At 60.0% G+C, this 54,327-nt stretch carries 58 protein-coding genes, 2 tRNA genes, 1 rRNA gene, 3 pseudogenes and 1 riboswitch (1 of these 65 only partly in view); of the genes and pseudogenes, 34 read left to right on the top strand and 30 right to left on the bottom strand.

Annotated features, from left to right (window positions below):
• A protein-coding gene (locus tag GUY40_RS08365) for a LysE family translocator (RefSeq protein WP_166568479.1) crosses the window boundary here: on the bottom strand, positions 1-229 show its beginning. The gene continues 401 nt to the left of window position 1, outside the view; 229 of the gene's 630 nt are visible here — the first part of the coding sequence; the start codon lies at positions 227-229; the stop codon falls past the left edge of the window.
• A 173-nt stretch (positions 230-402) separates the two neighbouring features.
• Here GUY40_RS08365 and GUY40_RS08360 point away from each other — a divergent pair, with 173 nt between their 5' ends.
• The 3 genes from GUY40_RS08360 to GUY40_RS08350 all read left to right on the top strand — a co-directional run bounded on the left by GUY40_RS08360 (position 403) and on the right by GUY40_RS08350 (position 3,241).
• Positions 403-1,365 carry a 2-hydroxyacid dehydrogenase gene (locus tag GUY40_RS08360; RefSeq protein ID WP_166568478.1) on the top strand — a complete coding sequence of 321 codons (963 nt, stop codon included), beginning with the start codon at positions 403-405 and terminating at the stop codon, positions 1,363-1,365.
• Positions 1,366-1,410: 45 nt separating this feature from the next.
• Complete coding sequence (locus GUY40_RS08355; protein ID WP_166568477.1) at positions 1,411-2,409, top strand: class I SAM-dependent methyltransferase; 999 nt, start codon at positions 1,411-1,413, stop codon at positions 2,407-2,409.
• A gap of 39 nt (positions 2,410-2,448) precedes the next feature.
• A riboswitch (yybP-ykoY riboswitch) is annotated at positions 2,449-2,568 on the top strand.
• Positions 2,569-2,656: 88 nt separating this feature from the next.
• On the top strand, positions 2,657-3,241 hold the full coding sequence (locus GUY40_RS08350; protein ID WP_166568476.1) for a TMEM165/GDT1 family protein: 585 nt from the start codon (positions 2,657-2,659) through the stop codon (positions 3,239-3,241).
• Positions 3,242-3,484: 243 nt separating this feature from the next.
• On the opposite strand, the gene GUY40_RS08345 is transcribed toward GUY40_RS08350, so the two are convergent.
• The 4 genes from GUY40_RS08345 to GUY40_RS08330 form a co-directional block, all read right to left on the bottom strand.
• The gene (locus tag GUY40_RS08345) at positions 3,485-4,297 is read right to left on the bottom strand and encodes a M48 family metallopeptidase (RefSeq protein ID WP_166568475.1); all 813 of its coding nucleotides are present in this window, start codon (positions 4,295-4,297) and stop codon (positions 3,485-3,487) included.
• A gap of 92 nt (positions 4,298-4,389) precedes the next feature.
• Positions 4,390-5,010: an SOS response-associated peptidase gene (locus GUY40_RS08340; protein ID WP_166568474.1), complete on the bottom strand. Its 621-nt coding sequence runs from the start codon at positions 5,008-5,010 to the stop codon at positions 4,390-4,392.
• A gap of 18 nt (positions 5,011-5,028) precedes the next feature.
• Positions 5,029-5,289, bottom strand: coding sequence for a putative signal transducing protein (locus GUY40_RS08335; RefSeq protein ID WP_166568564.1), 261 nt, complete (start codon positions 5,287-5,289; stop codon positions 5,029-5,031).
• Positions 5,289-5,471, bottom strand: coding sequence for a CPXCG motif-containing cysteine-rich protein (locus GUY40_RS08330; RefSeq protein WP_166568473.1), 183 nt, complete (start codon positions 5,469-5,471; stop codon positions 5,289-5,291). The genes GUY40_RS08335 and GUY40_RS08330 overlap by 1 nt, the downstream gene beginning before the upstream one ends.
• Before the next feature lie 124 nt (positions 5,472-5,595).
• On the opposite strand from GUY40_RS08330, the gene GUY40_RS08325 reads away from it, so the two are divergent.
• On the top strand, positions 5,596-6,762 hold the full coding sequence (locus GUY40_RS08325; RefSeq protein WP_166568472.1) for a 1-acyl-sn-glycerol-3-phosphate acyltransferase: 1,167 nt from the start codon (positions 5,596-5,598) through the stop codon (positions 6,760-6,762).
• 121 nt (positions 6,763-6,883) lie between these two features.
• On the opposite strand, the gene GUY40_RS08320 is transcribed toward GUY40_RS08325, so the two are convergent.
• Positions 6,884-7,156, bottom strand: a complete 273-nt coding sequence (locus GUY40_RS08320; RefSeq protein WP_166568471.1) for a hypothetical protein — start codon at positions 7,154-7,156, stop codon at positions 6,884-6,886.
• Between the two features lie 180 nt (positions 7,157-7,336).
• Here GUY40_RS08320 and GUY40_RS08315 point away from each other — a divergent pair, with 180 nt between their 5' ends.
• Positions 7,337-7,543, top strand: coding sequence for a hypothetical protein (locus GUY40_RS08315; RefSeq protein ID WP_166568470.1), 207 nt, complete (start codon positions 7,337-7,339; stop codon positions 7,541-7,543).
• A gap of 66 nt (positions 7,544-7,609) precedes the next feature.
• On the opposite strand, the gene GUY40_RS08310 is transcribed toward GUY40_RS08315, so the two are convergent.
• Positions 7,610-8,194 carry a YajG family lipoprotein gene (locus GUY40_RS08310; RefSeq protein WP_166568469.1) on the bottom strand — a complete coding sequence of 195 codons (585 nt, stop codon included), beginning with the start codon at positions 8,192-8,194 and terminating at the stop codon, positions 7,610-7,612.
• 168 nt (positions 8,195-8,362) lie between these two features.
• On the opposite strand from GUY40_RS08310, the gene GUY40_RS28220 reads away from it, so the two are divergent.
• Together GUY40_RS28220 and mqo are read left to right on the top strand one after the other, a co-directional pair.
• Complete coding sequence (locus tag GUY40_RS28220) at positions 8,363-8,488, top strand: hypothetical protein (protein ID WP_256675680.1); 126 nt, start codon at positions 8,363-8,365, stop codon at positions 8,486-8,488.
• Between the two features lie 669 nt (positions 8,489-9,157).
• On the top strand, positions 9,158-10,666 hold the full coding sequence (mqo, locus tag GUY40_RS08305; protein WP_166568468.1) for a malate dehydrogenase (quinone): 1,509 nt from the start codon (positions 9,158-9,160) through the stop codon (positions 10,664-10,666).
• A 55-nt stretch (positions 10,667-10,721) separates the two neighbouring features.
• On the opposite strand, the gene GUY40_RS08300 is transcribed toward mqo, so the two are convergent.
• The 4 genes from GUY40_RS08300 to GUY40_RS08285 all read right to left on the bottom strand — a co-directional run bounded on the left by GUY40_RS08300 (position 10,722) and on the right by GUY40_RS08285 (position 12,660).
• Complete coding sequence (locus tag GUY40_RS08300; protein ID WP_166568467.1) at positions 10,722-11,009, bottom strand: PA4642 family protein; 288 nt, start codon at positions 11,007-11,009, stop codon at positions 10,722-10,724.
• A gap of 70 nt (positions 11,010-11,079) precedes the next feature.
• Positions 11,080-11,562: a hypothetical protein gene (locus tag GUY40_RS08295; RefSeq protein WP_166568466.1), complete on the bottom strand. Its 483-nt coding sequence runs from the start codon at positions 11,560-11,562 to the stop codon at positions 11,080-11,082.
• Positions 11,563-11,626: 64 nt separating this feature from the next.
• Complete coding sequence (locus tag GUY40_RS08290; RefSeq protein ID WP_166568465.1) at positions 11,627-12,100, bottom strand: WbuC family cupin fold metalloprotein; 474 nt, start codon at positions 12,098-12,100, stop codon at positions 11,627-11,629.
• A 2-nt stretch (positions 12,101-12,102) separates the two neighbouring features.
• On the bottom strand, positions 12,103-12,660 hold the full coding sequence (locus GUY40_RS08285) for a hypoxanthine-guanine phosphoribosyltransferase (protein WP_166568464.1): 558 nt from the start codon (positions 12,658-12,660) through the stop codon (positions 12,103-12,105).
• A gap of 164 nt (positions 12,661-12,824) precedes the next feature.
• Between GUY40_RS08285 and upp the strand changes: the two genes are divergently transcribed.
• Together upp and GUY40_RS08275 are read left to right on the top strand one after the other, a co-directional pair.
• The gene (gene upp / locus GUY40_RS08280; protein WP_166568463.1) at positions 12,825-13,463 is read left to right on the top strand and encodes a uracil phosphoribosyltransferase; all 639 of its coding nucleotides are present in this window, start codon (positions 12,825-12,827) and stop codon (positions 13,461-13,463) included.
• Between the two features lie 2 nt (positions 13,464-13,465).
• Complete coding sequence (locus GUY40_RS08275; protein WP_166568462.1) at positions 13,466-14,728, top strand: uracil-xanthine permease family protein; 1,263 nt, start codon at positions 13,466-13,468, stop codon at positions 14,726-14,728.
• A 193-nt stretch (positions 14,729-14,921) separates the two neighbouring features.
• Here the strand turns inward: GUY40_RS08275 and hemH are convergent, their stop codons facing one another.
• On the bottom strand, positions 14,922-15,947 hold the full coding sequence (hemH, locus tag GUY40_RS08270; RefSeq protein ID WP_166568461.1) for a ferrochelatase: 1,026 nt from the start codon (positions 15,945-15,947) through the stop codon (positions 14,922-14,924).
• 20 nt (positions 15,948-15,967) lie between these two features.
• On the bottom strand, positions 15,968-16,870 hold the full coding sequence (locus GUY40_RS08265; protein WP_166568460.1) for a TIGR01777 family oxidoreductase: 903 nt from the start codon (positions 16,868-16,870) through the stop codon (positions 15,968-15,970).
• 200 nt (positions 16,871-17,070) lie between these two features.
• Here GUY40_RS08265 and GUY40_RS08260 point away from each other — a divergent pair, with 200 nt between their 5' ends.
• The 4 genes and pseudogenes from GUY40_RS08260 to GUY40_RS08245 all read left to right on the top strand — a co-directional run bounded on the left by GUY40_RS08260 (position 17,071) and on the right by GUY40_RS08245 (position 19,427).
• Positions 17,071-18,057, top strand: coding sequence for an NAD(P)/FAD-dependent oxidoreductase (locus tag GUY40_RS08260; RefSeq protein WP_166568459.1), 987 nt, complete (start codon positions 17,071-17,073; stop codon positions 18,055-18,057).
• Positions 18,058-18,213: 156 nt separating this feature from the next.
• On the top strand, positions 18,214-18,405 hold the full coding sequence (locus GUY40_RS08255; protein ID WP_166568458.1) for a hypothetical protein: 192 nt from the start codon (positions 18,214-18,216) through the stop codon (positions 18,403-18,405).
• Positions 18,372-18,661: pseudogene (locus GUY40_RS28215) on the top strand (hypothetical protein); the annotation flags it as partial. The gene GUY40_RS08255 and the pseudogene GUY40_RS28215, both read left to right, overlap by 34 nt.
• Positions 18,662-18,707: 46 nt before the next feature.
• The gene (locus GUY40_RS08245; RefSeq protein ID WP_166568457.1) at positions 18,708-19,427 is read left to right on the top strand and encodes an SDR family oxidoreductase; all 720 of its coding nucleotides are present in this window, start codon (positions 18,708-18,710) and stop codon (positions 19,425-19,427) included.
• An 81-nt stretch (positions 19,428-19,508) separates the two neighbouring features.
• On the opposite strand, the gene GUY40_RS08240 is transcribed toward GUY40_RS08245, so the two are convergent.
• From GUY40_RS08240 to hemA, 6 genes are all read right to left on the bottom strand, one after another.
• Entirely contained in the window at positions 19,509-20,027 is a 519-nt protein-coding gene (locus GUY40_RS08240) for an acyloxyacyl hydrolase (protein ID WP_166568456.1), read from the bottom strand.
• A gap of 122 nt (positions 20,028-20,149) precedes the next feature.
• Positions 20,150-20,944, bottom strand: a complete 795-nt coding sequence (gene murI / locus GUY40_RS08235) for a glutamate racemase (RefSeq protein WP_166568455.1) — start codon at positions 20,942-20,944, stop codon at positions 20,150-20,152.
• Positions 20,937-21,692, bottom strand: coding sequence for a molybdopterin-synthase adenylyltransferase MoeB (locus GUY40_RS08230; RefSeq protein ID WP_166568454.1), 756 nt, complete (start codon positions 21,690-21,692; stop codon positions 20,937-20,939). The genes murI and GUY40_RS08230 overlap by 8 nt, the downstream gene beginning before the upstream one ends.
• Positions 21,686-22,516, bottom strand: coding sequence for a peptide chain release factor N(5)-glutamine methyltransferase (prmC, locus tag GUY40_RS08225; protein WP_166568453.1), 831 nt, complete (start codon positions 22,514-22,516; stop codon positions 21,686-21,688). The genes GUY40_RS08230 and prmC overlap by 7 nt, the downstream gene beginning before the upstream one ends.
• Positions 22,516-23,598, bottom strand: coding sequence for a peptide chain release factor 1 (gene prfA / locus GUY40_RS08220; RefSeq protein ID WP_166568452.1), 1,083 nt, complete (start codon positions 23,596-23,598; stop codon positions 22,516-22,518). The genes prmC and prfA overlap by 1 nt, the downstream gene beginning before the upstream one ends.
• On the bottom strand, positions 23,595-24,872 hold the full coding sequence (hemA, locus tag GUY40_RS08215) for a glutamyl-tRNA reductase (protein ID WP_166568451.1): 1,278 nt from the start codon (positions 24,870-24,872) through the stop codon (positions 23,595-23,597). Before hemA ends, prfA begins: the two co-directional genes overlap by 4 nt.
• A gap of 174 nt (positions 24,873-25,046) precedes the next feature.
• On the opposite strand from hemA, the gene GUY40_RS08210 reads away from it, so the two are divergent.
• The 9 genes from GUY40_RS08210 to GUY40_RS08170 all read left to right on the top strand — a co-directional run bounded on the left by GUY40_RS08210 (position 25,047) and on the right by GUY40_RS08170 (position 32,676).
• Complete coding sequence (locus GUY40_RS08210) at positions 25,047-26,786, top strand: tetratricopeptide repeat protein (RefSeq protein ID WP_166568450.1); 1,740 nt, start codon at positions 25,047-25,049, stop codon at positions 26,784-26,786.
• 4 nt (positions 26,787-26,790) lie between these two features.
• Entirely contained in the window at positions 26,791-27,414 is a 624-nt protein-coding gene (gene lolB, locus GUY40_RS08205; protein WP_166568449.1) for a lipoprotein insertase outer membrane protein LolB, read from the top strand.
• A 44-nt stretch (positions 27,415-27,458) separates the two neighbouring features.
• Entirely contained in the window at positions 27,459-28,262 is an 804-nt protein-coding gene (gene ispE / locus GUY40_RS08200) for a 4-(cytidine 5'-diphospho)-2-C-methyl-D-erythritol kinase (RefSeq protein ID WP_178117740.1), read from the top strand.
• Positions 28,263-28,296: 34 nt separating this feature from the next.
• Positions 28,297-28,371, top strand: a tRNA-Gln gene (locus GUY40_RS08195).
• Positions 28,372-28,419: 48 nt separating this feature from the next.
• Positions 28,420-29,361, top strand: a complete 942-nt coding sequence (locus GUY40_RS08190) for a ribose-phosphate pyrophosphokinase (RefSeq protein WP_166568447.1) — start codon at positions 28,420-28,422, stop codon at positions 29,359-29,361.
• Between the two features lie 139 nt (positions 29,362-29,500).
• Complete coding sequence (locus GUY40_RS08185; protein WP_166568446.1) at positions 29,501-30,091, top strand: 50S ribosomal protein L25/general stress protein Ctc; 591 nt, start codon at positions 29,501-29,503, stop codon at positions 30,089-30,091.
• Between the two features lie 76 nt (positions 30,092-30,167).
• On the top strand, positions 30,168-30,752 hold the full coding sequence (gene pth / locus GUY40_RS08180) for an aminoacyl-tRNA hydrolase (RefSeq protein WP_166568445.1): 585 nt from the start codon (positions 30,168-30,170) through the stop codon (positions 30,750-30,752).
• Between the two features lie 22 nt (positions 30,753-30,774).
• Positions 30,775-31,875, top strand: a complete 1,101-nt coding sequence (ychF, locus tag GUY40_RS08175; RefSeq protein WP_166568444.1) for a redox-regulated ATPase YchF — start codon at positions 30,775-30,777, stop codon at positions 31,873-31,875.
• A 222-nt stretch (positions 31,876-32,097) separates the two neighbouring features.
• Positions 32,098-32,676 carry a plasmid pRiA4b ORF-3 family protein gene (locus GUY40_RS08170; protein WP_166568443.1) on the top strand — a complete coding sequence of 193 codons (579 nt, stop codon included), beginning with the start codon at positions 32,098-32,100 and terminating at the stop codon, positions 32,674-32,676.
• Between the two features lie 132 nt (positions 32,677-32,808).
• Here the strand turns inward: GUY40_RS08170 and GUY40_RS08165 are convergent, their stop codons facing one another.
• Positions 32,809-32,940, bottom strand: coding sequence for a YHYH domain-containing protein (locus GUY40_RS08165; RefSeq protein WP_166568442.1), 132 nt, complete (start codon positions 32,938-32,940; stop codon positions 32,809-32,811).
• Positions 32,941-33,084: 144 nt separating this feature from the next.
• Between GUY40_RS08165 and GUY40_RS08160 the strand changes: the two are divergent.
• The 3 genes and pseudogenes from GUY40_RS08160 to GUY40_RS08150 all read left to right on the top strand — a co-directional run.
• Positions 33,085-33,588, top strand: a pseudogene (locus tag GUY40_RS08160) (HupE/UreJ family protein); the annotation flags it as partial.
• Positions 33,583-34,254 (top strand): bifunctional 2-polyprenyl-6-hydroxyphenol methylase/3-demethylubiquinol 3-O-methyltransferase UbiG, encoded by a 672-nt coding sequence (locus GUY40_RS08155; protein WP_166568563.1) that lies wholly within the window; start codon positions 33,583-33,585, stop codon positions 34,252-34,254. The pseudogene GUY40_RS08160 and the gene GUY40_RS08155, both read left to right, overlap by 6 nt.
• A 148-nt stretch (positions 34,255-34,402) precedes the next feature.
• The gene (locus tag GUY40_RS08150) at positions 34,403-35,167 is read left to right on the top strand and encodes a tetratricopeptide repeat protein (protein ID WP_166568441.1); all 765 of its coding nucleotides are present in this window, start codon (positions 34,403-34,405) and stop codon (positions 35,165-35,167) included.
• A 427-nt stretch (positions 35,168-35,594) separates the two neighbouring features.
• Here GUY40_RS08150 and GUY40_RS08140 read toward each other — a convergent pair whose 3' ends face one another.
• Positions 35,595-36,812 carry an MFS transporter gene (locus GUY40_RS08140; protein WP_166568439.1) on the bottom strand — a complete coding sequence of 406 codons (1,218 nt, stop codon included), beginning with the start codon at positions 36,810-36,812 and terminating at the stop codon, positions 35,595-35,597.
• 214 nt (positions 36,813-37,026) lie between these two features.
• On the opposite strand from GUY40_RS08140, the gene GUY40_RS08135 reads away from it, so the two are divergent.
• From GUY40_RS08135 to GUY40_RS08115, 5 genes and pseudogenes are all read left to right on the top strand, one after another.
• Positions 37,027-37,103 (top strand) — tRNA-Met (locus GUY40_RS08135).
• Between the two features lie 325 nt (positions 37,104-37,428).
• A pseudogene (locus GUY40_RS08130) lies at positions 37,429-37,599 on the top strand (response regulator); the annotation flags it as partial.
• A gap of 29 nt (positions 37,600-37,628) precedes the next feature.
• Positions 37,629-38,924 (top strand): exo-alpha-sialidase, encoded by a 1,296-nt coding sequence (locus GUY40_RS08125; protein WP_166568438.1) that lies wholly within the window; start codon positions 37,629-37,631, stop codon positions 38,922-38,924.
• Positions 38,924-39,541: a hypothetical protein gene (locus GUY40_RS08120; RefSeq protein ID WP_166568437.1), complete on the top strand. Its 618-nt coding sequence runs from the start codon at positions 38,924-38,926 to the stop codon at positions 39,539-39,541. Before GUY40_RS08125 ends, GUY40_RS08120 begins: the two co-directional genes overlap by 1 nt.
• A gap of 44 nt (positions 39,542-39,585) precedes the next feature.
• Positions 39,586-41,619 (top strand): LTA synthase family protein, encoded by a 2,034-nt coding sequence (locus GUY40_RS08115; protein WP_166568562.1) that lies wholly within the window; start codon positions 39,586-39,588, stop codon positions 41,617-41,619.
• 164 nt (positions 41,620-41,783) lie between these two features.
• Here GUY40_RS08115 and GUY40_RS08110 read toward each other — a convergent pair whose 3' ends face one another.
• From GUY40_RS08110 to can, 3 genes are all read right to left on the bottom strand, one after another.
• Positions 41,784-42,401 carry a D-Ala-D-Ala carboxypeptidase family metallohydrolase gene (locus GUY40_RS08110; RefSeq protein WP_178117738.1) on the bottom strand — a complete coding sequence of 206 codons (618 nt, stop codon included), beginning with the start codon at positions 42,399-42,401 and terminating at the stop codon, positions 41,784-41,786.
• A gap of 73 nt (positions 42,402-42,474) precedes the next feature.
• Positions 42,475-42,996, bottom strand: coding sequence for a superoxide dismutase family protein (gene sodC, locus GUY40_RS08105; protein WP_166568435.1), 522 nt, complete (start codon positions 42,994-42,996; stop codon positions 42,475-42,477).
• Positions 42,997-43,086: 90 nt separating this feature from the next.
• The gene (gene can / locus GUY40_RS08100) at positions 43,087-43,725 is read right to left on the bottom strand and encodes a carbonate dehydratase (protein ID WP_166568434.1); all 639 of its coding nucleotides are present in this window, start codon (positions 43,723-43,725) and stop codon (positions 43,087-43,089) included.
• 135 nt (positions 43,726-43,860) lie between these two features.
• Here can and GUY40_RS08095 point away from each other — a divergent pair, with 135 nt between their 5' ends.
• A complete protein-coding gene (locus tag GUY40_RS08095; RefSeq protein WP_166568433.1) occupies positions 43,861-44,271 on the top strand; it encodes a serine kinase/phosphatase in 411 nt (136 codons plus the stop codon).
• A 5-nt stretch (positions 44,272-44,276) separates the two neighbouring features.
• Here the strand turns inward: GUY40_RS08095 and rimI are convergent, their stop codons facing one another.
• A complete protein-coding gene (gene rimI / locus GUY40_RS08090; RefSeq protein WP_166568432.1) occupies positions 44,277-44,729 on the bottom strand; it encodes a ribosomal protein S18-alanine N-acetyltransferase in 453 nt (150 codons plus the stop codon).
• Entirely contained in the window at positions 44,722-45,498 is a 777-nt protein-coding gene (locus GUY40_RS08085; protein WP_166568431.1) for an energy transducer TonB, read from the bottom strand. Before GUY40_RS08085 ends, rimI begins: the two co-directional genes overlap by 8 nt.
• Before the next feature lie 178 nt (positions 45,499-45,676).
• Between GUY40_RS08085 and mksB the strand changes: the two genes are divergently transcribed.
• From mksB to mksF, 3 genes are read left to right on the top strand one after another with little or no spacing between them, the layout of a single operon-like run.
• Entirely contained in the window at positions 45,677-46,954 is a 1,278-nt protein-coding gene (mksB, locus tag GUY40_RS08080) for an Mks condensin complex protein MksB (protein ID WP_166568430.1), read from the top strand.
• On the top strand, positions 46,944-47,651 hold the full coding sequence (gene mksE, locus GUY40_RS08075) for an Mks condensin complex protein MksE (RefSeq protein WP_166568429.1): 708 nt from the start codon (positions 46,944-46,946) through the stop codon (positions 47,649-47,651). Before mksB ends, mksE begins: the two co-directional genes overlap by 11 nt.
• Positions 47,648-50,482, top strand: coding sequence for an Mks condensin complex protein MksF (gene mksF / locus GUY40_RS08070; RefSeq protein ID WP_166568428.1), 2,835 nt, complete (start codon positions 47,648-47,650; stop codon positions 50,480-50,482). The genes mksE and mksF overlap by 4 nt, the downstream gene beginning before the upstream one ends.
• A 41-nt stretch (positions 50,483-50,523) precedes the next feature.
• On the opposite strand, the gene GUY40_RS08065 is transcribed toward mksF, so the two are convergent.
• The 4 genes from GUY40_RS08065 to rrf all read right to left on the bottom strand — a co-directional run bounded on the left by GUY40_RS08065 (position 50,524) and on the right by rrf (position 54,325).
• Positions 50,524-52,824 carry a PqiB family protein gene (locus GUY40_RS08065; RefSeq protein WP_166568427.1) on the bottom strand — a complete coding sequence of 767 codons (2,301 nt, stop codon included), beginning with the start codon at positions 52,822-52,824 and terminating at the stop codon, positions 50,524-50,526.
• Positions 52,817-53,440: a paraquat-inducible protein A gene (locus tag GUY40_RS08060; protein WP_166568426.1), complete on the bottom strand. Its 624-nt coding sequence runs from the start codon at positions 53,438-53,440 to the stop codon at positions 52,817-52,819. Before GUY40_RS08060 ends, GUY40_RS08065 begins: the two co-directional genes overlap by 8 nt.
• Complete coding sequence (locus tag GUY40_RS08055) at positions 53,427-54,086, bottom strand: paraquat-inducible protein A (RefSeq protein ID WP_166568425.1); 660 nt, start codon at positions 54,084-54,086, stop codon at positions 53,427-53,429. Before GUY40_RS08055 ends, GUY40_RS08060 begins: the two co-directional genes overlap by 14 nt.
• 123 nt (positions 54,087-54,209) lie before the next feature.
• A 5S ribosomal RNA gene (gene rrf / locus GUY40_RS08050) occupies positions 54,210-54,325 on the bottom strand.
• Positions 54,326-54,327: the final 2 nt, after the last annotated feature.

Raw genomic sequence — 54,327 nt, 5'->3', positions numbered from 1 at the left:
ATTTGAGGGCGTTGAACAGCACGATCGACTGGGACACGATCAAGCCGATCCCCAGCAGCGAGTAACCCACATGCAGGAAGATCGCACTGCCCACACCAAAGGCCGTCCAGGTACCCGCGCGGCGCCCGTGGGTCACGCTTTCGCGCACCACCACGGCGAAGTCAGGGCCTGGGCTGGCCACGGCGAGCAGGTGAATCAGGGCAACGGTCAAGAATTCCGTCCAGTACATCAGGCACTCCCAAGTAACAAACTATTTCCAGAACATAACAGTACGCCGTTTGAGTCACTGGGCGACAGGTACAGTTACCGAGGATTTTCCCGAGCGTCGCCGCTCCCCTCCAGCAAACACTCGCGCTAGGATAAACACCCCGCCCGCCCCTCAGCGCACATGGAGTTTGACCGATGAGCACCCACCACGCCGTTTTTCTCGATCACAGTTCGCTGGACCTGGGCGACCTGGACTTTTCCGGCTTGAAAGCGTGCTTCGACAGCCTTGAGCTGTACCCCAGCACTTCGCCGCACCAGCTTCGCGAGCACCTGAAAGGAGCCACGGTGGCGATCAGCAACAAGGTGGTACTGGATGCCGATACCCTGGCCGCCTGCCCTGACCTGAAACTGGTTCTGGTCGCGGCAACCGGCACCAATAACGTTGACCTGGAGGCCGCCCGCGCCCAAGGGATCTGCGTCAGCAACTGCCAGGGCTACGGCACCCCATCGGTGGCCCAGCACACCCTGGCTCTGTTGCTGGCACTGGCGACCCGCTTGCCCGATTACCAACAGGCGGTGGCCGCCGGTCGCTGGCAGCAGGCCAAGCAATTCTGCCTGCTGGATTTCCCGATTGTCGAACTGGAAGGCAAAACCCTCGGCCTGCTCGGCCATGGCGAACTGGGCGGGGCCGTCGAAAGGCTGGCCGAAGCCTTCGGCATGCGCGTGCTGCTCGGGCAATTGCCGGGCCGACCGTCGCGCGCGGACCGTTTGCCACTGGATGAACTGCTGCCGCAGGTCGACGCCCTGACCCTGCACTGCCCGCTCAACGACGCCACGCGCAACATGATCGGCGCCGATGAACTGGCGCTGCTCAAACCGGGGGCTTATATCGTCAACACCGCGCGCGGCGGCCTGATCAACGAGCAGGCGCTGGCCGATGCCCTGCGTAACGGTCACCTGGGCGGCGCCGCGACCGATGTACTGAGCGTCGAGCCGCCGGTGGACGGCAACCCGCTGCTGGCCGCCGATATTCCACGCTTGATCGTCACCCCGCACAGCGCCTGGGGCAGCCGCGAGGCACGCCAGCGCATCGTCGACCAGCTGATGGAAAACGCTCAGGCGTTTTTTGCCGGTAGCCCACGCCGAGTGGTCAGCTGACGCCCACGGGTCTGGTAGACTTCGCCCTTTTTTCAGGAGCCCGCCATGGACCCGCGCAGTGAAGTGTTGCTTCGTCAGGCCGACTTGTTCCAGGGTCGGCTGATGCTGGCCGGCCTGCCCGCCGATGACCTGTTGGGCAAACTGCCGCACGCTCAAGGCTGGTGCTGGCACGCCGGCGATCAGGCAGCCCTTGAGGCGCGCTTCGCCGGGCGAAGCCACTTTGGCGTGCAGGTGCCACAACAGCCGTTCGATGGCGCCGTGCTGTTCTTGCCCAAATCCCGGGACCTGGCCAGCTACCTGCTCAATGCCCTCGCCTCGCAGCTGCAAGGCCGCGAGCTGTTTCTGGTCGGGGAAAAGCGCGCTGGCATCGAGGGCGCAGCCAAACAGCTGCATGCCTTTGGCAAGCCACGCAAGCTCGACAGTGCCCGCCACTGCCAGCTCTGGCAGGTCACTGTTGAAAACGCACCCGCTGCGGTGGCGCTGGAAAGCCTGGCCCAGCGCTACGAACTGGCACTAAACGACGGCCCGCTGACGGTTGTCAGCCTGCCGGGGGTGTTCAGCCATGGTCGGCTTGATCGCGGCACGGCGTTGTTGCTGGAACATCTGCAGCAGCTGCCGAAGGGACACCTGCTGGATTTCGGTTGCGGGGCCGGTGTGCTCGGGGCAGCCGTCAAGCGTCAGTACCCGGCCAGCCAACTGACCTTGCTCGACGTGGACGCTTTCGCGGTCGCCAGCAGCCGCCTGACGCTGGCCGCCAACGGTCTGGAAGGTGAGGTCATTTGCGGCGATGGCATTGATGCGGCGCCACGGTATCTGGATGCGATTCTCAGTAACCCGCCGTTCCATACCGGGGTGCATACCGATTACCGCGCCTCGGAAACCATGCTGCAAAAATCGGCAGAACATCTGAAAAAAGGCGGCGAACTTCGGCTGGTAGCCAACAGCTTCCTGCGCTATCAGCCATTGATCGAAGCGACCATGGGCAACTGTGAACTGCGCGCCGAAGGCCAGGGTTTTCGGATCTACCGCGCCACCCGCGGCTGAAAACTTCGCTTGCCGAATCGGTTTTGGCTAGGCAGAATCCGCTCCGTCCTAGGGGAGTAGTCTCCCACGAGCCCTCGGCTCGTCCGGCCCGCGTCAACATACTTGGTCCACAGACCATGGCGCGTGCGACCCAGGTCCGCTCAGACGGGCCTACGGGTTTGACAAGACCTATGACACGCACACCTTACCCGGGGCGGGAAGGCTGTACGTGTCATAGCCGTGTCGACCCGCCCCCGTAGGAACCCTGATGCTCGAATCCCTTCTCGTACCCACCGCGATCGTGGCCTTGGCCGAAATTGGCGACAAGACCCAATTGCTCGCGCTGATCCTTGCTGCACGCTTTCGAAAACCCTGGCCGATCATTGCCGGCATCATTGCCGCTACTCTGGCCAACCATGCCGCTGCCGGCGTCGTGGGTGCCTGGGTCGGAAGTTTCTTCTCCGAAGCCACCTTGCATTGGATCCTCGCCGCCAGCTTCACCGCCACCGCGCTCTGGACCCTGATCCCGGACAAAATGGACGATGACGAAGCCAGCAGCGCCCGCAAGTTCGGCCCGTTCCTGACCACCCTGATTGCGTTTTTCATCGCTGAAATCGGCGACAAGACCCAAGTCGCCACCGTGATGCTGGCGGCGCAGTACCCGTATCTGATCATGGTAATTATCGGCACCACCCTGGGCATGCTGATTGCCAACGTGCCGGTGGTATTGGCCGGTAATTTCGCGGCCGAGAAGCTGCCGTTGACGCTGATTCGCCGGTTGGCGGCCTGTGCGTTCTTCGTGCTGGCGGTGGTGGCGGTGTATTCGGCGATGAAGGTGAGTGGCTGGGTGTAGGAGCACAGCTTGCTGGCGATGGCCACGACGCGGTCTTACCTAAGATCGCGTCGCTTTCATCGCGGGTCTAGCCCCAATGCCAGTCAGTTAAGGAATGGAGCGCCGAAAACCTAGATGTGGGAGCGGATTTATCCGCGAATCCAGGCGCCGCGCAATGCCTGAAAAACCGCGGTGTCTGAATTCGCGGATAAATCCGCTCCCACATGGATCTCGCCTTAACCGGCATTGGGTTCAGCCCGGCTCCTACTTGGCTTGCTCGTAAAGCGGCATCACCTTCGGAATCGCCGCTTGCAGCGATGCCGTCCGGCTACTGGAAGCCGGGTGAGTGCTCATGAATTCAGGCTGGGAGCCGCCCGAAACTTGCGCCATCTTTTCCCACAAGGTGATCGCGGCATTCGGGTTGTAGCCGGCACGGGCGGCCAATTCCAGGCCGATCAAGTCGGCTTCGTTTTCGTTGCTGCGGCTGTTGGGCAAGGTCAGGCTGTACTGAACCACGGTGTCGGCCAGTGCCAGGCTGTCCTGGCCCAGGCCGAGCAAGGCGCCGGCACCTGTCTTGGCCATTTGCACGCCATACGCCTTGGACATGGCTTCACGGCCGTGTTCACGCAGGGCGTGGGCGATTTCATGGCCCATGACCGCGGCGATTTCATCGTCGGTGAGCTTGAGCTTGTCGATCAGGCCGTTGTAGAAAATGATCTTGCCACCCGGGCCGCAGTTGGCGTTGAGCTCATCACTCTTGATCAGATTGACTTCCCACTGCCACTGCGCCGCATCCGGGCGGAATTTCGGCGTCTGGGCGATCAGCCGGTTGGCAATCGCCTGCACCCGCTTGGCATTGGCGCTGGTTTTATCCAGCACGCCCTTGTTGCTCGCCTCCCCCACCGCCTGCTGGTAGGACTGCGCATACATCTGGTTCACCTGGTCGGTGGACAGCATGCTGAACATGTATTGCTGGCGCTCGACACCCACCGCGCCGCCGCTGGTGGTGTTCACCGGTTGGCAACCAGCGAGCAGCACACTGGCGCTCAGCGCGCCGATTACAAAAGACTTACGCATGACATCACTCCCTGGAATCCTGGCGCGTATGCTAGGCCCACGTCGGCCTGCGCGCTACCGCGATAAGACAGTGTCCCGGGCAGGAAGTGCCGTCAGGCCGGGGTCAGACATTCCGGGGCATTGAGTTTCGGATCATTGACCAGATTGGCCAGCACCCGTTCGCGCAAGCTGGCTTGCGGGGCCGCCAATAGTGTCTGCAAAACCGGCAGCGGCGTATCCGCCGCCAGCCACGCGGCCTGGCCCGCCGCATCGAGAATCAATGGCCGGCGTTGCTCCATGGCCGCTTGGGTGACCACCGCCACGCTCAGCCAGACCTGCTCCTGCACCGGGTAGGCTTCCCAGATCGCCGCAAAAAACAGTGACGAACCCTCCCCGGGCGTCAACCAGTAAGGGCGCTTGCGCACCGAGCCGCGCCACTCGTAAAAGCCGTTGGCCGGCAGCAGGCAACGGCGCAGCCTGAAGGGTTCGCGGAACATGGGCTGCTCGGCCAGCGTTTCGGCGCGGGCGTGGGCAGGGGTGCGGGACAGGTCGGTCAGCCATGGCGGGGTCAGGCCCCAGCGGGCTCGCGCCAGATTCAGGCCGTTTTCATCCTGGCGCTGAATCAGCACCGAATCACCGGGGGAAATATTCCACTGCGCCCGCTGGTCGGCCGGAAAACCGGGCAACGCCGCAAAGGCCGGGGACCAACGGAACAGCGCATAACGTCCACACATCAGGCAAGAAACTCTCTTTCAACAAACCAGCGTACCGGGAAAACTGTCCGGCTCGTCGCCCGGCAGTGGCAAGGCAGCATTGTACTCGGCGATCAGCTGGCGTGCGTATTGCGCCTGGTCATTCTCGACATTCAATGACAGCAAGCCCAACGGCGGCAGCTCACCCACTCCACCGACCAGATCACGGCCGGCCAGGTGCGCCTCCACGCCCTCACTGGCCAGCATGCACAGCAGCAGTTCGCCTTCCAGCAGGTCTTCCGGCTCGTAGATCCGCTGCATCATTCATTCTCGCTTTTGACTTCGAGCATCCATTCGTCACCGTGAACCTGCAAAATGAAGGTGATCGGCCGACAACAGACCGCGCAGTCTTCAATATAGGTTTGATCGCCCCCGGACAGGTCGAGCGTGGTCTCCACCTCTTCGCCACAATAGGGACATTCATAGTGTGTAGTTTCCAGCATCTGGGGCCTGCGCAGTGAGTTGTGCGTATAATCGCCGGTCTATTTGAAGGCCCGTTCCGTGTCTGAGGGTCATTTTTCAGACCGAAGCCTTACCTATTACCCTAGCCGTTTCCAACAAGAGAGCATGATGGGCGAATTCGATGCCATCCGACCGTACAACGACGCCGAGGTCCCTGCCGTGCTGGCGCGGCTGCTCAGCGATCAGGCATTTCTGGATATCCTCACCCACTTTCGCTTCCCGCGCATGGCCACAACCTTCGGCTGGGCGCTGCGCCCACTGATAGCCAAGCGCCTGCGCAAAGAGTTCGCCCAAGTCAATTGTGTGGCGACCTTGCAAGATAAAGTCGAGTTCTACGTCGATCATACGATTGAACGAGCCACTGACGGTGTGACCTACACGGGCGTGGAGCAGTTCAAATCCGGCAGCGCCTACCTGTTTCTGGCCAACCACCGCGACATCGTGATGGACCCGGCCTTCGTCAACTACGCGGTGTACCACGCGGGCCTGCCGACGCCGCGCATTGCCATTGGCGACAACCTGCTGCAAAAGCCGTTTGTCAGCGACCTGATGCGCCTGAACAAAAGCTTTATCGTGCACCGCTCGATCAGCGGGCGCCGCGAGAAGCTGGCGGCCTATCAATTGCTTTCGGCGTACATCAACCACTCGATTCGCACTGACTGCCAATCGATCTGGATTGCCCAGGCCGAAGGCCGCGCCAAGGACGGTGATGACCGCACCGATTCGGCGATCCTGAAAATGTTCCACATGAGCCGCAAGGACGAGCCGTTCGGTGAAGTGATCCAGTCGCTGAACCTGACGCCGGTGTCGATCAGCTATGAATACGACCCGTGCGACCAGGCCAAGGCCCGCGAGCTGTACATCCGTGCCACCACCGGTAGCTATACCAAAGCGCCGGGCGAAGACGACGTGAGCATCGCCCAGGGCATCACCGGCTACAAGGGCCGGGTGCACGTGAACTTCGCCGCGCCGATCACCCAGTCGTTCGACGACACCAAGCAGCTGGCCGCACAAGTGGACCGCGAGATTCTGGGCGGCTATCGCCTGTTTCCGGTGCATTACCTGGCGTATGCGCAATGGGCCGATGCGGACCCTGCGCTGGGCGTGCCCAAGGCGGAAGCGGTGTTCGCCAAGGATGAGCTGGAGAAGGCCAAGGCTGAATGGCAACGGCGTTTGGACGCATGCCCGGCCGAGCATCGGCCGTACCTGGTGCTGCAGTATGCGATGCCGGTGCGTAATCAGTATCGGGTGAAGGCGGGGTTGTCGCTTTAAGCTTCAGATCGCTGGGCGGCCCTGCGGGCCGCATCGCGGCCAGGTCCGCTCCTACATGAGAACGCGGTCTCATGTAGGAGCGGCGGTCCGGCGTTCCGGCCTGGCCGCGAGCTTTTGAGATTTAGAGGCGGGTGCTGATCCAGGACACCAGCAGTGCCATCCCCAGGCACGCAAACCCGAAACGGTAGAAAAACCGGTTCATGCGCACGGTCGGCGCATCGAGCAGCGCCACCGCTGACTCCCCCTGCCCCGCCAGATTGGCCTGTGCCCGCAGTTCGCGGCAGCGCGTGGCATGCAGCAGCCAGCCGCCCGGGCAGGCAAACAGCAGCGCCAGAATGTTCACCAGCTTGGCTGGATGGGCGTTGAACAGGGTCCACAACACTTGCAGCGACATCGAAAAACCTCGGCATAAATCCTGAAACGTATCGAGCGGCGCCGATTCTACGCAATGCGCTCGCAAAAGCCTGCAGCCATACGACCAATGACGAACCGGCCAGCGATTAATTCAGGCCGTCATACGCTCGTCATCCAGACAAGCGAAGGTATTGCACCCCGACCCGACAGGAGCCTTGTCATGCTGCATGCACAGAACCAGGATCGCCTTTACCTGATCACCCCGAGCGACGAACAGGAAGACCTGATCAACGGCTTGTCGATCAACGTTCAGGACCGACAGTGGCTGGTGTACTGCGCCCTGGGCGGCCTTCAGCATTTCGATTTGCCCGAAGTCGACCTGCATACGGGTATCAGCATGCTCGACTTCTACAGCGAAGCGGCCTGAACGAATCCATGAAAAAAGCCCGATGCCGTTGGGCGGCATCGGGCTTTTCATGTCAGCGCGAGCTGATTACTGGCCGAGCACCTGACCAATGGTCTGGTCCTTGAACAGGCGAGTCAGCGCATCGCTGAGGACATCGCCGACCAGCTTGGTGTTGGTCTCCTGGTTCGGCGCCATGCCGAAGCGCTGGTCCAGGGACGCGCCGTAGCGACCGCTGTAACGACGACCGCCGTTGTTCACATCGGCACGGAAGGTGGCGCTGATGGTCGCCTCGGTCACATACAGGCCTTGCTTGGGCGATTGATACTTCAAGTCTGCCAGGGTAACGGTCAACTGAGGGGCGTTGTAGGCGTTCGGCGTCGGGGTGAAGCCCAGCAGCCGCACGGCGGCCTCGGCCTGGGCCTGCAGCTTGGGCAGCACGTCTTTGCTGCTGACCGTAATGGCGCTGGTTTCCGGGTACAGGCCACCGCGAGTGCCCAAGGCTTGCGAGGTGCGGCCATCGACCACGCGGACCACAACCGGCTGACCATGACCGACCGGCGCCAGTTGGGCCGTCAGTTTCGGTTGCGGGCTAAGTTGTTGCGGGCTGTGGGCACAACCGACCAGGGTCAGACTGGTCACAGCGATCAAACCGAACAACAGGCGTTGCAACATGCTCATCTCTCCGGGAATAGGCATTGACAGGGGCGCAGTATAACGGGCCAGAGCCCTGCCTCACCAGCTATGGACCGCGCCGCGTGGTAACCGTGCGTTAGGCCGCTGTCATTTTCATCTCATCGGCGTCGGGTAATCTTGCAGGCAATCGAAGAAGGAAGGCCCGCCATGCGCTTGGGCCGGGTCGAAATCGAAGAGATTCGCCCGCACTGGCTCAACCCGTTTCTACCCGCCAACGCCCGCGTCCAGAGCCTTGCGCCACGCTCCCGCCTGTCGCGTGCCTTGGCCGCTTGATACGCCAGGCGATAAAAGTCCATTAATTAAGATCAATTCCGCGCGTTTCATCGCTATAATCTCCCCCCGATTATAAGGACGTCTCCTGATCGGGCCTCGCACCACCGCTCATGCCCCGCATAAGCACTTCCGAACCGCCCACAGAGAGCCGCCCACACAGGCGATGTGACGCTGGCGTGCCCGCTGTTTTTCAGCGCTCCCCACTCGCACTGACCTGCCGGATCTGCGCACGCGCAGCTCCATTTTTGAGGTTCACGTATCCAAAAGAGCGTGAAAAAACGGTTATTCACTACTTCACAAGAGTGTGGCGAGCAAATGAACAGTTTGGCATGTGTAAATGCTTTTTCGGCGTCCCGATCAGCCCTTATGCGCTGCATGGATTCCTCACTCACCCTGGGAGTCTGATGCCTGTCCACTACGCAAAACGGATGCCTCGACCATAAGTCGAATTGCCGCACCGGTCGCAAAATGCGTTCATAGGGAACGCAAAGCCCGGTTGGTGGCGTCCGCTGACGTTGCAGAACATTGCGAAGAATCGGACATGGCGATCCTGGCCATGGGTGGTCCGCGGGCGAGCGTTAGCCTGACCTGTGGGATACCCGGCAATCGTTGCAGGCCTGTGGATCCTATGCTGTCAATTTGGTGCTGAAAGATTTTGGAGACGCGTTAATGGCGCAGAACGAAACAGTCGACGTGGTATTGGTTGGGGCCGGCATCATGAGTGCCACCCTCGCAGTACTGCTCAAAGAGCTCGACCCGGCGATCAAGCTGGAAGTCATCGAGCTGATGGACTCGGGTGCCGCGGAGAGTTCCAACCCCTGGAACAACGCCGGGACCGGACACGCCGGGCTGTGTGAGTTGAACTACACGCCTCAGGCTGCCGATGGTTCCATCGACATCAAGAAGGCCGTGCACATCAATGCCCAGTTCGAAGTGTCCAAGCAGCTCTGGGCCTATCTGGCCAAGAAGGACACCTTCGGGTCGTGCCGCTCGTTCATCAATCCGGTCCCGCACCTGTCCTATGTCGAGGGCGACAAGGGCATCGCGTTCCTGAAGAAGCGCTTTGAGCTGCTCAAGCAGCACCATGCGTTCGCTGACATGGAATACACCGAAGACAAGGCCAGGATGGCCGAGTGGATGCCGCTGATGATGCCGGGCCGCCCAGCCGACCAGCGCATTGCCGCCACCCGCGTGATGAACGGCACCGACGTCAACTTTGGCGCCCTGACCAACAAGCTGCTCAAGCACCTCGCCAGCGCGCCGGATGCGCAGGTCAAGTACTGCAAGCGCGTCACCGGCCTGACCCGCAAGGGCGATGGCTGGACGGTCAGCATCAAGGACGTCAACACCGGCAACAGCCGTGACGTCGATGCCCGCTTCGTGTTCCTCGGAGCCGGTGGCGCGGCCCTGCCGCTGCTGCAACTGTCAGGCATCGAGGAAGGCAAGGGCTTTGGTGGCTTCCCGGTCAGCGGCCAGTGGCTGCGCTGCGACAACCCGGAAGTGGTCAAGAAGCACCAGGCCAAGGTCTACAGCCAGGCCGCCGTCGGCTCGCCGCCCATGTCGGTGCCGCACCTGGACACCCGCGTGGTCGATGGCAAGACGTCCCTGCTGTTCGGGCCGTATGCCGGCTTCACCACCAAGTTCCTCAAGCACGGCTCGTTCCTTGACCTGCCGCTGTCCGTTCGCGCCAGCAACATCGGCCCGATGCTGGCCGTGGCCCGCGACAACATGGACCTGACCCGCTACCTGATGAGCGAAGTGCGCCAGTCCATGGAACAGCGCCTGGACTCCCTGCGTCGCTTCTACCCAGAGGCCAAGGCAGAAGACTGGCGCCTGGAAGTGGCCGGCCAACGCGTGCAGATCATCAAGAAAGACCCGAAAAAAGGCGGCGTCTTGCAGTTCGGTACCGAACTGGTGGCCGCCCAGGATGGGTCGCTTGCCGCACTGCTGGGCGCATCCCCTGGTGCATCGGTTACGGTCTCTATCATGCTGGAACTGATCGAGCGCTGCTTCCCCGAACAAACCCGCAGCACTTGGGCAGCCAAGCTCAAGGAAATCTTCCCGGCCCGTGAAAAGGCGCTGGAAGCCGATGCGGCGCTGTACCGGAAGGTCACCACCCACAGCGACGAAATGCTGGAGCTGGTCGAGAAGAACAGCGCGACCGAGCACTACGCGTAAGGTTCGCGCCCATAAAAAAACGCCCTTCGGGGCGTTTTTTATGGCTCGAAATCAATCAGCCACGGGCTTTTTCAATGATTTCGATGTACTCCGGCGCATTGCGCTGGTCTTTGATGATGGCGACGAAGTCATTGCCGTGCTCATCCTTGCCATTCAGGTCGTAACCGGCCTCCAGGAAGAAACCGACAAAGCGCTCGAAATCGTCGATGCGCAGGCCACGGTAGGCCTTGATCAGTTTGTGCAGCGACGGCGAAGTGGCCTCGACCGGTTCGAACTCGAGGAACAACTTGATCTGCGCATCGCCGATCTCATCACCAATCACCTGCTTCTTGTCTTTACGCATTGCCGACTCCAACTGAACGATCGCGGACATTTTCACGGGCCGGCAGTTTACCCCCCGGCAGGCACAAGGCTCAACGCGCGCGTACGGCTCCGGTGTGCAAATCGGCCCAGACGTGGCCGTTGGCGTAACTGAGGAACTGCACGTACACCGTGTCGTTGCGCAACAAGTCGAGAATCACCCGGTACTGGCTCAACGGGTAGTTGAGGGTCAGGACTCGGGTTTTGTCATCGAAGAGGGGTTTTTTCAGGCTTTTGCTTTCGGCGTCGAAACTGATCAACACCTGGCTGACGGTGGCGCCTTTGTTCAAGGGCTTGCCTTTCATGCGCAGCAATAAGGGCGAAGTCACCGGAATCGGTTGTTGGTTGGACTGGCGCTGGTTACCGACCACCACACTGTAATCGGTGATCTGCAACAGTTGCTGCTGTTCAGGGTTGCCCTCGCGCAAGCTCTGGTCGTCCGGCGGCAGGAACTGGCTGTGCATGGGCGCTGCCGGGGCGAGCGTGGCGGTCAGTGACAGGGCGAGCGATAACGACAACAGGGTGAACAGGCGCATGGCAGGCTCCGTGAAAGCGGCTCAGCACTCTAGCACGGCCCTGCCATCGGTGAAGCGGACAACATCAGTCGAAGTGAGCGCGCATCCAGGCCTGATACTCGGCCACGCCAGGCTCGCCTTCACGCGGCGCCCAACTGGCCATTTCGCCCTCGCCCACCGGGCGATAGGGGCCAGCCTTGCACTCGAACATCATCGAGTCGGCCTCCAGAACCACCAGGCCATGGAAAGTGCCGGGAGGCAAATCCACGCCCAGGCAATCGCCACCCGCCTTGAGTACGCGCTTGGCCACCACTTCACCGGTTTCAGTGAAGATCAACAGGCCCAGCGTACCCCGCAGTACGATCAAGGTTTCCGCCTTGTCGGCGTTCAGATGCCGGTGCGGCGGAATATAAGTGCCGGGCTGCAGCCCGACCGCCATGCGGTGGCAGGGCTCTTCCATCTGGTGGAAGTTATGGTGCTGACGTCCGCGCGGACTGGCCGCGGCCTTTTCAGCCAGTTCGGCAAACAGCGACTGATCGAGAAAACCGGGCTGGCTCATGGTTAGAGACCCTTGACTGCGTAGATGCCATTGGCGTTGCGCCAGTAGCCTTTGTAGTCCATGCCGTAACCGAAAATGTAGCGGTCGACGCACGGCAGGCCGACGTAGTTGGCCTTGAGGTCAGGGCGCGCCTTGCGGTCGTGATCCTTGTCGATCAACACAGCGGTATGTACCGCGCGGGCGCCGGCGTGCTTGCAGAAATCGATGATGGCGCCCAGGGTGTGACCCTCGTCGAGGATGTCGTCGATGATCAGCACGTCGCGGTCAATGAAGGAAACTTCCGGCTTGGCTTTCCAGAACAGCTCGCCGCCACTGGTTTCGTTGCGATAACGGGTAGCGTGCAGGTAGGAAGCTTCCAGCGGGAACTGCAGGTGCGTGAGCAGCTTGCCGGCGAAAATCAGGCCGCCGTTCATCACACAGAACACCACCGGGTTGCTTTCGGCCAGTTCAGCACTGATCTGGGCGCCAACACGGGCGATAGCCGCTTCGACTTTGGCTTCGGCGTACAGGCAGTCGGCCTCTCGCATGACTTGACGGATGTGCTCGAGATCAGCGGACATGTCGCTCTCCAGGGGTGCTGTGGAAGAAAAGCGGGCAAAGGTACGCATCCGTTCGGATCAGATCAAGCGTTTCTGGACTAACGTCCATGATGCCCACAGGACACACATGGCTGAATAGATTAATCTAGCGCCGTTTTTTTGCCCGCCTTCCGGAGCCTTTTCCTATGCCCACCCTCGAGATCCGCCACCCGCTGATCCGCCACAAGCTCGGCCTGATGCGCCGCGCCGACATCAGCACCAAGAATTTTCGCGAGCTCGCCCAGGAAGTCGGAGCGCTGCTGACGTATGAAGCGACCAAGGACCTGCCACTGGAAAGCTACGACATCGATGGCTGGTGCGGCACGGTCCAGGTCGAGAAAATCGCCGGCAAGAAAATCACCGTGGTGCCGATCCTGCGCGCCGGCATCGGCATGCTCGAAGGCGTGCTGAGCCTGATCCCGGGTGCCAAGGTCAGCGCCGTCGGTGTTGCCCGCAACGAAGAAACACTGGAAGCGCACACCTACCTTGAAAAGCTGGTGCCGGAAATCAACGAGCGCCTGGCAATGATCATTGACCCGATGCTGGCCACCGGCGGCTCCATGGTTGCGACCATCGACCTGCTGAAAAAAGCCGGCTGCAAGGATATCCGTGCAATGGTCCTGGTCGCCGCGCCCGAAGGCATCGCCGCGGTCGAAAAAGCCCACCCCGATGTGCGCATCTACACCGCGTCCATCGACGAGCGCCTCAATGATCATGGTTACATCATCCCGGGCCTGGGTGATGCCGGTGACAGGATCTTCGGCACCAAGCAGAAGGACGCCTGACAATGCAGGACGAGTTCAAGGACCCGCTCTGGCGACAGGTCATTTCCGGCGCGCAGATGCTCTTTGTCGCCTTCGGCGCACTGGTACTGATGCCGCTGATTACCGGTCTGGACCCGAACGTCGCGCTGTTTACCGCAGGTTTAGGGACTCTGCTGTTTCAACTGGTCACGGGCCGTCAGGTGCCGGTGTTCCTGGCGTCGAGCTTTGCCTTTATTACCCCGATCATTCTGGCCAAGGGCCAATTCGGCCTGGCCGCGACCATGGGCGGGGTGATGGCGGCAGGTTTCGTTTATACCTTTATGGGCCTGGCGGTGAAAATCAAGGGCACCGGCTTTATCGACCGCATGCTGCCACCGGTGGTGATCGGCCCGGTGATTATTTCCATTGGCCTGGCAATGGCGCCGATTGCCGCGAACATGGCCATGGGCAAGGCCGGTGACGGCACCGAGCTGATCCCGTACCGCACCGCCATGATGATTTCCATGCCGGCGCTGCTGACCACCTTGATCGTGGCGGTGTTCGGCAAAGGCATCTTCCGTCTGGTGCCGATCATTTCGGGCGTGCTGGTCGGGTTTGGCATGTCGTTTTATTTCGGCGTGGTGGACACGGCAAAAATCGCCGCCGCCAGCTGGATCGCCCTGCCCCACTTCACTGCACCTGAATTCAACTGGCAGGCGATTCTGTTCATCGTCCCGGTTGCCCTGGCGCCGGCGATTGAACACATCGGTGGCGTGATTGCGGTCGGCAGCGTGACTGGCCGTGACTACCTGAAGAAGCCGGGCCTGCACCGCACGCTGTTGGGTGACGGTATTGCCACCACCGCCGCCGGCCTGTTCGGCGGGCCACCCAACACCACCTACGCGGAGGTGACGGGCGCGGTGATGCTGACCAAGAACTACAACCCGAAAATCATGACCTGGGCGGCGATCTTTGCCATCAGCCTGGCGTTTATCGGCAAGTTCGGTGCGCTGCTGCAAAGCATCCCGGTGCCGGTGATGGGCGGGATTCTCTGCCTGCTGTTTGGCTCGATTGCCGCAGTGGGCATGAACACCATGATCCGCCACAAGATTGACCTGGGCGAAGCACGCAATCTGGTGATCGTGTCGGTAACGCTGGTGTTTGGTATCGGCGGGGTATTGGTCGGCACAGGCACCGGGCCGGATGATTTCGGGCTCAAGGGCATTGCCCTGTGCGCGATCGTGGCGATTGCATTGAACCTGCTGCTGCCGGGGAATGACAGCTGGAAGAAAGAGCCAGAACTCTGATTTCAGCTTCCGGGCCTGGGGAATCTTGTGGGAGCGGATTTATCCGCGAATAGCCTCGCCCGGTGTGTCAGGCGAACCGCGGTGAAGCTATTCGCGGATAAATCCGCTCCCACAGAGGGTATGCCTCAGTAATGGGAATTGCCCTTGAGCATAGAATTTCCCACAAAAGCCATGCCAGTAGAACTTTTTAGCACTAGATCATCAACGGCGCGCGTTCACACAATCCCTTCAACGCCTGCACCCAATCGGGGTGATCATTCAGGCAAGGCACCAGCACCAACTCCTCCCCGCCCGCTTCACAAAACTGCTCACGACCACGGTCGCCGATTTCTTCCAGCGTCTCGATGCAGTCGGCGACAAACGCCGGGCACATGACCATCAGCTTTTTCACCCCATCGGCTGCCAGTTCTTCCAGGCGCGCTTCGGTGTAGGGCTCGATCCACTTCGCCCGCCCCAGTCGCGACTGAAACGACACCGACCACTTGCTCTGCGGTATACCCATGCGCCTGGCAAACAGTTCGGCAGTGCGCAGGCACTGGCCGCGATAACACACCGCCCGCATGGCTTGGCTTGCGCCCTTGCAGCAGTTGTCAGCCTGAAAATCATGGTCACCGGTGGGGTCGAGCTTCTTCAGGTGCCGCTCCGGCAAACCGTGAAAACTCAACAACAAATGATCGAACGGCTGCTCAAGCCAGGGCTTGGCGCTGGCGACCAGGGCGTCGATATAGTCCGGGTCTTCATAGAACGGCGGCAGCAGCGACAGTTGTAGCGCCAGCTTGTGCTCGCGAATCACCCGCTTTGCTTCTTCCACCACGGTGGTTACGGTGCTGTCGGCAAACTGAGGGTACAGCGGCGCAAGGGTGACTTGCGTGATGCCCTGGGCGGCCAGCCGGGTCAGGACAGTTTCCACCGACGGCTCGCCGTAGCGCATGGCCATTTCCACCGGCCCGTGCGTCCAGTGCTCGGCCATGGCCTGTTGAAGTCGCTGGGTCAGCACCACCAGCGGCGAGCCTTTGTCCCACCAGATAGAGGCATAGGCATGGGCTGATTGTGCCGGACGCTTGACCAGGATCAGCGACACCAGCAACCGACGGATCGGCCACGGCAAATCGATAACGTAAGGGTCCATCAGAAACTGATCGAGATAACGGCGTACATCCGCGACTTCAGTAGACGCCGGTGAGCCCAGGTTGACCAGCAGCAAAGCACGATCAGTCATGCAAGGTCCTATGTTTTATTTCAGAGGCGCCTGGACAGATCGTCCAGGGCTGATTGCACATCATTGAACCGGAAGGTGAAGCCTGCCGCCAGCAGACGCACCGGGCGTGCCCGCTGGCCACCGAGCAAGAGCCCGGACATCTCGCCCAAGCCCGCCTTGAGCACCAACGCCGGCAATGGCATGAACGCCGGCCGGTGCAAGACCTTGCCCAGGCGCTTGGCAAACTCGCGGTTGCGTACCGGCTCCGGTGCGCAAGCGTTGTAAGGGCCGCGAGCGTCGTTGTGATTCAACAGAAAATCGATCAAGGCCACCTGGTCATTGATATGAACCCAAGGCATCCACTGTCGCCCCGAGCCGATCGGCCCGCCCAGGCCGAGCTTGAACGGCAGCACCATCCGCGACAGCATCCCGCCCTCGCTAGCGAGCACCAACCCGGTCCGCACCAGCACTACGCGGATGCCCAAGGCTTCGGCACGTTGGGCGGTTTCTTCCCAGGCGATACACAACTGACTGGCGAAATCTTCTTTGACCGGAGGGGACGATTCGGTGATTTCACGCTCACCCGCATCGCCATACCAGCCCACCGCCGAACCTGAGATCAACACCTGCGGACGCTGAGAGCGAGCTTCAAGCCAAGCCATCAGTTGCTCCGTGAGGTTGATGCGGCTGTTCCACAACAACGCACGACGGGCACCGGTCCAGGGGCGATCGGCAATCGGCGCACCGGCCAGGTTGACAACCGCATCCAGCGGCTCGTCTGTCAGCGCCTCGAGCTTACCGATGCCTTTTACCCCTGCACCACATAATTTGCCGACCTGCTCGGGCCGTCGACTCCAGACCGTGATGCGATGACCCTGGCCAAGCCAGTACTGGCAGAGCTGGCGCCCGATCAAACCCGTACCGCCGGTCAGCAATATGTGCATCACTGCGTCCTCGTGTAGCGTTTAACTCACGTCGCTGGTCTATTTTTAAAAGCAAGGCACTTTATTCACCCACTGCTCTCAGATAAACCATAGGTCAACCTGTCAGATTCGGAAGAGCGTAACTTATACTCGAACGAGCGATTGTACAGGTTTTCCTGTCAGCGTAGTCTGTGTACAGAGGTAACGAGGCCCCTACCCCTATGACTGTACCTATTGCCATTATCGGGACCGGCATCGCCGGACTCTCAGCTGCTCAAGCCTTGCATAGGGCTGGGCACGACGTGCAGCTTTTCGAGAAGAGCCGCGGCCCTGGCGGGCGCATGTGCAGCAAGCGCAGCGACGTCGGCTCGCTTGATCTTGGCGCCCAGTACTTCACTGCCCGTGACCGGCGCTTCGCCAACCAGGTTCAGCAGTGGCAGAGCATGGGCTGGGTCAAGGAATGGGAGCCGCTGCTTTACAACCACAACGGCTCGGAATTCCTCCCCTCACCCGATGAGCAGACGCGCTGGGTCGGCGTGCCGCGCATGGGCGCGATTACCCGCGCCATGCTCGGCGCCTTGCCAACGCACTTTTCCTGCCGCATCACCGAAGTCATTCGCGGCAAGCATCACTGGCAATTGCAGGACGCCGAAGGCAATACCCACGGCCCTTTCCAGCAGGTGGTGATTGCCGTACCGGCCCCGCAGGCCACTGCTCTGCTGGCGGTGGTGCCCAAGCTCGCCGCCATCGCCGCTGGCGTGCAAATGGAGCCGACCTGGGCCGTGGCACTGGCATTCGACACGCCACTGGATACGCTCATGGATGGCTGCTTCGTCAAAGACAGCCCACTGGACTGGCTGGCTCGCAACCGCAGCAAGCCCGGGCGCGATGGCGCCAAGGACACTTGGGTGCTGCACGCCACGAGTACCTGGAGCAAACACCATATTGACCTGTCCAAGGATGCGGTGATTGAACACTTGCACGGCGCCTTTGCCGAGCTGCTCGGCCACACTCCAGCCCCCGTGCTTTCCCTGGCCCATCGCTGGCTCTATGCCCGCCCCGCCATCGCTCGCGAATGGGGCGCCCTGGCCGATGCGGACCTGGGCCTGTATGTGTGTGGCGACTGGTGTCTTTCCGGTCGCGTCGAAGGTGCCTGGCTGAGCGGACAGGAAGCCGCGCGCCGCCTGCTTGAGCGGCTGGATGCCTGAACCGCTACCCCCAGGCTGCAAGCAATGCTTGGCTTGCAGCTTGCCCCTCCTCTACAAAACTTCTACAGTCCGTTTGACTCGTATAGCTATCAACCTATGATGAAGTAATGTTGTACATCGGCCTCGCCATGTACAAGTTTTTATCTGAGGTTAACCATGTCCAGCGCTCAATCAGCCCCCAAGCCGAAGATCGCCATCAGCGCTTGCCTCGCCGGTGAAGACACCCGGGTTCTGGCCTACGCCGACTGGCAACAGGTGCTGGCGAGCGGCGCCCTGAAACGCTGCGCCACTCGTGGCACTCATAGCAACGTTTCGGCGAGTTCGACAGCGGCAATGTCGGCGTCATGACCTGGGTAAATGAACTGCTCTGGCGTGAGTTCTATAAACATATTCTGGTGGGCTACCCACGAGTCTGCCGGTATCGCACGTTCCGTCCGGATCGGTGCTGGATAAAAAAGAAATCCATAACCCGACGTACGGTGGTCTTTTTTTCGTGACCGACTACCCACCACCCATCGTCGACTTGAATAGCAGCCGAGAACGGGCGCTCAACGCTTTCAAGGACTTACCCCAACGGCAGGATGCTCGAGCCCACTATGGATAAGCGACACACCTCGCCAGAGGTGCACCTCAAGAACAAGGAGCAACACATGAGTCCACGTCGATTCTGGTTGACCGGTGCCAGTGATGGAATCGGAGCAGCCCTGGCCACGCAGTTACTGGACCAGGGCATGCAATTGGCAGTCAGTGGGGGCAACGCTGGGCATCACGCAGCCTTGATGCAGCGTTATCCCGGCCAGGTGCTTTCACTCAGCGGCAACCTCAGTGAACATGATGCGGCGCAACGGGCCTGCGATCAGATCGCCAGCACCTGGGGCAGTCTGGACGCCGTTATTCTGAATGCCGGGACCTGCGACTACCTCCAGGACCGCACACTGGACGAAAACGTGATCATGCGTGTCGTGCAGAGCAACCAGCTGGCGAGCACCCACTGCACCGAGTTTGCCCAGGACTTGCTCAAGACCGGCCAACAGCCGCATCTGGTCGCTATCGTCAGCTCTATCAGCGCGCTGCCCTTGGCAACCTCGGATTTCACCACACACCACACACGGCTGCTGGACATGTTTGAAGCCAGGCGCGAGGCACTCGCCCAGGCGGGCATTGCCTTGACCGTCGTTGGACCGGGTGTGGCAGACGTCGGAACATCCCTGACCCCGGACGCCTTGCTCCCCAAAGCCTGGACGCCCGAAGACGCGGCTCGGCATGTACTGGAAAACATGCAGCAGGTGCCTGCGCATATCCAGTTACCGACCTTTTCAGTAGATACCTTGTGGCCCCTGCCGGGCCCGACACCCGCAGCATTTACTTAACGTCGGAAGATTTCGCAAACCCGCTGATCCCATTCAACGGGTTGACGCCGCAGATGCCCTGCGGCGTTAGACAACCGGCCCTTACAACGCCATGCGGTAATGCAGCGCGTAGCTTTCTAAACCATCGTTGGGTGATTGCAGGCCGGCGTTTGAATAATGGATTGCGCGAATACCGACTTCATGACCACCGGTAAAGCGCAGGCCGAAACCGACGCGGTCCTCGAACTGGAAGGATGAGCCCAATTGGTTGCTTCCAAGTTCGGTATTGGCAAATGCTGCGACTCCGATACCGACCTCGATATAAGGTTTGACCGATTCACCGGCGAATTCGTAAACAAAGACCGGCGCAAACGACAGACTGTGGTTGCTTGAAGTGTTATCGCCTTCCCAGAAGGTGTAGCCCGCGTCCCAATAACCGGTCACTCGGCCCACGCTGGTCTGCCACCAACTCACGTCCCAGTTCGACTGCAGCCCGAGCCGATAGGTCATGGTCGACTCGCTGGTCTGGCCGACGGAAAACGACACGTCGGCGGCTTGCGCTGTAAGAATTTGCCCCAGTGAAAAGGCTACAAGCGCAGTCAAACACAACATTTTCTTCATAAGAAACTTCCTGTGTTCCAATGCTGTTGTAGGTCTTTTTGTCTCATCAGACGCATTTCAGAAGTCGACAAATTGGCGTTAGTTCATTGGCAAAAGACCTGGTTCGGTTTTTTTCTCTTACCTTAAAAGCTTTGCACAATGTCGGATTTATTCCACAGCAATGGAAGGATGTTTCTGAAGTGATCTGGACTTGCGCTGGTCCAGAATTGCGCTGGTTGCGCGGGGCCGTCAGCCAGCAAATGGCGTTCGTTCAATAACCGCTTCAGTTGCCGGGCAACGGCAGCGCCGGTATCAATGATTGCCACCGAAGCGGGCACCATTTCGGCCAGCAGGGGCTTGAGGAAGGGATAGTGCGTGCAGCCAAGAATCACGGTGTCGCAGCCACTGTGCAGCAACGGTGTGACATAGCGTTGAAGCAACTGGCGCATGGCCGGGCTGGCCAGATCGCCGGCCTCGATCAACTCCACCAGACCCGGACAGGGCTGGGTAATGACTCGTACATCATTGGCAAAGCGATCAAGCAAGGCCGCGAACTTGGCGCTTTGCAATGTGCCGGTGGTGGCCAATACCCCCACCACGCCACTGCGAGTGGCAGCAGCGGCCGGCTTGACGGCAGGCTCCATGCCTACGATGGGCCAGTGCGGATAGCGCTCGCGCAGATCCGCCACGGCGGCGACGGTTGCGGTATTGCAGGCCAGCACCAGCGCTTTGGCGCCCTTGGCCTGAAAGAACTCGGCGACCTGACGGCAACGCTCACGAATGAATTCCGGCGACTTTTCGCCATACGGAATATTGCCGCAGTCGGCCACGTACAGCAGCGACTCCTGTGGCAGCAGGCGATGAATCTCACCCAATACCGACAAGCCGCCGACGCCCGAATCGAAAACGCCCACCGGCGCTTGCCGGACGTCAGGCATGCAAGCCACCGCAGACGCTACAAGCCGGGTCACGCTTGACCCGCAGCTCACGGAACCGGCTGCCCAGCGCATCGATCAGCAACAACCGGCCTACCAGTGGCTCGCCGAATCCCGCCAGCAGTTTCAGGGCTTCCAGCGCTTGCAGACTGCCGACCAGCCCCACCAGCGGGCCGACTACGCCAGCCTCACTGCAGGTCAATTCCGCTTCGCTGCCATGCCCGTACAGGCAGTGGTAGCAAGGGCTTTGCGGGCGACGCGGGTCAAACACTGAAAGTTGCCCTTCAAGACGGATCGCCGCGCCACTGACCAGCGGCTTGCCGGCCGCGACGCAGGCGGCATTGACCGCCTCGCGGGTCGAGAAATTATCGGAGCAATCAAGCACCACATCGACGGCGGCCACGGCTGCAGCGAGGGAGTCTTCGTCCAGCGCGCTGCGGTGCGCGACCAGTCGAACCTCAGGGTTGATGGCCTGCAAACGGGCGATCGCCGAGTCGACCTTGCTGATGCCGACCGAGGTGGTGTCGTGCAACACCTGGCGCTGCAGGTTGGTCAGGTCCACCGTATCGAAGTCAGCCAGATGCAGCTCGCCGACACCGGCAGCCGCCAGATACAACGCCACTGGCGAGCCCAGCCCTCCAAGACCGATGATCAGCGCTCGGCCTTCCTTGAGGCGCAACTGGCCATCGATATCGATTTGTGCCAGCAGAATCTGCCGGCTGTAGCGCAGCAATTCCTGATCGGTCAGCACGTCAGACGCCCCAGAGTGATGCGTTCATGGCCAGACAAATCAATCCGGCTCTCGATCTGCTCGAAGTCGTGCTGCGCCATCAGTTCACGTACCGCGGCCGCCTGATCGTAACCATGCTCAAGCATCAACCAGCCTCCTGGGGTGAGGTGCGCCGGGGCCCGGGCGATGATCGTGCGCAAATCGTCGAGACCATCGGCACCGGCGACCAGCGCACTGGCCGGTTCAAAGCGCACATCGCCAGCCACCAGATGTGGATCGGCGGCAGCGATATAAGGTGGATTGCTGATAATCAGCTGGTAGCGTTCACCCGCCAGGGCATCGAACCAGTGGCTGTGGCGCACCGTGACATTATCCAGGTGCAGGCGCTGACGATTGCGCTCGGCAAGCGCGACGGCGTCTTCTACCCGGTCGACCGCCGTCACCTGCCAGTGCGGACGCTCGCAGGCCAAGGCCAGGGCGATCGCGCCGGTACCGGTACCCAGGTCCAATACGCGGGTAGGATCAATCGGCAACAGCTGCAAGGCGGTTTCGACCAGCAGCTCGGTTTCAGGACGCGGGATCAGCGTGTGCGGCGCCACTTCCAGGTCAAGTTTCCAGAAGCCTTGCTGGCCCAGAATGTAAGCCACTGGCTCCCCGGACCGGCGCCGTTGCAGGTAGTCGGAGAAGGTTGCGGCGGCTTCGCTGGTGACAATGCGCTCCGGCCAGGTGTGCAGGTAACTGCGCGACTTGCCCAGGGCGGCGGCCAACAGCAGCTCGATGTCCAGACGCGCAGTGGGCGAGTCTGGCAGCTGCGCGCCGCGAAGCAGGCTGGCAATAATCGTCATTATTCCCCCAGTGCCGCAAGTTGGTCTGCCTGGTATTCGCTCAGCAGGGGCTCGATGATCGAGTCCACGCTGCCTGCCAGGATTTCATCGAGGGAATACAGGGTCAGGTTGATGCGGTGGTCGGTGACCCGACCCTGTGGATAGTTGTAGGTGCGAATACGCTCGGAGCGATCGCCCGAACCCACCAGCAGCTTGCGCTCGCTGGCGATGGCGTTTTGTGCGGCGCTGGTCTGCATGTCGTTCAACTTGGCCGACAGCCAGGACATCGCCCGCGCCCGGTTCTTGTGCTGCGAACGCTCTTCCTGGCACTCGACGACGATACCGGTCGGCAAGTGCGTAATGCGAATCGCCGAATCGGTCTTGTTGACGTGCTGACCGCCCGCGCCGGACGAACGGTAGGTGTCTACCCGCAAATCCGCCGGGTTGATTTCAATGGCCACTTGCTCATCGGGCTCGGGGAGCACCGCGACCGTGCAGGCAGAGGTATGGATGCGACCCTGGGATTCGGTTTCCGGCACACGCTGGACACGGTGGGCACCGGATTCGAACTTCAACTTGCCGTAGACGTTCTCGCCTTCGACCCGGGCAATCACTTCTTTATAACCGCCATGTTCGCCTTCGTTCTCGGAGAGAATCTCCAGGCGCCAGCCACGCCGTTCGGCATAGCGCGAATACATGCGGAACAGGTCGCCGGAGAAGATCGCCGCCTCGTCACCGCCGGTACCGGCGCGGATTTCCAGGAACACATTGCGTCCGTCGTTTGGATCCTTGGGCAGCAGCATGCGCTGCAGCTGGCCTTCCAGCTCAACGAGCTGCTCCTTGGACTCGCGCACCTCTTCGACAGCCATTTCGCGCATGTCCGGATCGCTGTCCTTGAGCAGGGCCTGAGCCCCTTCCAGGTCAGCCTGGACCTTGCGCCATTGCTCGTAAGCGGCGGCAATCGGCTCGACTTCGGCGTATTCCCTGGAATAGGCGCGAAAACGCGTCTGGTCGGAAATGACTTCAGCATCCCCCAAAAGGGCAGTCAATTCTTCGAATCGGTCCTGGATCGTGTCCAGCTTGTTGAGCAGTGACGCTTTCATTGCGGGGGTTTATCCGTCGGGCCCTCACCGAGGGCAAAGAGTTCTTGGGCCATGGCCAGCGCATCGAGGCGGCCTTCGGCAGACAGCTTTTTCAATTGTACGCTGGGCGCGTGCAGCAATTTGTTGGTCAGGCCGCGCGCCAGTTGTACCAGCACATCTTCGGCGCTGGCGCCATTGGCCAACAGCCGCTGGGCCTTTTGCAGTTCTTCGTCGCGCAACCGCTCACTTTGTTGCCGATAGGCACGCAGCACATCCACGGCTGCCAGCTCACGCAGGCGAGCCATGAAGTCTTCGGCGCCAACCGAAACCAGCTCTTCGGCGGCCTGGGCCGCGCCCTGGCGACTTTTCAGGTTTTCGGCGACCACTTCGTGCAGGTCGTCGACGGTATACAGGTAAACATCATCCAGTTCACCGACTTGCGGCTCGATGTCCCGGGGGACGGCGATATCGACCATGAAAATCGGCTTGTGCTTGCGCAGTTTCAGCGCGCTTTCCACGGCGCCCTTGCCAAGAATCGGCAACTGGCTGGCCGTGGAGCTGATGACGATGTCGCTGTTGACCAGTTCAGTCGGGATATCGGCCAGCAGCACCGCGTGCGCGCCGAACTGCTCGGCCAGGGTACTGGCACGCTCCAGCGTACGGTTGGCGACCACGATGCGCTTGACTCCCTGCTCGTGCAGATGGCGTGCAACCAGGGTGATGGTCTCACCCGCGCCGATCAGCAAGGCCTGGCTACGCGCCAGGTCGCTGAAGATCTGTTTGGCCAGGCTCACCGCGGCAAACGCGACCGACACCGGGTTTTCACCAATCGCGGTGTCGGTACGCACCTGTTTGGCAGCACTGAACGTCGCCTGGAACAAGCGCCCCAGCAGCGGGCCGATCGTGCCGGCTTCACGCGCCACGGCGTAGGCCGACTTCATCTGGCCAAGGATCTGAGGCTCGCCCAGCACCAGCGAGTCCAGCCCGGAGGCGACGCGCATCATATGCCGCACGGCGGCATCGTCCTCATGGATGTAGGCACTGGCGCGCAATTCTTCCAGGCTCAGCTTGTGGTACTGGGCCAGCCAGCGCAACACGCTGTCCGCCGCCAGGTGGTCCTGCTCGATGTACAGTTCACTGCGGTTGCAGGTCGAAAGGATCGCAGCCTCACGGCTGTCGGTCAGACGGCAGAGCTGTTGCAAGGCTTCGACCAGCTGCTCAGGGGTAAACGCCACGCGCTCGCGTACGTCTACCGAGGCAGTCTTATGGTTGATTCCGAGGGCAAGGAAGGCCATTCAAGGTCGCTGATGATGTCGTTAAGCCGACAATTGTCCTACTTCGCTAGATTGAGAACAACCACCCCTCTCTATTGTCTCAATAGTCCATCCCTGGAAAAGCACCGCAGGTGGGTTTGCCAGGGCGCTTGTGTCATGATGATCCGACCGCAGGTTAGTCGCCAATTTCCCGATATGAATAGATCTTCCGCGTTGCTCCTTGCCTTTGTCTTGCTCCAGGGCTGCCAAGCCTGGAAGCCTGGTGCGCACGACGACTCATCGATCGAGGCCAACGCCGCCGTCGATCAAGCCGCCCCTGAACCGGCCAAACCGCAGGTCTACGGCTCCTTCAGTCAGGACACTGTCTACAGTCTGCTGACGGCAGAGCTCGCCGGCCAGCGCAATCGCTTCGATATTGCCCTGGACAACTATGTGACCCAGGCCATCAATACCCAGGACCCGGGAATTTCCGAGCGTGCCTTTCGCATCGCCGAATACCTGGGCGCCGATCAATCGGCACTGGACACTTCGCTGATCTGGGCCCGCAACGACCCGGACAACCTTGAGGCTCAGCGTGCGGCCGCCATTCAGCTGGCCCGCGCCGGTCGCTACGACGACTCCATGAGCTATATGGAGAAAGTGCTGCAAGGCCAGGGCGACACCCATTTCGACTTCCTTGCCCTGTCGGCAGCCGAGACCGATCAGGACACCCGCGACGGGCTGATCAAAAGCTTCGATCGCCTGTTGGTGAAATACCCGAACAACGGCCAGCTGAATTTCGGCAAGGCGCTGTTGTTGCAACAGGACGGCAATGCCCAGGCGGCACTGACCCTGCTGGAAGACAATCCGCCGGAAGAAGGCGAGATTGCCCCCGTGCTGTTGCGCGCACGTTTGTTGCAAAGCCTGAACCGTGGCAAAGAAGCCCTGCCGCTGCTGCAAAAGAGCATTAAAAAATACCCGGACGACAAGCGCCTGCGCCTGACATACGCGCGCACCCTGGTCGAACAGGACCGCATCGACGATGCCAAGGTCGAATTCGCCAGCCTGCTGCAGCAGTACCCCGATGATGACGAGTTGCGTTACTCATTGGCATTGGTCAGCCTGGAAGCCAAGGCCTGGGATGAAGCAGCGGCGTATCTGGAGGACCTGATCGCCCGGGATGCTCATGTCGATTCGGCGCACTTGAACCTCGGCCGGGTCAAGGAAGCACGCAATGACCCACAGGGCGCACTGATTGAATATGCGCAGGTCGGGCCGGGTAACGACTTCTTGCCGGCGCAACTGCGCCAGGCCGATATCCTGGTTTCCAACGGCCGCGCCGCCGAAGCATCGAGACGACTGGCCGCTGCCCGCGACGAACAGCCCGATTATGCTATCCAGTTGTACCTGATCGAGTCGGAGACCCTCTCCAATCACAATAAGCCGCAACAAGCCGCACAGGTGCTCGATCAAGCCCTCAAGCAATATCCCGAGGACCTGAATCTGCTCTACACCCGGGCAATGCTCGCTGAAAAGCGCAATGACCTGGCGCAGATGGAGAAAGACCTGCGCGACATCATCAAGCGCGAACCGGACAACGCCATGGCCCTCAATGCCCTGGGTTACACCTTGTCCGACCGCACCACGCGCTATGCCGAGGCCAAGGCGCTGATCGAAAAAGCCCACCAGATCAACCCGGAAGATCCGGCCGTGCTCGATAGCCTGGGTTGGGTCAACTATCGCCTGGGCAATCTTGATGAAGCCGAACGCCTGTTGCGCAGTGCGCTTGCGCGCTTCCCGGACCACGAAGTCGCAGCCCACCTGGGTGAAGTGCTCTGGGCCAACGGCAAACAGCGCGAAGCGCGGCAAGTCTGGGGCAAAGCCCTCAAGGACCAGCCCGACAGCCCTATCCTGCGCAGTACGTTGCTGCGCCTGACCGGATCCGAGACCCTTTAAGCCTATGTTTTTGCGCTACGTCATCACCTTCTCCCTGATCGCCTTGCTCGCCGGCTGTGCCGGTCTCGGCCCCCGTGAAGCCCTGGAGGGCCACGGCAATCCTCAGCAATGGCGCGCGCATAAAGCCCACCTGACCCAGCTCGATGGCTGGCAGATCTCCGGCAAGGTCGGCATTCGTGCCCCCAAGGACTCCGGCAGCGGCACCTTGTTCTGGCTGCAACGCCAGGACTATTACGACATTCGCTTGTCGGGCCCGCTGGGTCGCGGCGCAGCCCGCCTGACCGGACGCCCGGGCCAGGTGGTACTGGAAGTGGCCAATCAAGGCCGCTACGAGGCACCTACCCCGGAAGCCTTGCTCGAAGAACAACTGGGTTGGAATCTGCCGGTCTCGCATCTGGTCTGGTGGGTCCGCGGCCTGCCGGCACCGGGCAGCAAAAGCAAGCTGACGCTGGATGGCGAAAGCCGCCTGGCTCATCTGGAACAGGATGACTGGAGCGTCGAATACCTGAGCTATACCGAGCAGAACGGCTATTGGTTGCCGGAGCGCATCAAACTGCACGGCCGCGACCTGGACGTGACACTGGTGGTCAAGGACTGGCAGCCACGGCTACTGGGGGCGTTGAAGTGAACAACGCAACCCTCACCCTGCCCGCCCCGGCCAAGCTCAACCTGATGCTGCACATTCTTGGCCGCCGCCCGGATGGCTACCATGAGCTGCAAACCCTGTTTCAGTTTCTCGACCACGCCGACGAACTGTCCTTTGCCCTGCGCGAGGATGGCGAAATCCATCTGCGAACCGAAATCGCCGACGTACCCCACGAAAGCAACCTGATCGTGAAAGCGGCTCGAAAGCTCAAGGCATTGTCCGGCACTTCACTGGGTGCGGACATCTGGTTGAAAAAAATCCTGCCCATGGGCGGTGGCATTGGTGGTGGAAGCTCTGATGCGGCCACCACCCTGCTGGGCCTGAATCATCTCTGGCAACTGGGTGTTGGCGAAGATGCACTGGCCGAGCTGGGCCTGTCGCTAGGCGCCGACGTCCCGGTTTTCGTGCGGGGGCACGCCGCGTTTGCCGAGGGCGTGGGCGAGAAGCTCACCCCGGTCGATCCCGAAGAACCCTGGTACGTTGTATTGGTCCCGCAAGTATTTGTTAGTACAGCAGAAATTTTTTCACATCCGTTGTTGACACGTGATTCATCCCCCATTAAGATGCGCCCCGTTCCCAAGGGAAACAGTCGAAATGACTGCCAACCGGTAGTAGAGCAGAGTTACCCAGAAGTACGTAACTCACTGAATTTGCTAAACAAATTCACTGACGCTAGACTCACCGGAACTGGAAGTTGTGTGTTTGGGGCCTTCCCAAGCAAAGCTGAAGCTGATAAAGTTTTGGCCCTTCTTACAGAGACCCAGCCAGGGTTTGTAGCAAAGGGAAGCAACGTTTCGATGTTGCATCGAAAGCTGCAAAGTCTGCTCTAGGAATCGAGTGTCAGGCACTCGCAGCAACAGATACAGGGGCGTCGCCAAGCGGTAAGGCAGCAGGTTTTGATCCTGCCATGCGTTGGTTCGAATCCAGCCGCCCCTGCCATTTTCCTTATACTCATCCAGGTATACCCTCAGCCTTCAGGTACTGCGCGTGTCCAAGATGATGGTCTTTACGGGGAACGCTAACCCCGATCTGGCTCGGCGTGTCGTACGTCAGCTGCATATCCCCCTCGGTGATGTTTCTGTCGGTAAATTCTCCGACGGCGAAATCAGCACTGAGATCAATGAAAATGTTCGTGGTAAAGATGTTTTCATTATTCAGCCGACTTGCGCGCCAACCAACGATAACCTGATGGAACTGGTCGTGATGGCTGATGCCTTCCGCCGCTCCTCAGCGTCCCGAATCACTGCCGTGATTCCTTACTTCGGTTACGCCCGCCAGGATCGCCGTCCGCGTTCGGCACGGGTAGCTATCAGCGCCAAAGTGGTTGCTGACATGCTCACCGTTGTCGGTATCGACCGTGTTCTCACTGTCGATCTGCACGCTGACCAAATCCAGGGCTTCTTCGATATTCCTGTAGATAACATCTACGGCTCCCCCGTTCTGGTGGATGACATCGAAGACCAGCGTTTCGAGAACCTGATGATCGTTTCCCCGGATATCGGTGGCGTCGTGCGTGCACGTGCCGTTGCCAAATCCCTGGGCGTCGATCTCGGTATCATCGACAAACGCCGCGAGAAGGCCAACCAATCCGAAGTGATGCATATCATCGGCGATGTCGAAGGTCGTACATGTATCCTCGTTGACGACATGGTCGACACCGCCGGCACCCTGTGCCACGCGGCCAAGGCTCTGAAAGAACACGGCGCTGCCAAGGTTTTTGCCTACTGCACGCACCCTGTCCTTTCCGGTCGCGCCATCGAGAATATCGAGAATTCCGTGCTCGACGAGCTGGTGGTGACCAACACCATCCCGCTGTCCGCCGCTGCACAAGCCTGTTCGCGTATCCGTCAACTGGATATCGCACCGGTTGTCGCTGAAGCGGTCCGCCGCATCAGCAACGAAGAATCGATCAGCGCGATGTTCCGTTAAGGGCCCTGCCCTTCCCGGAAATTTCGTTGACGAAAAGCGCCCCGCCCCAACACTCATGTTGGGGCGGGGCTTTTTTGCCCATCCCGCTTTAGCACTGGTCGCAAGTGCTGCTCGGGAATGGCTATTTTGGAGATACAAAATGACTGATTTCACTCTGAACGCCCAAGCGCGTACCGACCTGGGGAAAGGTGCGAGCCGCCGCCTGCGTCGTCTCGCCAGCCAAGTGCCTGCTGTTGTTTACGGTGGCGACAAAGCCCCTGAATCCATCACCATGCTGGCTAAAGAAGTTGCCAAACTGTTCGAAAACGAAGCTGCTTTCAGCCACGTTATCGAGCTGAACATCGACGGCACCAAGCAAAACGTCGTTGTCAAGGCAATGCAGCGCCACCCGGCCAAGCAGTTCATCATGCACGCTGACTTCATCCGCGTTGTAGCTGGCCAGAAACTGACCGCTACCGTTGCTGTGCACTTCATCAACGAAGAAGCACCGGTCAAGAAAGGCGGCGAGATCTCCCACGTTGTGGCTGAAATCGAAGTTTCCTGCGAAGCCAAAGATCTGCCTGAGTTCATCGAAGTCGACCTGGCTGACGCTGAAATCGGCGCGGTCATCCACCTGTCCGACCTGAAAGCGCCAAAAGGCGTTACTTTCGTCGCACTGGATCACGGCAACGACCTGGCAGTCGCCAACGTTCACGCTCCACGCGTAGCACCAGAAGCAACCGCCGAGTAATTCGTTACTCTGCCGGTGTTGCCCGGCCACGGTGCTTATGCGCCGTGGCCCACAACTCCAAGGAAGAGCCCCTGACGTGACCGCCATTCAACTGATCGTCGGCCTGGGAAATCCCGGCCCCGAATACGAACAGACCCGGCATAACGCAGGGGCTCTTTTCGTAGAACGCATTGCCAGCGTCCAGCGTGTCAATATGACGGCTGACCGCAAGTATTTCGGCCTGACGGCAAAATTCAGCCATCAAGGCCAAGACGTTCGTCTGCTGATCCCCACCACGTACATGAACCGCAGCGGTCAATCCGTCGCGGCACTGGCCGGTTTTTTCCGCATACCGCCAGAAGCCATCCTGGTGGCGCATGACGAACTCGACCTGCCTCCCGGCGTCGCCAAGCTCAAACAGGGCGGCGGCCACGGCGGGCACAACGGGCTGCGCGACATCATTGCCCAGCTCGGCAATCAAAATACCTTCCACCGTCTGCGGCTTGGCATCGGCCACCCGGGTGTAAGCAGCCAGGTCTCCAATTTCGTCCTGGGTCGTGCGCCACGCGCCGAACAGGAAAAACTGGACGCCAGTATCGATTTTGCCCTCGGCGTGCTGCCGGATATCCTCGCTGGCGAGTGGAATCGCGCGATGAAAAACCTGCACAGCCAGAAGGCCTGACTTCACGAAGAGGGGATATACCATGGGCTTCAATTGCGGCATCGTCGGCCTGCCCAACGTCGGCAAGTCCACCTTGTTCAACGCCCTGACCAAATCCGGTATCGCAGCGGAGAACTTCCCCTTCTGCACGATCGAACCCAACAGCGGTATCGTGCCGATGCCGGATTCGCGCCTGGAGGCCCTGGCGGCCATCGTCAATCCAAAGCGCATCCTGCCGACCACCATGGAATTCGTCGACATCGCAGGCCTGGTAGCGGGCGCATCCAAAGGTGAAGGCCTGGGCAACAAGTTCCTGGCCAACATCCGCGAAACCGATGCCATCGCCCACGTGGTTCGCTGCTTCGAAGACGAGAACGTGATTCACGTTTCCAACAGCGTCGACCCCAAGCGCGATATCGAAATCATCGACCTGGAGCTGATTTTCGCCGACCTCGACAGCTGCGAGAAGCAACTGCAGAAAGTCGCGCGCAACGCCAAGGGTGGTGACAAGGACGCAGTGGTCCAGAAAGGCCTGCTCGAACAGCTCATCGCGCACTTCACCGAAGGCAAGCCTGCACGCAGCCTGATGAAAAACATGGGCGCCGATGAAAAAGCCGTGATCCGTGGCTTTCATCTGCTGACCACCAAGCCTGTGATGTACATCGCCAACGTTGCCGAAGACGGCTTCGAAAACAACCCGCACCTGGACCTGGTCAAGGCCATCGCCGAAGAAGAAGGCGCGGTCGTGGTGCCGGTGTGCAACAAGATCGAAGCGGAAATCGCCGAGCTCGATGACGGCGAAGAAAAAGACATGTTCCTCGAAGCCCTGGGGCTAGAAGAGCCAGGCCTGAACCGCGTGATCCGCGCTGGCTACGAGCTGCTGCACTTGCAGACTTACTTCACCGCCGGTGTCGAAGAAGTTCGCGCCTGGACCGTCCGCGTCGGTGCCACCGCACCACAAGCCGCCGGCGTGATCCACACCGACTTCGAAAAAGGCTTCATCCGCGCCGAAGTCGTCGCCTACAACGACTTCATCCAGTACAAGGGTGAAGGCGGTGCCAAGGAAGCCGGCAAATGGCGCCTGGAAGGCAAGGACTACATCGTTAAAGACGGTGATGTGATGCACTTCCGCTTCAACGTCTAACGGTTTCCGTGGATTTCCACGATGCTTGATGGACCTTGAGACCCCCGTAATCGCCAGACGATACGGGGGTTTTGCGTTTAAGGGCCACCCTCCTCATCCATTGAGATCCGAGCGTTGTTTGGCTAGTCTTCCGGGTTCGACGCCCAAAACCCGATTTTGAAAACCGGGTAGCCCTGGAACGTTTCTCTCACACTGACAGAACTCTGCGAGACCGCCCGACCCATGACCAAAAATGTTCGCTTGCTAAAACCCGAACCTGATTTGTTGCTACTGCACATTGAGTTGAAGTGGGTCGAGCCCACCATCTGGCGTCGCATAGCGGTGCCCGAGAACATCAAGTTAGGCACATTGCACACGGTGATCCAGTTCGCGATGGGCTGGGAGGGCGGGCATATGCACGAGTTTGAAATTGCCGATGAGAAGTACGGCATCCCCGACCCCGATGGATGGGGTCCACCCGTCAACTCGGAAACCCGCAAGACCCTGATTAAAGCGTTGTCCGGGAAAAAGACGTTTAGCTATCTCTACGACTTTGGCGACGGCTGGGATCACCGGATCAAAGTCGAAAAGAAACTGCCTGCAGGGTCGTGTCCTCAGGTGCCGTACTGCGTCGACGGTGCCAATGCTTGCCCGCCGGAAGACATCGGTGGTGCGCCAGGTTATGCCGATTTTCTTGAAGCGATTGCTGATCCCAACCATCCAGAGCACGACGACATGGTGGAGTGGCATGGGGATAGCTTTGATTCAACGGCTTTCGAATGGGAGCGCGTCAATCAGTGGCTGAAGGATATTAAGGTCTGAGTTTCAGGGCGGTGTAGTTCGGACGGTTACGATTCAAGTCCAAAATAGCCGAAAGCTCTGCATGTTGACTATGGTCACATCGATCAACTCGCACAACTAAATGAGGCCCAGTGTAAACCGGGCCTTCCCGCATTAGTGGCAATGGTAATCGCCCGTTTTGTGGTTGCGGTGGCAGCCCTTGGAATCGGTTCCACCGCTGTGTCCATAGGCGGCAACCGAAGAGAACGAAAGAACAGCGGCGATGGGGATAGAAGCAAATTTCATTAGGCTAACTCCCTGCTTGATTTTTTGTAGGTGGTACTCCCCACCTGGCACAGAGCATGGCCAATTGCCTTCACTCGACAAGGAGTTGCGATTGATGTTCTCTACAGTCCAATGAAAGGGCGGTCCTCTTTGTTGCTGTTATGACTGATCAACCGACCGCTATTGCTACTTTTTTTGCTTGTCGCCTCGCTTTGTCTTGGCATCCCCGAAGCGTTGGCTGACGCCGTCGCGGAGGGTGATGAAGGCTTTATCCAGGAAAGCTCCGGCGTGATGGTGCTGCCATTCATCTATATGGGCGCCAAACACATGGTGACGGGATACGACCACCTACTCTTTCTGTTCGGGGTGATCTTCTTCCTTTATCGCATGAAGGATGTGGGTCTCTACGTCACGCTATTCGCCGTAGGGCACTCCGTAACGCTGCTGCTGGGAGTACTGACGGAAATCAGTATTAGCTCGTATGTCATCGACGCCATCATCGGTTTTTCGGTGGTGTACAAGGCTCTCGACAATCCGGGCGCGTTTCAACGCTGGTTTGGCGTTCAGCCAAATACGAAGGTGGACACATTGATCTTCGGCCTACTGCACGGTTTCGGACTAGCTACCCTTCCATCGAACCAACCAACAACTCCGGACATCGAAATGCCCGCCCCCGAGTCCACCCTCCTCCAAAGTTGGCATCACAACGCCCAATCCTGGATCGAAGCCATCCGCACCGGCACCATCGAAAACCGCCTCAAGGTCACCGACCAGGCAATCCTGCTGGCGGTACTGAGTCGCCAGCCAGAGCGCGTGCTTGACCTGGGCTGCGGCGAGGGCTGGCTGTTGCGTGCGCTGGCTGAACGAGCTATCAAGGCGGTCGGTGTAGATGGCGACGCGACACTGGTCGAGGCGGCACGGGCGGCGGGCTCTTCACAAGTGCACTTGGCGAGCTATGAAGAGTTGGTGGAGGCAAAAGTGGAGATCGGCAACGACTACGACCTGATCTGCGCCAACTTTTCCCTGCTGCACCAGGACATCATCCCTCTGCTCTACGCCATGAACGCTCTGCTTACTCCTGGCGGCGCGCTGGTGATCCAGACGCTGCATCCGTGGACCGCGGCGGCGGGCGATTATCAGGATGGTTGGCGGGAAGAGACCTTCGCTGGGTTCAAAGGGCAGTGGAAACCCATGCCGTGGTACTTTCGCACCTTGTCCAGTTGGCTCAATGCGCTGGACATGGCCAGCTTTAGGCTGGCCGGTCTGCAGGAGCCGCAGCACCCTCAAAGTCTTGTGCCGCAGTCGTTGCTGGTGGTGGCTGAGAAGCTGGGGTGAGTGCAATCGTTACGGTGGGAACTTGAGGATCCTGATCAGGTCAGAACTCTCCCCATAATCGGTAAAGACGGGACATTGAAGCAATCCCAGCCGAGCGGCGCTGGAAGCCCGTTTTACGTGCCGTCCGAGACCACCCGAGCCTCCCCTGATGCCATCCAAACGTTATCTGTCAGGTCTGATCCTGGTGTTCTGCGCGGCCGCTTCGCTTTTCTCGGTTGCCGCCGAGCGAAGAGCTTCTCCTCAAAGCAACAACGCATTAGTCACTCTATTTGAGACAGCCTCGCAGCAGTTTAATAATGGCCAGTTGGATCAAGCCGGAGCCACGCTGGAGCGTGCGTTGAACATCCAGCCGGGCAATCCCGAGACGCTTCACTATCTTGCAGAAGTACGTTTTCAGCAGGGGGAATATCAGCAGGCTGAAGCGCTGGCGACTCGTTCCAACATGCGGGTTGTGCGCAACGTGAAATTACGCAACCTCAACTCCCAACTGATCCGGGCGGCCCAGCAGGCACAGGTTTCGGGCATCCCACCCACCGCCGAAAAGGACATGATTTCAGTACAGAAGGGGCTGGAGGAGGAAGCCATCAAGCGCCGCGAAGCAGAAGTCGCCGCGGCTGAGCAATCCTTTATGGAATCCGAGGACCGCTCTGGCACTTTTGCTCCCACAGAAGCAGCGTGGGAATCGGGATCGCCGGCGGTTGGAAAGCCACCTTCCGAAGGAAGGTGGCAAGCGGCTTCTTCCGGACAAGAACTCGCGTACGATGAGATCAATATTCCCCACGGTCACTGGCCGCCTCCGGGCAAATGCCGAATCTGGTTTCCTGATCGCCCACCAGGGCATCAGCCGGCACCCGGCAAGTGCAAGAAGCTGCAATCTCGGGTTCCATACGGCGCCTACTTGGTACGCGGCTGAGTTCACGAAGGGACGTCAGGGTTTGTGCCAAAGGTTCCACTTCAAGCACGGTGTTATCCAGGTGTTGCTCAGCTGCGCAGTGGTGTACCTGGTACGCAACGAACACTGGGGCGCACTCTCCCAACTGTGGTCATAGCGGGTTACCCTTAACCCAGACAGACCTGGTTACGCCCCGCCGACTTGGCGCCATACAAGGCCCGGTCGGCGTTGCCCAGCAATCGGGCGCAAGCCTCGTTTGCCTGAGCTTCGCGGGCATGAACCGCCACACTGACACTGACGGTCACGCGCCCGGCAGGACAGCCCACATGCGGCAACTGCGCTTCAAAAACCTGCCGACAGAAACGCTGCGCTGCAGATCCTGCTCCTGGTTGTCTGATGCGTTCTCGGCAGCGCATTGTTCGGGCATTGGGTGGGTTGACCTCGAGTCTCAGCGTTTTCCAGTCGATGGCAACAGCACGGCGAGTACGCCTAACAACGGCAAATAAGAACACAGGATGTAAACATATTCGATGCCGTGGATATCAGCCAGGTACCCCAACAGCGCCGCACCGATACCGCCAAAGCCGAACATCAGGCCGAAGAAAATGCCGGCGATCATGCCGACGTTGCCCGGTACCAGTTCCTGGGCGTAGACCACGATGGCGGAGAATGCCGAAGCCAGGATAAAGCCGATGATCACGCTCAGCACGCTGGTCCAGAACAGGTCCACATAAGGCAACAGCAAGGTGAACGGCGCCACGCCCAGGATCGAGAACCAGATCACCGCCTTGCGCCCGATCCGGTCGCCGATCGGGCCACCGAAGAAGGTCCCCGCCGCAACCGCACCGAGAAACAGGAACAGGTGCAACTGCGAGCTGGCTACCGACAGGTCGAATTTCTCGATCAGATAAAAGGTGAAATAGCTGGTGAAGCTGGCCATGTAGAAATACTTGGAGAACACCAGCAAGCCCAGCACCACCAGCGACGCAATCACCCGCGACCTGCTCAGCCCGTGGGTAGCGCGTTGCCCTTGTTTGGCCTTGAAGCTGTTCAAGTGCTCGCGGTACCAGCGGCTCAAGCCATAGGTCACGGCGAGGGCAAAGACCGCAAACAGGCCGAACCAGACCACATTGACCTGCCCGAACGGGATGATGATCGCCGCTGCCAGCAACGGCCCGAAGGCGGAGCCGGCATTGCCGCCCACCTGGAAGGTCGACTGCGCCAGGCCGAATCGCCCGCCCGAGGCCAGCCGCGCGATGCGCGAGGTTTCCGGGTGGAAGGTCGAGGAACCGATGCCGACCAGCGCCGAGGCCACCAGAATCATCGGGAAGCTGCCCACGAAAGCCAGCATCACGATGCCCACCAGCGTGCACACCATGCCGAGCGGCAACAGGTTCGGCATGGGTTTTCGGTCGGTATAAAAGCCCACCCACGGCTGCAGCAGCGAGGCGGTGACCTGGAAGGTCAGGGTAATCAGCCCGACCTGGGTGAAGGTCAGCCCGTAATTGGCCTTGAGAAGCGGATAGATCGACGGCAGTACCGCCTGGATCAGGTCATTGATCAGATGGGCCAGCGCACAGGCGGCGATGATACGCATGACCAATGGGCTGCTCTGGACAGCCGTCGCCGCAGAGGCGGGATTCGCTGTAGTACTGCTCGAAGACATGGTGGGATTTCCAGACCGCGAAGTGGGATCCAATTATCCGGAATCCACTCGGTATCGCGCTATCGATTTTATCGCGCCGCCGATCACGGCCCCCTCCTACCCCCGAAATTGGCCCCCGTCACCTTCAGGAAAGCTAAGCGGTTGATCATTCGCATAAATTTTTCAAACCGGGTGTTGACACATCCCGATTTTCAGCCAATAATGCGCGCCACTTGGCTACATAGCTCAGTTGGTTAGAGCATAGCATTCATAATGCTGGGGTCCGGGGTTCAAGTCCCTGTGTAGCCACCAAGTACATGCTCAGTGATATCTTCGATGCCATTGAACATACGAGAAGCCCGCCTAGTGCGGGCTTTTTTGTTTCTGGAGCTTTCGTTTTGCGCTGGGATATCAAGAAACGTCCCACGGCACACAATCGGCCGATTGCTGCCCGTCGCGATCGTCACCTGCGGCCGAATAGTCAGCAACAGTGCAGGGAGAGGGAAACTGCACTGTGCAAAACCAAGCTTAGCTAGCAACATTTAGTTACATCTTTCCCGGTGAAGGGGCTGCCAGCGCCGCACGGAGAGGGCATGATGCCGACGTTGCGCCGTCTACTTTTTACCGAGAACTGTCCATGCGCCTGTTGCTTGCCGAAGATGATCGTGCCCTTGGCCAAGGCATTCGGGTCGCCTTGAGCGCCGAAGGCTACACCCTCGACTGGTTGCAAGATGGGGTCAGTGCGCAGCACGCCTTGCGCAGCGAAAACCTTGACCTACTGCTACTCGACCTCGGTTTGCCGCGGCTCGCTTGCCCCCCACCTGCAACAGGTTATTTATGCACCCCCTTTCTTTTCGCCTGATCTTCATTACCAGCAGTTTGCTGCTGACTATCATTTTCTTTGCAGCGTGGCGCAGCCATCCCGGACATGTAGTGTCGGATTTCGCCCAGACCAGCCCGTCGAACCCGGCCCCGACGCAGAAGCCCGCAGCGCTGTACACCAGTCGTTTCGTGTCGTCACACCTGGATGATTTTGTTCACTCGTCTTCAGTCACCGCATTGCCCGGTGGCAACTTGATGGCGGTGTGGTTTGCCGGCTCCCGTGAGGGCGCGGCAGACGTTCAGGTGCGTGCTTCACGCTTTGACGCCAACAGTGGTGAGTGGGGGGCGGAGCAGGTGCTGGCCACGCGGGAGTCGACCCGCACCGGCACACTCAAGCACATTCGTAAACTGGGTAACCCGGTGATCGCCATGGCGCCGGACAATCGCCTGTGGCTGTTCTATGTTTCGGTGTCGGTCGGCGGCTGGGCCGGCAGCGCCATCAACGCCATGGTCTCTGATGATCTTGGCCGCAGTTGGTCGCCACCCCGACAACTGATCACCTCGCCGTTCTTCAATATCAGCACGCTGGTGCGCGCCGCGCCGGTGTTTCATGCCGACGGCTCGATCGGGTTACCGATCTATCACGAGTTCCTCGGCAAGTTCGCCGAGTACCTGTATCTGAGCGCTGACGGAGAGGTGATCAACAAGTTTCGTATCAGCCGCGGCACAAACGCCTTGCAGCCGACCATCGTCCCTCAGGATGAGCGCCGTGCCGTGGCAATGCTGCGTTATGCCGGCGACACCCATCATCGCGTGCTCGCCAGCCGTACCGAAGATGCCGGGCAGACCTGGTCCGAACCCTATCCACTGGAGCCGGCCAATCCCAACTCATCACTGGCGGCGGTCGGTACTCCCGACGACGGTTTGCTGGTGGCGCTCAACGATCTGCGGGATGGTCGCTTCAAATTGAGCCTGTATGGCACGGACCCGGGGCTCGCCGATTGGCGCAACCTGGCCGAACTGGATCAGTCTCCCGATCCCTTGGGCAAAGCGTTCTCGCCGGACGCCTACAAGGAAATCATCGCTGAAGGCTTTCGTGCCTCCAGCGGTGCCCGGCGCTTGCCGCTTGAGCAGCGTTTCCTGAGCAATCTGGATTACCGGGTGTGCAAACCCACAGGCTGTGAATTCGAGTACGAATACCCGTATTTCAGCCGCAGTCCAGACGGCATGTATCACTTGGTCTACTCGTGGAACAACACATTCATCAAACATGTCAGCTTCAATGATGCCTGGCTGGCGGAGCGCCTCTGATGCTACCTCTCTGGCAAGCCCACTTGAGTTTCACCCTGGTGATTTTTGTAATGCTGGGTTCGTTTAATTTCACCGCGCCCTGGCGTCCGTGGCTGTTGCCGGCGCTGGCGCTGGTCAGCTTCATTCCCGTCGATGGTCTGTCACTCGCCGCTTATGTGCGCAGCTACACCGATGATCTGGCGATCAGCACCCTGGTGTTTTTGGGTTGGGCTTGTCTGTTGCGCCTGGGCGTGGTCCAGCCGTTGAAACGTGCGCACCGAAGCCAGGTGCTCCTGATGTTTGGTGTGTTCGGGCTGATTCTGTATCCCGCCACGCTGGGCCTGACCTATTTCGATCCTTATCGCTGGGGCTTCAATCCGCGTCCGATGATCGTGCTTGCAGGGCTGGCAGCATTGTCGCTGCTGTGGCTGCGCAACGCCTTGGGCGTATGGATGCTGGCGGCCGGCACGCTGGCATTCACGCTGGGGCTAAAGGCTTCGGGAAACTACTGGGACTATTTGATCGACCCGTTGTTGGCGGGGTACTGCGTAGTGGCTGGCTCAAAGCTTTTGGCGGGCGGTTTCTGGCGCAGGACTCGTCCCGTGCACGTTGTCCCGAACCCTTCCCTGAACGGCTGATTGACTCATCCGCCGATGAATGAATAACAACGCAGAGGTAAATGATGGGGTGGTTGCAATCACGACGGCTGCGCTATGGCGCGGGTGCCATAGGTTTGATGTTCTTGCTGTTTGCCATGCTCAGGCTGGTGTTTGTGCTGGGGTTTTCCGGGATCGATGTCCGGGCTGTTGCGGACAATCCGCAATGGCTTGAGACGTTGGGCATCGGCCTGCGTTTCGACCTGCGCCTGGCGGTGTTGCTGGTGCTGCCGCTGGCCTTGCTGGCCTGGTTGCCGCGCTGGAACCTGATCCGTACGCCTGCGCTGCGCTGGGCGGCCAGGGTTTATCTGCTGCTGGCACTGGCCGTTGTCGGGCTGGTGTATATCGTCGATTTCGGTCACTACGCCTACCTCGGTGTGAGGATCAACGCGACGGTGCTGCGTTATCTGGAAGATGCACAGATTTCCGGGGAGATGGTCTGGCAGACTTACCCCGTATTGTGGATCACCTCGGGTTGGCTGGCGGTGGTTGCTCTGTCGTTCTATGGCCTTGTTCGTCTGGAACGCCTGACCCTTGCTCGTGAGCCGTCAGTGATTCGCCGCACATCGATCGCATTCGGGGCGGGGCTGGGAGTGGTCGCGGTGCTGCTGGCGCTGTTGGGGCGGGTGGAGAACCTCAATCTGCAAAACCCGGTGCCGCTGCGCTGGAGCGATGCGTTTTTCTCCGGCAACAGCCAGATCGCCGCGTTGGGGCTCAATCCGGTTATTTTTCTCTACGACACGCTCAAGGCCGGACAGTCGCAATTCGACGAAGCGCAGGTGCGGCAGCATTACCCGGCTGTCGCTCGATACCTCGGTGTGGAGCAACCGGACCCGCAAACGCTGACCTTCGAACGCCGACAAACAGTGCAGCCTTATAAAGTGGCAGGCGAGCGCGCGCCGAATGTCATCTTTGTGATGCTCGAGTCGTTAGGCACCAGCGCAGTGGGTGCCTACGGCAATCCGTTGAACCCGACGCCGAACATTGATCGTCTGGCGGGTCAGAGCTGGTTTTTCAAACACTTCTACGTACCAGTAACCGGCACCGCAAAGACCGTATGGGCCAGCATCACCGGGGTGCCCGACGTCACCCGGCAGGAGACGGCAACGCGTCATCCGATGATCACCCGCCAGCACACCTTGATCAATTCGTTCACTGACTATCACAAGCTCTACATGATTGGCGGCAACGCCGGTTGGGCCAATATCAACGCATTGATCCAGCAAAGTATCGACGGCGTGCGACTCTATGACGAAAGCGACTGGCGCTCGACGCCGGTCGATGTGTGGGGCATCTCGGACCTGGACCTGTTCAAGGAGAGCGACCGGATCATTCGCAATCTGCCCAAGGACCAGCCGTTCTTTGCCTACGTGCAAACCGCAGGCAACCACCGTCCGTTCACCATTCCCAAGGACAATGACGGCTTTGAGGTCAGCAACCTGACAGTGGAGCAGGTGCAGGCGGCCGGGTCGCGCAGTGTCGAGCAATACAACGCCGTGCGCCTGCTGGATTTCAATATCGGTCGACTGATGGAAATTGCGAAAGAGGGCGGTTATTACGACAACACGATCTTCGTGTTCTTTGGCGACCACAACACCCGCATCAGCCAGATTCCCCATATGGCGCCGGCCTTCGAGCAGTTGGGGCTGGAAAGCAACAACGTACCGCTGCTGATTCACGCGCCCGGTTTGTTGCAGCCCAAGGTGATCGACGACGCTGTTGGGCTGGCGGATCTGTTGCCAACGGTGGCGGGCATGGCCGGCATGTCATTCACCAATGGCGCGATGGGTCGCGATATCCAGCAGCCGGCCCCGGAGGGCGAGCGTGTCGTACCGCTGGTGCTGCGTGAAGGCACTTTTCCGCTGATCGGTGGCGTGACTCGGCATCACCTGCTGCAAATGGAACATGATGGCAGTTCGCCAACCTTACACGACTTGACGTCCAGCACGCCGACGGAGAATGTTGCCGAGCAGAATCCGCAGGAGTTCAAGCGCCTGGTGGAGCTGACGCGGGGCCTGCATGAGAGTTCGCGCTTGATGCTGTACCGCAACGTCCAATGAACATTACTAACGGTTTGAGCCGTATGCGGTGAAAATCGCACGTACGGGTTCAAATGACTGTGTACCACCCAGTACATGCTCAGTGATATCTTCGATTTCATTGAGCATACGGAAAGCCCGCCTAGTGCGGGCTTGCTTGTTTCTGGCGTTTGACTTTCACCCTTTCAGCGAGGTGCCCCACGCACTTCGCCAGCCCCCTCTAACACTCCCGGAGCCAGGCAGAACGAAGTTTTCGAGCTGAGGTCATCCCCCCAGGTTCGGTAGCCGGCGGTATCGATATGAATACGGCCGCTGGCGTAACGGCTCACGCCCATTTTCCACGGTTTGCCTTGCTTGGCCCAAAAGGTACACAGCGGGGTTGCGACGTCCTGATGATCCGGCAACTGAATATCGACCGCAAAGGCTCGCAGGTGGGCACTGTTACCGGCGCCACTGGCACAACGGTTCAAGGCGGGGTCGCGGTAGGCGGAGACCACTTCGAATTCTCCGAGAATTTGCTCGGCTCGCAAGGCCTGCAACAGCTTGAGGGTGGACAGCACCGACGGCCAGAGCGGCTCGGGGGGCGTTGCAAAAGGCTCGGCATTGCAGGTTTGCCAGTCACTGGCACTGCGCAGTAACTGGAAGAGTGGAACAACGTTATCAACCGCGTTGGCGCGCAAGAAGCGAATGAACGCCTGGGTATCGTGGGCGCGGGCCCATTGCTCGAACATTGCCGGGTCGCGCTCATCAGCGACCGCCACTGTCCCCACAAGAAGCAGCGCTGCGATCAATGCTGGCTTCAACCTGTTCAAGATCGCTCCCGGCTCCATAAAAAAGGGCTGCCCTTTCAGGCAACCCCTTTTTAACACGAAGCGCTCAGATCACCCCACAGGCCATCCGCGCGCCGCCACCGCCCAGCGGCTGCGGCATGTCCGAATGGTTATCACCTCCGGCATGGATCATCAACGCGCGGCCTTCGACCTCGGTCAGCTTCTTCAGCCGTGGCGCCAGCACCGGGTTGTCGGCACTGCCATCGGCATTCACATACAACGCCGACAAATCGCCAAGATGGCCGCTGGCATAGGGGCCCAGGTGCTTGCCGGTCTTGGCCGGGTCAAAGTGCCCACCCGCGGCAGCGGCGGCGACTTTCTTGCCATCGACCACCGCTGCGTCGCAGCTGCCGTTCTGATGCACATGGAATCCATGAATCCCGGCGCCCAGCGACGTCAGCTGCGGGGCAAACAGCAGCCCATGTTCAGTCTCGGTCACAGTGACCTTGCCAATCGGCTGTGGCGGGCCATCGGCGCTGACCAGGTGGATGGCCACGTCCTTCGACGCGGCTTGGGCGCCAGCAGCACAGAACAACGCCAGAAATGCCAGGGATCGATACCGTTTCATTACGCCTCCAACTACATCCAAGTAAGAAGCGAGCAGTCTAAATCAGACCTTTGCGGCGTATCGTCCCTCACACATCCAGACACGATCTCACTAATCGAGCGGTCGCAGGCGATATTGCGGCGGCAGTTGCTCAAATCCACTGATCGTCGTGTTCAGGCTCTTCCAGCGGCCGTCCTTGATGCCGTAGATGCAGCCGTGAATCGACAGGCTCTGGCCGCGATGCCAGGCGTTCTGGACGATGCTGGTATGGCCGACGTTGGCCACCTGCTGGATCACGTTCAGCTCGCACAAGCGGTCGACCCGCTCCTCTTCGGTTGGCAATTGCGCCAGCACCTCGCGGTTTTCGTAGTACAGATCGCGAATCGACCGCAGCCAGCCATCGATCAGGCCCAGCTGGCGGTCCTGCATGGAGGCGCGCACACCACCGCAGCCATAGTGGCCGGTAACAAGGATGTGTTTGACCTTCAGCACATCGACTGCGTACTGAATCACCGACAGGCAGTTCAAATCGGTGTGAAGCACCACGTTGGCCACGTTACGGTGAACAAACAGGTCGCCTGGCAGCATGCCGACGATTTCGTTGGCCGGTACCCGCGCATCGGAACAGCCGATCCAGAGAAACTCCGGCGTCTGCTGGCGAGCCAGTTTGGCGAAGAAGTCCGGATCTTCCTGTTTGATCGCATCGGCCCAGCGTGCATTGTTATCAATCAGTTCCTGTAGGTCGTGCATATTCAAGCCTCATCAAGGATGCGCAAATTGGACAGGCGCCAGGCGCCCGAGGTCACGCCGCTGGGGCATGAGCTTTGAATCTTCATCGCGGTGGAGGGTCTTCTCTATATAGCCCTACTGTTACAAGGAACTGTCATGACCCAAGCACATCGCCCACCGCATTCACCCGAGCCCGCCCCGATCGACGACACCGAAGATCGCATGGGTTCGATCCGCGAGCTGGATTTCGACACTGAAGAACCCAGTGGTCGGATCGGCGATCTCATCCCTGAGAACGAGCTTCAACAGACTATACCGCCGGAGCGCGTCCGCGAAGCGGGCATGACCGGTGCCTCGACAGCGGACCATGAGCCCACCGATGACGACATGAGCCCGGAAACCCTGATCGACGAAGATGGCGCGCTTTCAGCGACCGAGGAAGGCTTTGGCGGCCCCGCCGACCAGGAGCTCAGCGTGGTCGATGCCAATGAGATCGGTGGCGGCCGTGGCCTGGACGAAGCGGAACTGGCGCGACAGGACCCGCTGGACGGCAAACCGGAGCGCTGAGCCGCTCAGTCGACCAAGGTGCAGGCCATCACCAGCGCATCCTCGCGCCCGCCTACCGCCGGGTAGTAATCCCGGCGGCGGCCGATTTCGTTGAAGCCATAACGCTCGTACAAACGGTACGCCGGGCCGTTGCTGGCGCGCACTTCGAGGAAGCACTCGCGGGCATCCATCTCGTAGGCGCGCCTCATCAATTGCTCGAGCAACTTCAAACCCAGGCCGCGGCCCTGGCTTTCCGGCTTGACGGTGATATTGAGCAGGTGCGCTTCGTCGATGATGACGTTAACCACGCCGTGCCCGACCTGCTGCTCGCCTTCGAACATCAGCCAGATCTCGTAGGACTTGAGCGCGTCCAGAAAGATGCCGCGTGTCCAGGGGTGGCTGAAGGCGGCGTATTCAATCTTCAATACAGCGTCCAGATCGGCTTCGGTCATCGCACGAAAGGTTACAGCGTCACTCATCAGTCGTTTTCCAGCGCGTCATCAGCCGACGCATGGCTTTCCAGACGTCCGCCTTGCGCAGCGGCTCGTCCATCAGTAATTCAAGGCCGGGCAATGTCCAGGCAAACCCCAGGCCCTCGACCGACAGTTCCTGGTTAAAGGCATCGGCCTGGGCCTCGCCAGCAAAGCGGATCGCCGGACCACCGATCAACCACAGGCAGCTGCAAGGCGCTTCTTCGCGCCTGGCCTGGACAAAGCCCTGGACAAAATCCCGGGCTGCTTCCGGGCCCTGGTCCAGATTGCCGCGCACCAGCAGCGGCCAGCGCACCGGCTCACCGACTATCTGTGGGCTGTCTGGCAGGCCAGCGGCGCGCAGCATGTCCTTGAGCAACAAATACGAGGGGTCGCGACTCTGGAAGGGCTCGCCGGTGGCCAGTTCAACCAGCAACAGGCACGGCCCGGAGCGCAGCAGTTGCAGGGCAAATCGGGGTGGCGGCACCTGCACTTTGGCGGGAGGCGCTGCAACGTCCGACTCGGCAGCGGACTTGGCTACCGCCTTGGGCGCCGTCGACGGGCGTGGCACTTCGATTTTCGGCCGTTCGGCACGTGCCACTGGGGCGGCAACCGGCGCGGCGTGCGCTGCGACCGGCTCAACCTCGGGCTCGGGCGGCGCCACCGGCAGCAAAAGGTCCGCACGGGAAGGCGCCGCGAACGGCAACTCGGCGCGCGGCAGCCAGTGCACCACTTGCATGGCATTCAAATAAGCGCGGCGGCGGGACTCGATCAGCAAGGGTCAGCCATCTGTGGATAAGTTAAGCCGGCAATTCTACCGTTGTTCGTCCACCGATGGAGCAGTAGATCGATCGAAATGCCGGTTGTAACACCTCGGGGCGATCAGGGGTGAATCGCGAATCGTGTGATGCAGTACAATCGTCCCCTTTTTAGCTGGCAACGAGGTCGGCCATCCAATGATCGAACCCAAGCGCGTCCTGCGCGCCCTCGCCGAACACTGGGCATTGCTTGAGCCTTTGTGCGAACGCTTCGACCAAGGCACCCTGAGCCTGAGCGAGTTGCGCCTGCAATTGGCCGCCCAACAGGTGGACAGTACCCCTCAGGAAATCACCAGCCTGCTGGATGTGTGGATACGCCTGGATATCCTGGTCCCGGTCGCCAAGAGCCCGAACCGTTTCGAGCTCAACGCCCAGATCCACGACTTCCTCGCGTACTTGCGCCGCGAGCACCGGCTGGGGCTGTGCCTTGAGATCGAAGCCTACCTGCGCCACCTCGAACGCCTGGCCGGGCACATTCAGGACGCCTTCGACATCCGCGATGGCAATGACCTCGCCCGCCAGCTGCGCCTGCTCGACATGCGCGTACGCGATGTGCTGAAAAAACTCGATAACGATGAGCAAGCGCTGGTTGCAGTGGCGGAGCGGGCCAAGACCAGCGACCGTCAGATCCCCCTGCGCCAGCGTTACGCCGAAGTGCTGGCGACCTGGGACGAATACGTCGAACCCATGATCCAGCTGGTCAACGCCGATGGCGCCTTCGAACAGGGCGTGCGCAAGGTCGAGAACGTGTTGCTGCGCCTGTTGAGCGAGCAGCAGCGCCTCGGCCACCTGGTCGACGACGACATGTTATTGCGCACCCATGCGCGGATTCTGGAAATGCAGACCAGCGCGCAATTGACCCTGCGTCATGCCCGCGAGCTGCTGCTGCCGCTGCGCGAGGAAGCCCGCCGCCACAATGCCGTGACCCGTGGCGCGGCGCTGGCGCTGTCGTTGATCCGGCGCAAGGGCATCGACGCGTTGCCCCATGCGGCGATGCCGCTGTTCACGCGACCACAGAGCACGTTTTTGGGCAGCGCCAGCCAGGTCGAGGCCTATGTTTATGCCCTCGCCCGCTTCGAGCCCAAGCCGGCGCAGTTCCCCAAGGCCCACAAGACTCAAAAGGACGACGCCAAGCGTGCGCCGCGCACGGTTCGAGAAATGCTCGACCGCTGCGAAAACGCCCTGCCAATGCCGGACCTGATGGCCTGGCTGTTGGAACAGGAGCCCGATGGCGCAACCGACGAATTGCTCTACTGGTTCTCGCGCCTGTCGCGCGAGAAACGCTTCGGTCGTGAGCGACTGGAACGCCGCGATTACCACACGCACGAGCATCAGGTCAGCCTGCGCTCCTTCGCCCTGCATGCCAGTCGGACCGAGCCGCTGGAATCTTCTGCGAGCACCCCTCATGCATCTTGATCTTTCCGAACTGTCCCATCTGGCGCCGATCTTCCGCGAGCTATTCAAGGGTTTCCACATCAGCCGCCGCGACCCGGAGCTTTACGCGCAACTGTCGAATTTTCAGGACCAGTACCGCGGCCTGTTCAAGGCCCTGGGTTTTGAACTGGTCTGCGATACCCGTGGCTTCTACTACTTCGTTCCGGAGCTGGCTGCCGCTCAAGTCAACAAGACTGCCCAGCGCCTGTCGTTGTTCACCTTCATTCTGGTCGAGCACCTGGCCGACCAGGGTCGCGACCCGATGGCCGTGCTCGACGGCGGCAGCATTGGCCGTGACGAGCTGCCATCGCTGCTGGAAAAGTACCGTGACCTGTTCCTCCAGGCTGAAGTCCAGACCCAGGACGAGCTCGAAGAAAAGATCATGCGGCGCATGACCCAACTGGGCTTCGCCAGCGAAGAAAACGGTATCTACCGCTTTCTGCCACCCATGCACCGTTTCCTCGACGTCTGCCTTTCGGTCCAGCAGGACCGCGACCTGGCCGCCAGCCTGCACAGCACTCTGCCGCTGCCCACCCCCGTGCTGGTCGAAGAGACGGACGACAAGCTGCTTGAAACCAACGACCCGCTCGACTTGAGCCCGTTCAATGCCGATGAAGAAACCGAAGAACAAGCGCTGGCCAGGGCCATGGCACTCGAGCAACAGGAGATGAACGCATGAGCCAGGAACGCTACGGAATCAGCCGCTTCGCCTTGCTCAACACGGCCGGCTACAGCCTGGGTCTGTTTCCCCTTGAGCACCCGCTGTCGGTATACGGTGCCAACAACCTGGGCAAGAGCGCCTCGATCAACGCCCTGCAGTTTCCGATTCTGGCGCGCATGTCGGACATGAGCTTCGGCAAATACAGCCTGGAACAATCGCGCCGCTTCTACTTCGCCAGTGACACCAGCTATATCCTCTGCGAAGTCTCGCTGCCTCACGGCCCGCATGTGATCGGCGTGGTCGGGCGTGGTCCGGGTGGCGGTTTCGGCCACCAGTTCTTCGCCTATGCCGGCGAACTGGACCTGGCCCACTACCAGAAAAACGACACCTGCCTGCGCCAGAAAGAATTGTTCACCAACCTGGAACGCAATGGCCTCAAAGCCTACGAATTGAAACCCGATGAGCTGCGTCGCCTGCTGGTGGGCGGGCACACCTCGGTACCACTGGATCTGACCCTGATTCCGCTGCGCTCCACCAGTGAGCAAAGCCTGAAAACCTTCCGGGCCCTGTTCATCAACCTGCTGCACATGCGTGAAATCACCGCCGCCAAGCTCAAGCAGCTGTTCCTCGATGCCTTCGAGCACAGCTTGCGCTCGGGCAGCGTGGACTACATCGCCGCGTGCGAAGAAGCCTTCCGCGATGTACGTCGAATGGAGCAGGACTACAATTCGCTGGTGTCTGCCGGCCCGTTGGTCGAAGCCCTGGCAAACGGTGTCCGGCAGCGCGATGTACTGCGCGGCAAGCTGCACCGCCTCTCGCCGCTGCTCGACTCGCTGCTTGGCACCTGGCAAGACTACTCGATGGCGCGCAAGGAAGAGCTGGTCATCCAGGCCGAGCACTACCGCAGCGAGCAGGACATGCTGCAAAACGATCAACGCGGCGGCACCCAGGAGCTGATGCGCCTGGAGCGGGAAATCAGCGGCATTCAGCGTTGGCTCGGCGAACTTTCGGTCCTCAAGCACCGCTTCGCCTTGATCGACGACGTCCGTGTGCTCGAGCAGCAACTGTTGGCGGCCAAGGACGCGCACGACGAGTTGGCCGGTGCCCTGGCGCAATCACGCCAGTTCAGCGCCGAAGACCTGGATGAGCGGCTGCGAGACCTGGAAAAACGCCTGAAATCGGTCAGGCTACAGCTTGAGCATGCCGACAACAACAGCTACGCCCGTCTGCGCGAAGAGTTTTCCCAGCAGGACGTGGAGCGGCTGATGCGCCTGTTCAACGGCGCGCTGTTCAGCTTGCCGCTTGGCGAGAACGGCATCGCCCTGAATGACGGCGACGCCTGGATCAAATCCCTTGAAGCAGTGCTGGATGGTTTCACTGGCGACCGTTTTGAGGTGCCAGGCCTGTCCATCGACCTGTCGCACATCGAACCACCCGCACTGCAGGCACTGGCCGACCGCGCCGCCTTGCGCGACCAGAAAGACCGCCTGGAAAAAGAGCTCAAGCAGCTCAAGACGCAACAAGCCGTCGCCGCCGACCGCGCTGCGAGCAAGACCCAGACCGAGGCCTTGTATCAACAGGTACTCGATGCCCAGAAGGCACTGGAAGACTTCCGCCGCAGCCAGACCCTGAGCGCCGAAGAAGGTGACAAGCTCGAGCAACTGGCGCAGCTTGAAGCGGCCCAGGATGAACTCAAGCGCTCCAGTGATGCGTTTACCGAGCGCGTCCAGCAACTGTCGGCCAAACTGCAGTTGGTTGGCCGACAAATCGCTGACCTGGAAGCCAAGCAGCGCACGCTGGACGATGCCCTGCGCCGTCGCCAGCTGCTGCCGGCAGACCTGCCGTTCGGCACGCCGTTCATGGAACCGGTCGATGACTCCATGGACAACCTCCTGCCGCTGCTCAACGACTACCAGGACAGCTGGCAAGGCCTGTTGCGCTGCGACGGCCAGATTGAAGCCCTGTACGCCCAGGTCCGGCTCAAGGGCGTTGCCAAGTTCGACAGCGAAGAGGACGTGGAACGTCGTCTGCAGCTGCTGATCAACGCGTATGCACATCGCCAGGACGAAGCCCTGACCCTGGGCAAGGCCCGTCGCGCGGCGGTCACCGATATCGCCCGGACCTTGCGCAATATCCGCAGCGACTACGACAGCCTCGAACACCAGCTCGCGCTGTTCAACCGCGAGATCAACAAGCGCCAGGTCTCCAACCTGCAGAGCTTCCGCATTGTGCTGGCACCGAACAAGGAAGCGCTCAAGCACATCGACCAGATTATTCACAGCGCCGGTCAATACGAAGAGGGCGAGACACTGTCCGTCTTCGACCTGAGCCAAAGCGCCGAGCAAGACAACAAGAACGAAGAAGCCAAGGAGTATCTGGCCCGTCTGGTGGCCGCCAACCATAACCAACTGGGCCTCAAGGAACTGTTCGAGCTGGCGTTCGAAATCACCAAGGTCAACGGCCAGCCGGTTATCCATACCGATATCGATGGCGCGGCCTCCAATGGCACTACCATGACCATCAAGGCGCTGACCAACATGTATTTGTTGCTGCACCTGATGGATCGCGACCTGGCCGGACGAATTCGGCTGCCGTACTACCTGGACGAAGCCGCCGACATCGACGAGCGCAACCAGACCGCACTGCTCGAAACCAGCCAGCAATTGGGCTTCGTGCCAATCCTGGCCAGTGTGAAACCGCAAGTTTCAGCGCGGGTTGCCATCGACCTGGAAGGCGGCAGCGGCCCTAACGGCATCTATATCGACGAGGCGGACTGGAAGATCATCCGTCGCCATGATGAACCGCAGCCAACAGTGGAAAGCGAAGAGAACGAAACGGAAACCGCCTGACGCTGAGGTATAAAAAGGCCGCGACGATCGCGGCCTTTTTATTACTTGCCGAGTGGAATCTTCGGCGCCCATTTCAGCCAGTCGTCCTCGGCCTGATCGAACAGGGCAAAGGTTTGTTCTGGTCGGGCCGGATTCCCCATGCTCTCCCCTTCCGGGGTCGCAAACGCGACGCCACCGGCGACGAGGGTTTCAACGGACTCGGTGCGCACCGTCACGCCTTTGAGCAGCCCCCAATCCACGCCAAAGCCGCTGGTGTTCCAGAAACGGCTGCCAGCGCGAACCAGCGGTGCATAGCGCGGCTCGATCAGGATACGGATCAACACCCGATCGCCTGTCTGCCCAAGCTCATAACCGGTGACCTTGCCCACCGTGACTTCGCGGTAGGTGACGGGTACACCCGGCTTTAGCGAACCACGACGCGGCGCACTCAATACCAGGCTTAACCCTACCTCACGCTCGGAAACTTCTGGCGCTTGCGGCAGCGCAACAAAATCGCGCTGAGGTCCCTTGCTCTTCACCGCTGGCCGAACCTCGATGTACTGCCCGGTCACCAGGGTGTCCAGATTGGCCGTTTTGAGAATCCCGAGCTCCGGCTTGACCACCCAGAACTGAGTGCCGGCCCGAGCGATACGGTCCGGGACTTCAGTGATTTGCGCCTTGAGCAATACAGTCTCCAGGTCATCGCTCAGGTCGACATCTTCAACCTTGCCCACGTCCAGCCCTTTGAAACGGATGGGAGTGCCCACCTTGAGGCCATCGGCATTGTCTACCCGAATGGTCACTGCAGTACCGACCCGGTTAGCCGCTTCATGGTTTTCATGCAGACGGAAACGTGGAATGCGCTTTTTCAATGGTGTGTTCGGATGTGGCGTTTCAAACGCGATGCCACCGGCCATCAGGCTCTGCAGCGACTCGCTCTTGACTTGAATCCCGGACAGGCCGCCGGTCAGGGTTATGCCACTGGCATTCCAGAAACGGGACGAGCCGTTGACCAGGTTGGCGTACTCCTTCTCGATATGAACCCCAATCACCAATTGCTTGCGGGTTCGTGAAAACTGATAGCTCTGCACAGTACCGACCTTGACCTGCTTGTACAGCACTGGGCTCCCCACTTCGAGGGAGCCGAGGCTGTCGCTGAACAACACCAGGTGCAGGCCTGGTGCGCGCAGGTCGAGTGGCGGAGCCTTGGGCCGAGCTTCAAACTCACGCAGCGGTGCACCGCCCTTGTCGCCGGGACGAATGGCGATGTAGTTACCTTTGACCAAAGCTTCCAGCCCGGTAATGCCCGCCAACGAGATCGACGGCTTCACAACCCAGAACTGGGTGCCTTCCACCAGGTAATCTTCCGCCAGTGGGTCGAGGGTCAATTCGGCCATTGCGCTGGAAAGATCCGAATCGACTTTCAGAGCCTTCAAGCTACCGACTTGAATGCCTTTGTACATCACCGGCGTACGGCCAGCCTGCAGACCCTCGAAATCACTCAACTTGACCTTGATTCGAATGCCTGCCTGCGCGGCGTCGAAGTCGTCATAGAGGCGGAACGGCAAGCTCGGATCTGTGGGTGGGCTGTCCGTACGATGCTCCGGCGTAGCGAAGGCAATGCCACCGGCGACGATACTGGCCAACGACTCACTGCGTACTTTCACACCGCTGAGCCCCGCATCAATACTGATGCCGCTGGCATTCCAGAAACGCGTGTGCTTGCGCACAAGATTGGCGTAGAGCGGCTCGATAAATGCTCTGATCTCAACTGTGTGCTGGTCTTCCGCCAATGCGTAGCTTTTGACTCGACCGACTTTGATCTGCTTGTAGAAGATCGGGCTGTCGCGGTTGAGCGAGCCCAGCCGATCAGCCTTGAGTATCAGATGAAGGCCCGGCTCTTTGTCCGACAAGGGCGGCGCTTCGGACAAGGCCGTGAATTTCTTGGTCGGCTCACCGTCGCCCGGGCTGACCGCAATGTAGTTACCGGAGACCAGTGTTTCCAGGCCAGTGATGCCGGCCAGGGTGACACTGGGCTTGACCAGCCAGAACCGCGTATTGGTACGAAGATGGGCGTCTGCCGCCTTGTTTATCTCGATCGTGGCGATCACACCTGTGTTGTCACCTTTATCGTCCAGGGCTAAGGCAACGACTTTACCGACCGACATGCCTTTGTAGACCACCTCGGTCTTGTTGGCCTGGATGCCTTCGCCGCTGATAAAGCGCACCTGAATCTCGATGCCCGACTGGTTGTAGGCACGCCAGCCGAGCCATCCACCGATGATCAGAGCAATTAATGGCAAGACCCAAATGGCCGACCAGTTCGATGCCGGGCGGGTTTTGGCGGTAGGCAAGTCACTCATGATCGTCATCCGACTCCGTGTTATCCCAGATCAGTCGGGGATCGAAAGTTACAGCAGCTAACATCGTCAGTATCACCACGCTGGCAAAGGCGACTGCGCCCAGATTGGCCTCGACGCTGGCGATGCGGCCAAAATTCACGATCGCCACGAGGATGGCGATCACGAAAATGTCCAGCATGGACCAACGCCCAATGAACTCAATAAATCGATACATCCAGATTCGTTGCCTCGCCGACAGCGGCTGATGGCGCTGGACCGAGTACAGCAGCAAGGCAATTCCCACCAGCTTGAACGTGGGCACCAGGATGCTGGCTACGAAAACGACCGCCGCAATGGGGTACATCCCGTGATGGATCAGGGTGATGACGCCGGACATGATCGTATCGGGGCTGCCTTGCCCCAGGGTGCTAACCGTCATGATCGGTAGCACATTGGCAGGAATGTAGAGAATCGCCGCTGTTATCAGCAATGCCCAGGTGCGAATAATGCTGTTGGGACGCCGCGCATGAACCATTGCACCACAACGGCTGCAGACCTGCCCATCGCTGTCAGGATCCGCCCGGTTAAGCTCATGGCACTCATGACAGATCAGAATGTTTGCATCAATCGCCCGCACGCGTGTCCTCCCCTGACAAAGCCACCCAAATCTGGTGGGGGGACATCACCACTTCCAGCCAGACCTGAACCAGCAACAGCCCGACGAAACAGGCCAGGCCCAATCCGAGGCTTATCTGCGCGAGGTCCGCCAGTTTTACCATTGCCACAAGCACCCCCATCAAATAGACCTCTAGCATGCCCCAATCACGTAGATGGTGATAAATGCGATAAAGCAGCAGCCCGTAGCTACGGCCCATGTTCAAGCGAATGGTCAGCAAAACGAGCAATTGGCACATCAGCTTGAGCAGCGGTATGGCCATGCTGCAGAGGAAGACTACAACAGCGATCTCTGGCATGCCGGTGTTGTACAACCCGAGCACTCCGGACCAGACCGTATCCTGCGAAGCCTGGCCCAGTAAATCGAGTTGCATGATGGGTAAAAAGTTCGCCGGTATGTACAACAACAGTGCCGCGAGCACTAATGCGAGGCTGCGATTCACCACATTGTGTCTGTGTGAGAAGAGCTCATAACCGCATCGCGGGCATATGGCCTTCTCATCGTGCGCAAGCGCGGGCCTGTGCATCAGCAGATCGCATTCGTGGCAAGCTACCAGCTTGTCTAGCGGTAGCTGGGCAAGCCGCTCGGGGTCGACAGGTTCAGGCATATTCAGCTTCTGAATCGAAAAGTGGGTCTATTCTAGTGTTCCAGCTCAAAAATAACCGGGGATTTTTCGCGAGCAAAAACAAAACCCCTACCTGCGTATGCAGATAGGGGTTTTGGAATTTAATCTTGACGATGACCTACTCTCACATGGGGAAACCCCACACTACCATCGGCGATGCATCGTTTCACTGCTGAGTTCGGGATGGGATCAGGTGGTTCCAATGCTCTATGGTCGTCAAGAA

Source organism: Pseudomonas sp. R5(2019), assembly GCF_009905435.1.
Taxonomy (GTDB): Bacteria; Pseudomonadota; Gammaproteobacteria; order Pseudomonadales; family Pseudomonadaceae; genus Aquipseudomonas.
Note: the sequence above shows the minus strand (reverse complement) of the source record. Positions and strands in the feature narration are given on the sequence as shown.

Excerpts from the sequence above, each read along its gene's own strand:
- GUY40_RS08360 (WP_166568478.1), top strand. The coding sequence starts at position 403 with ATGAGCACCCACCACGCCGTTTTTCTCGATCACAGTTCGCTGGACCTG.
- GUY40_RS08355 (WP_166568477.1), top strand. The coding sequence starts at position 1,411 with ATGGACCCGCGCAGTGAAGTGTTGCTTCGTCAGGCCGACTTGTTCCAG.
- GUY40_RS08350 (WP_166568476.1), top strand. The coding sequence starts at position 2,657 with ATGCTCGAATCCCTTCTCGTACCCACCGCGATCGTGGCCTTGGCCGAA.
- GUY40_RS08345 (WP_166568475.1), bottom strand. The coding sequence starts at position 4,297 with ATGCGTAAGTCTTTTGTAATCGGCGCGCTGAGCGCCAGTGTGCTGCTC.
- GUY40_RS08340 (WP_166568474.1), bottom strand. The coding sequence starts at position 5,010 with ATGTGTGGACGTTATGCGCTGTTCCGTTGGTCCCCGGCCTTTGCGGCG.
- GUY40_RS08335 (WP_166568564.1), bottom strand. The coding sequence starts at position 5,289 with ATGCAGCGGATCTACGAGCCGGAAGACCTGCTGGAAGGCGAACTGCTG.
- GUY40_RS08330 (WP_166568473.1), bottom strand. The coding sequence starts at position 5,471 with ATGCTGGAAACTACACACTATGAATGTCCCTATTGTGGCGAAGAGGTG.
- GUY40_RS08325 (WP_166568472.1), top strand. The coding sequence starts at position 5,596 with ATGATGGGCGAATTCGATGCCATCCGACCGTACAACGACGCCGAGGTC.
- GUY40_RS08320 (WP_166568471.1), bottom strand. The coding sequence starts at position 7,156 with ATGTCGCTGCAAGTGTTGTGGACCCTGTTCAACGCCCATCCAGCCAAG.
- GUY40_RS08315 (WP_166568470.1), top strand. The coding sequence starts at position 7,337 with ATGCTGCATGCACAGAACCAGGATCGCCTTTACCTGATCACCCCGAGC.
- GUY40_RS08310 (WP_166568469.1), bottom strand. The coding sequence starts at position 8,194 with ATGTTGCAACGCCTGTTGTTCGGTTTGATCGCTGTGACCAGTCTGACC.
- GUY40_RS28220 (WP_256675680.1), top strand. The coding sequence starts at position 8,363 with ATGCGCTTGGGCCGGGTCGAAATCGAAGAGATTCGCCCGCACTGGCTC.
- mqo (WP_166568468.1), top strand. The coding sequence starts at position 9,158 with ATGGCGCAGAACGAAACAGTCGACGTGGTATTGGTTGGGGCCGGCATC.
- GUY40_RS08300 (WP_166568467.1), bottom strand. The coding sequence starts at position 11,009 with ATGCGTAAAGACAAGAAGCAGGTGATTGGTGATGAGATCGGCGATGCG.
- GUY40_RS08295 (WP_166568466.1), bottom strand. The coding sequence starts at position 11,562 with ATGCGCCTGTTCACCCTGTTGTCGTTATCGCTCGCCCTGTCACTGACC.
- GUY40_RS08290 (WP_166568465.1), bottom strand. The coding sequence starts at position 12,100 with ATGAGCCAGCCCGGTTTTCTCGATCAGTCGCTGTTTGCCGAACTGGCT.
- GUY40_RS08285 (WP_166568464.1), bottom strand. The coding sequence starts at position 12,660 with ATGTCCGCTGATCTCGAGCACATCCGTCAAGTCATGCGAGAGGCCGAC.
- upp (WP_166568463.1), top strand. The coding sequence starts at position 12,825 with ATGCCCACCCTCGAGATCCGCCACCCGCTGATCCGCCACAAGCTCGGC.
- GUY40_RS08275 (WP_166568462.1), top strand. The coding sequence starts at position 13,466 with ATGCAGGACGAGTTCAAGGACCCGCTCTGGCGACAGGTCATTTCCGGC.
- hemH (WP_166568461.1), bottom strand. The coding sequence starts at position 15,947 with ATGACTGATCGTGCTTTGCTGCTGGTCAACCTGGGCTCACCGGCGTCT.
- GUY40_RS08265 (WP_166568460.1), bottom strand. The coding sequence starts at position 16,870 with ATGCACATATTGCTGACCGGCGGTACGGGTTTGATCGGGCGCCAGCTC.
- GUY40_RS08260 (WP_166568459.1), top strand. The coding sequence starts at position 17,071 with ATGACTGTACCTATTGCCATTATCGGGACCGGCATCGCCGGACTCTCA.
- GUY40_RS08255 (WP_166568458.1), top strand. The coding sequence starts at position 18,214 with ATGTCCAGCGCTCAATCAGCCCCCAAGCCGAAGATCGCCATCAGCGCT.
- GUY40_RS08245 (WP_166568457.1), top strand. The coding sequence starts at position 18,708 with ATGAGTCCACGTCGATTCTGGTTGACCGGTGCCAGTGATGGAATCGGA.
- GUY40_RS08240 (WP_166568456.1), bottom strand. The coding sequence starts at position 20,027 with ATGAAGAAAATGTTGTGTTTGACTGCGCTTGTAGCCTTTTCACTGGGG.
- murI (WP_166568455.1), bottom strand. The coding sequence starts at position 20,944 with ATGCCTGACGTCCGGCAAGCGCCGGTGGGCGTTTTCGATTCGGGCGTC.
- prmC (WP_166568453.1), bottom strand. The coding sequence starts at position 22,516 with ATGACGATTATTGCCAGCCTGCTTCGCGGCGCGCAGCTGCCAGACTCG.
- prfA (WP_166568452.1), bottom strand. The coding sequence starts at position 23,598 with ATGAAAGCGTCACTGCTCAACAAGCTGGACACGATCCAGGACCGATTC.
- hemA (WP_166568451.1), bottom strand. The coding sequence starts at position 24,872 with ATGGCCTTCCTTGCCCTCGGAATCAACCATAAGACTGCCTCGGTAGAC.
- GUY40_RS08210 (WP_166568450.1), top strand. The coding sequence starts at position 25,047 with ATGAATAGATCTTCCGCGTTGCTCCTTGCCTTTGTCTTGCTCCAGGGC.
- lolB (WP_166568449.1), top strand. The coding sequence starts at position 26,791 with ATGTTTTTGCGCTACGTCATCACCTTCTCCCTGATCGCCTTGCTCGCC.
- ispE (WP_178117740.1), top strand. The coding sequence starts at position 27,459 with ATGCTGCACATTCTTGGCCGCCGCCCGGATGGCTACCATGAGCTGCAA.
- GUY40_RS08185 (WP_166568446.1), top strand. The coding sequence starts at position 29,501 with ATGACTGATTTCACTCTGAACGCCCAAGCGCGTACCGACCTGGGGAAA.
- ychF (WP_166568444.1), top strand. The coding sequence starts at position 30,775 with ATGGGCTTCAATTGCGGCATCGTCGGCCTGCCCAACGTCGGCAAGTCC.
- GUY40_RS08170 (WP_166568443.1), top strand. The coding sequence starts at position 32,098 with ATGACCAAAAATGTTCGCTTGCTAAAACCCGAACCTGATTTGTTGCTA.
- GUY40_RS08165 (WP_166568442.1), bottom strand. The coding sequence starts at position 32,940 with ATGAAATTTGCTTCTATCCCCATCGCCGCTGTTCTTTCGTTCTCTTCG.
- GUY40_RS08155 (WP_166568563.1), top strand. The coding sequence starts at position 33,583 with ATGCCCGCCCCCGAGTCCACCCTCCTCCAAAGTTGGCATCACAACGCC.
- GUY40_RS08150 (WP_166568441.1), top strand. The coding sequence starts at position 34,403 with ATGCCATCCAAACGTTATCTGTCAGGTCTGATCCTGGTGTTCTGCGCG.
- GUY40_RS08140 (WP_166568439.1), bottom strand. The coding sequence starts at position 36,812 with ATGTCTTCGAGCAGTACTACAGCGAATCCCGCCTCTGCGGCGACGGCT.
- GUY40_RS08125 (WP_166568438.1), top strand. The coding sequence starts at position 37,629 with ATGCACCCCCTTTCTTTTCGCCTGATCTTCATTACCAGCAGTTTGCTG.
- GUY40_RS08120 (WP_166568437.1), top strand. The coding sequence starts at position 38,924 with ATGCTACCTCTCTGGCAAGCCCACTTGAGTTTCACCCTGGTGATTTTT.
- GUY40_RS08115 (WP_166568562.1), top strand. The coding sequence starts at position 39,586 with ATGGGGTGGTTGCAATCACGACGGCTGCGCTATGGCGCGGGTGCCATA.
- sodC (WP_166568435.1), bottom strand. The coding sequence starts at position 42,996 with ATGAAACGGTATCGATCCCTGGCATTTCTGGCGTTGTTCTGTGCTGCT.
- can (WP_166568434.1), bottom strand. The coding sequence starts at position 43,725 with ATGCACGACCTACAGGAACTGATTGATAACAATGCACGCTGGGCCGAT.
- GUY40_RS08095 (WP_166568433.1), top strand. The coding sequence starts at position 43,861 with ATGACCCAAGCACATCGCCCACCGCATTCACCCGAGCCCGCCCCGATC.
- rimI (WP_166568432.1), bottom strand. The coding sequence starts at position 44,729 with ATGAGTGACGCTGTAACCTTTCGTGCGATGACCGAAGCCGATCTGGAC.
- mksB (WP_166568430.1), top strand. The coding sequence starts at position 45,677 with ATGATCGAACCCAAGCGCGTCCTGCGCGCCCTCGCCGAACACTGGGCA.
- mksE (WP_166568429.1), top strand. The coding sequence starts at position 46,944 with ATGCATCTTGATCTTTCCGAACTGTCCCATCTGGCGCCGATCTTCCGC.
- mksF (WP_166568428.1), top strand. The coding sequence starts at position 47,648 with ATGAGCCAGGAACGCTACGGAATCAGCCGCTTCGCCTTGCTCAACACG.
- GUY40_RS08065 (WP_166568427.1), bottom strand. The coding sequence starts at position 52,824 with ATGAGTGACTTGCCTACCGCCAAAACCCGCCCGGCATCGAACTGGTCG.
- GUY40_RS08055 (WP_166568425.1), bottom strand. The coding sequence starts at position 54,086 with ATGCCTGAACCTGTCGACCCCGAGCGGCTTGCCCAGCTACCGCTAGAC.